This window comes from Kitasatospora sp. NPDC096077, assembly GCF_040303245.1.
Taxonomy (GTDB): domain Bacteria; phylum Actinomycetota; class Actinomycetes; order Streptomycetales; family Streptomycetaceae; genus Kitasatospora.
In genome coordinates this window covers 54,884-103,995 of sequence record NZ_JBEOSV010000029.1, presented here as the reverse complement: position 1 = coordinate 103,995, position 49,112 = coordinate 54,884, and the positions used below count along the sequence as shown (strand labels likewise).

General features: G+C 73.5%; 37 protein-coding genes and 1 pseudogene. 20 read left to right on the top strand and 18 right to left on the bottom strand.

Features of this window, described 5'->3' with window-relative positions; genetic code table 11:
* Positions 1–651, bottom strand: a pseudogene (locus ABTZ03_RS24465) (hypothetical protein); the annotation flags it as partial.
* 861 nt (positions 652–1,512) lie between these two features.
* On the opposite strand from ABTZ03_RS24465, the gene ABTZ03_RS24460 reads away from it, so the two are divergent.
* Entirely contained in the window at positions 1,513–1,872 is a 360-nt protein-coding gene (locus ABTZ03_RS24460) for a PLAT/LH2 domain-containing protein (RefSeq protein WP_350515199.1), read from the top strand.
* A 258-nt stretch (positions 1,873–2,130) separates the two neighbouring features.
* Here ABTZ03_RS24460 and ABTZ03_RS24455 read toward each other — a convergent pair whose 3' ends face one another.
* The 8 genes from ABTZ03_RS24455 to ABTZ03_RS24420 form a co-directional block, all read right to left on the bottom strand.
* Positions 2,131–2,499, bottom strand: coding sequence for a rhodanese-like domain-containing protein (locus ABTZ03_RS24455; RefSeq protein ID WP_502894568.1), 369 nt, complete (start codon positions 2,497–2,499; stop codon positions 2,131–2,133).
* A 4-nt stretch (positions 2,500–2,503) separates the two neighbouring features.
* Positions 2,504–3,274, bottom strand: a complete 771-nt coding sequence (locus ABTZ03_RS24450) for a thioesterase II family protein (RefSeq protein WP_350515198.1) — start codon at positions 3,272–3,274, stop codon at positions 2,504–2,506.
* A gap of 83 nt (positions 3,275–3,357) precedes the next feature.
* Positions 3,358–4,593, bottom strand: coding sequence for a cytochrome P450 (locus tag ABTZ03_RS24445; RefSeq protein WP_350515197.1), 1,236 nt, complete (start codon positions 4,591–4,593; stop codon positions 3,358–3,360).
* Positions 4,590–6,539 (bottom strand): amino acid adenylation domain-containing protein, encoded by a 1,950-nt coding sequence (locus ABTZ03_RS24440; RefSeq protein ID WP_350515196.1) that lies wholly within the window; start codon positions 6,537–6,539, stop codon positions 4,590–4,592. Before ABTZ03_RS24440 ends, ABTZ03_RS24445 begins: the two co-directional genes overlap by 4 nt.
* A 92-nt stretch (positions 6,540–6,631) precedes the next feature.
* The gene (locus ABTZ03_RS24435) at positions 6,632–6,976 is read right to left on the bottom strand and encodes a nuclear transport factor 2 family protein (protein ID WP_350515195.1); all 345 of its coding nucleotides are present in this window, start codon (positions 6,974–6,976) and stop codon (positions 6,632–6,634) included.
* Between the two features lie 115 nt (positions 6,977–7,091).
* Entirely contained in the window at positions 7,092–10,247 is a 3,156-nt protein-coding gene (locus ABTZ03_RS24430) for a non-ribosomal peptide synthetase (protein ID WP_350515194.1), read from the bottom strand.
* Positions 10,244–14,302: a non-ribosomal peptide synthetase gene (locus ABTZ03_RS24425; RefSeq protein ID WP_350515193.1), complete on the bottom strand. Its 4,059-nt coding sequence runs from the start codon at positions 14,300–14,302 to the stop codon at positions 10,244–10,246. Before ABTZ03_RS24425 ends, ABTZ03_RS24430 begins: the two co-directional genes overlap by 4 nt.
* A gap of 35 nt (positions 14,303–14,337) precedes the next feature.
* Positions 14,338–16,062 (bottom strand): condensation domain-containing protein, encoded by a 1,725-nt coding sequence (locus tag ABTZ03_RS24420; protein ID WP_350515192.1) that lies wholly within the window; start codon positions 16,060–16,062, stop codon positions 14,338–14,340.
* Between the two features lie 436 nt (positions 16,063–16,498).
* Here ABTZ03_RS24420 and ABTZ03_RS24415 point away from each other — a divergent pair, with 436 nt between their 5' ends.
* The 10 genes from ABTZ03_RS24415 to ABTZ03_RS24370 are packed head-to-tail and all read left to right on the top strand — an operon-like array spanning position 16,499 to position 24,549.
* Complete coding sequence (locus tag ABTZ03_RS24415) at positions 16,499–18,013, top strand: AMP-binding protein (RefSeq protein ID WP_350515191.1); 1,515 nt, start codon at positions 16,499–16,501, stop codon at positions 18,011–18,013.
* The gene (locus ABTZ03_RS24410; RefSeq protein ID WP_350515190.1) at positions 18,010–18,273 is read left to right on the top strand and encodes an acyl carrier protein; all 264 of its coding nucleotides are present in this window, start codon (positions 18,010–18,012) and stop codon (positions 18,271–18,273) included. The genes ABTZ03_RS24415 and ABTZ03_RS24410 overlap by 4 nt, the downstream gene beginning before the upstream one ends.
* A gap of 2 nt (positions 18,274–18,275) precedes the next feature.
* On the top strand, positions 18,276–19,340 hold the full coding sequence (locus ABTZ03_RS24405) for an anthranilate phosphoribosyltransferase (RefSeq protein WP_350515189.1): 1,065 nt from the start codon (positions 18,276–18,278) through the stop codon (positions 19,338–19,340).
* Positions 19,337–20,140 (top strand): tryptophan synthase subunit alpha, encoded by an 804-nt coding sequence (trpA, locus tag ABTZ03_RS24400; protein WP_350515188.1) that lies wholly within the window; start codon positions 19,337–19,339, stop codon positions 20,138–20,140. The genes ABTZ03_RS24405 and trpA overlap by 4 nt, the downstream gene beginning before the upstream one ends.
* A gap of 12 nt (positions 20,141–20,152) precedes the next feature.
* The gene (locus ABTZ03_RS24395) at positions 20,153–20,527 is read left to right on the top strand and encodes an ectoine synthase (RefSeq protein ID WP_350515187.1); all 375 of its coding nucleotides are present in this window, start codon (positions 20,153–20,155) and stop codon (positions 20,525–20,527) included.
* Positions 20,528–20,539: 12 nt separating this feature from the next.
* Positions 20,540–21,679, top strand: a complete 1,140-nt coding sequence (locus tag ABTZ03_RS24390) for an acyl-CoA dehydrogenase family protein (RefSeq protein ID WP_350515186.1) — start codon at positions 20,540–20,542, stop codon at positions 21,677–21,679.
* A gap of 6 nt (positions 21,680–21,685) precedes the next feature.
* Positions 21,686–22,378 (top strand): phosphoribosylanthranilate isomerase, encoded by a 693-nt coding sequence (locus ABTZ03_RS24385; RefSeq protein WP_350515185.1) that lies wholly within the window; start codon positions 21,686–21,688, stop codon positions 22,376–22,378.
* Positions 22,375–23,154 (top strand): beta/alpha barrel domain-containing protein, encoded by a 780-nt coding sequence (locus ABTZ03_RS24380; RefSeq protein WP_350515184.1) that lies wholly within the window; start codon positions 22,375–22,377, stop codon positions 23,152–23,154. The genes ABTZ03_RS24385 and ABTZ03_RS24380 overlap by 4 nt, the downstream gene beginning before the upstream one ends.
* 4 nt (positions 23,155–23,158) lie before the next feature.
* The gene (locus ABTZ03_RS24375) at positions 23,159–23,374 is read left to right on the top strand and encodes an MbtH family protein (protein WP_350515183.1); all 216 of its coding nucleotides are present in this window, start codon (positions 23,159–23,161) and stop codon (positions 23,372–23,374) included.
* On the top strand, positions 23,371–24,549 hold the full coding sequence (locus ABTZ03_RS24370) for a Glu/Leu/Phe/Val dehydrogenase dimerization domain-containing protein (protein WP_350515182.1): 1,179 nt from the start codon (positions 23,371–23,373) through the stop codon (positions 24,547–24,549). The genes ABTZ03_RS24375 and ABTZ03_RS24370 overlap by 4 nt, the downstream gene beginning before the upstream one ends.
* A 461-nt stretch (positions 24,550–25,010) precedes the next feature.
* Here the strand turns inward: ABTZ03_RS24370 and ABTZ03_RS24365 are convergent, their stop codons facing one another.
* The gene (locus ABTZ03_RS24365) at positions 25,011–26,393 is read right to left on the bottom strand and encodes an MBL fold metallo-hydrolase (RefSeq protein WP_350515181.1); all 1,383 of its coding nucleotides are present in this window, start codon (positions 26,391–26,393) and stop codon (positions 25,011–25,013) included.
* A 468-nt stretch (positions 26,394–26,861) separates the two neighbouring features.
* Here ABTZ03_RS24365 and ABTZ03_RS24360 point away from each other — a divergent pair, with 468 nt between their 5' ends.
* From ABTZ03_RS24360 to ABTZ03_RS24350, 3 genes are all read left to right on the top strand, one after another.
* Positions 26,862–27,611, top strand: a complete 750-nt coding sequence (locus tag ABTZ03_RS24360; protein ID WP_350515180.1) for a sulfite exporter TauE/SafE family protein — start codon at positions 26,862–26,864, stop codon at positions 27,609–27,611.
* 60 nt (positions 27,612–27,671) lie between these two features.
* Entirely contained in the window at positions 27,672–28,280 is a 609-nt protein-coding gene (locus ABTZ03_RS24355) for a rhodanese-like domain-containing protein (RefSeq protein WP_350515179.1), read from the top strand.
* 233 nt (positions 28,281–28,513) lie between these two features.
* Complete coding sequence (locus tag ABTZ03_RS24350; RefSeq protein ID WP_350515178.1) at positions 28,514–29,233, top strand: dienelactone hydrolase family protein; 720 nt, start codon at positions 28,514–28,516, stop codon at positions 29,231–29,233.
* A gap of 96 nt (positions 29,234–29,329) precedes the next feature.
* Here the strand turns inward: ABTZ03_RS24350 and ABTZ03_RS24345 are convergent, their stop codons facing one another.
* The 4 genes from ABTZ03_RS24345 to ABTZ03_RS24330 form a co-directional block, all read right to left on the bottom strand.
* Positions 29,330–30,013, bottom strand: coding sequence for an alpha/beta fold hydrolase (locus ABTZ03_RS24345; RefSeq protein ID WP_350515177.1), 684 nt, complete (start codon positions 30,011–30,013; stop codon positions 29,330–29,332).
* Between the two features lie 90 nt (positions 30,014–30,103).
* The gene (locus ABTZ03_RS24340; protein ID WP_350515176.1) at positions 30,104–31,294 is read right to left on the bottom strand and encodes a saccharopine dehydrogenase family protein; all 1,191 of its coding nucleotides are present in this window, start codon (positions 31,292–31,294) and stop codon (positions 30,104–30,106) included.
* A gap of 5 nt (positions 31,295–31,299) precedes the next feature.
* Positions 31,300–32,337, bottom strand: a complete 1,038-nt coding sequence (locus ABTZ03_RS24335; RefSeq protein WP_350515175.1) for an alpha/beta hydrolase family protein — start codon at positions 32,335–32,337, stop codon at positions 31,300–31,302.
* Between the two features lie 80 nt (positions 32,338–32,417).
* Positions 32,418–33,587, bottom strand: a complete 1,170-nt coding sequence (locus ABTZ03_RS24330; protein ID WP_350515203.1) for an MFS transporter — start codon at positions 33,585–33,587, stop codon at positions 32,418–32,420.
* Positions 33,588–33,740: 153 nt separating this feature from the next.
* Here ABTZ03_RS24330 and ABTZ03_RS24325 point away from each other — a divergent pair, with 153 nt between their 5' ends.
* Together ABTZ03_RS24325 and ABTZ03_RS24320 are read left to right on the top strand one after the other, a co-directional pair.
* Positions 33,741–34,508 carry a helix-turn-helix transcriptional regulator gene (locus ABTZ03_RS24325; protein ID WP_350515174.1) on the top strand — a complete coding sequence of 256 codons (768 nt, stop codon included), beginning with the start codon at positions 33,741–33,743 and terminating at the stop codon, positions 34,506–34,508.
* Positions 34,509–34,547: 39 nt separating this feature from the next.
* Positions 34,548–35,291 (top strand): SOS response-associated peptidase, encoded by a 744-nt coding sequence (locus ABTZ03_RS24320; protein ID WP_350515173.1) that lies wholly within the window; start codon positions 34,548–34,550, stop codon positions 35,289–35,291.
* A 43-nt stretch (positions 35,292–35,334) separates the two neighbouring features.
* On the opposite strand, the gene ABTZ03_RS24315 is transcribed toward ABTZ03_RS24320, so the two are convergent.
* A complete protein-coding gene (locus ABTZ03_RS24315; RefSeq protein WP_350515172.1) occupies positions 35,335–35,880 on the bottom strand; it encodes a hypothetical protein in 546 nt (181 codons plus the stop codon).
* A gap of 33 nt (positions 35,881–35,913) precedes the next feature.
* Complete coding sequence (locus tag ABTZ03_RS24310; RefSeq protein ID WP_350515171.1) at positions 35,914–37,485, bottom strand: MFS transporter; 1,572 nt, start codon at positions 37,483–37,485, stop codon at positions 35,914–35,916.
* 113 nt (positions 37,486–37,598) lie between these two features.
* Between ABTZ03_RS24310 and ABTZ03_RS24305 the strand changes: the two genes are divergently transcribed.
* The 4 genes from ABTZ03_RS24305 to ABTZ03_RS24290 all read left to right on the top strand — a co-directional run bounded on the left by ABTZ03_RS24305 (position 37,599) and on the right by ABTZ03_RS24290 (position 46,942).
* Complete coding sequence (locus ABTZ03_RS24305; RefSeq protein WP_350515170.1) at positions 37,599–38,462, top strand: helix-turn-helix transcriptional regulator; 864 nt, start codon at positions 37,599–37,601, stop codon at positions 38,460–38,462.
* Positions 38,463–38,616: 154 nt separating this feature from the next.
* The gene (locus ABTZ03_RS24300; protein ID WP_350515169.1) at positions 38,617–44,607 is read left to right on the top strand and encodes a tetratricopeptide repeat protein; all 5,991 of its coding nucleotides are present in this window, start codon (positions 38,617–38,619) and stop codon (positions 44,605–44,607) included.
* On the top strand, positions 44,604–45,872 hold the full coding sequence (locus tag ABTZ03_RS24295; RefSeq protein ID WP_350515168.1) for a CHAT domain-containing protein: 1,269 nt from the start codon (positions 44,604–44,606) through the stop codon (positions 45,870–45,872). Before ABTZ03_RS24300 ends, ABTZ03_RS24295 begins: the two co-directional genes overlap by 4 nt.
* Positions 45,873–45,886: 14 nt before the next feature.
* Positions 45,887–46,942, top strand: coding sequence for a hypothetical protein (locus ABTZ03_RS24290; RefSeq protein WP_350515167.1), 1,056 nt, complete (start codon positions 45,887–45,889; stop codon positions 46,940–46,942).
* Positions 46,943–47,001: 59 nt separating this feature from the next.
* Here ABTZ03_RS24290 and ABTZ03_RS24285 read toward each other — a convergent pair whose 3' ends face one another.
* Both ABTZ03_RS24285 and ABTZ03_RS24280 read right to left on the bottom strand, forming a co-directional pair.
* Positions 47,002–47,550 carry a hypothetical protein gene (locus ABTZ03_RS24285; RefSeq protein ID WP_350515166.1) on the bottom strand — a complete coding sequence of 183 codons (549 nt, stop codon included), beginning with the start codon at positions 47,548–47,550 and terminating at the stop codon, positions 47,002–47,004.
* A gap of 132 nt (positions 47,551–47,682) precedes the next feature.
* Positions 47,683–48,951 carry a styrene monooxygenase/indole monooxygenase family protein gene (locus tag ABTZ03_RS24280; protein ID WP_350515165.1) on the bottom strand — a complete coding sequence of 423 codons (1,269 nt, stop codon included), beginning with the start codon at positions 48,949–48,951 and terminating at the stop codon, positions 47,683–47,685.
* Positions 48,952–49,112: the final 161 nt, after the last annotated feature.

Here is a 49,112-nt window from a genome sequence, read left to right as displayed (position 1 = left end):
GTAGCTGTTGGAGATGAACTTGGCGCCCTGGGCGACGGCCTGGTTCACCGCGGTGCCGAGGTCGGACATGTTCGCCGAGCTGGCCTCGACCAGCACGATGTGGGCGTTCGGGGCGACGGCCGAGACCATGTCCAGGTCCAGCGAGATCTCGCCCGCCCAGCCGGTGTCGGAGGTGGGGTAGCTGGTGCCGCCGTTCTGGTCGATCTTCCTGAAGCAGCCGTTGGCCGTGGTGCACGCGGGCAGCCCGAACTGCGTGCGGTAGGCGGCCAGGTCGGACTCGGCGTTGGGGTCGTCCTGGGCGTCGACGATGGCCACCGTCTGCCCGGAACCGCCGTTGGCCGGCAGCTTGTAGGCGCTCTGCAGGTCGCCCGGGCCGAAGCCGGAGGGTGCGGCGTCCAGCGACACCGCGCTGTGCGCGAAGGCGTGCGGCTGGACGACGTCGGTGCGCACCAGGGCCTGGCAGGCCATCAGGTGCGGGTCGGCCGGTAGGGCGCAGACGCGCTTGGCACCGACCTGGCCGGTGGCGCTGTCGGCGGCACCGGCGGGGGCCGCCAGCGCGAGACCGGCGGCCACCACCGCGCCGACCGCGAGGGTCGCGGTCGAGGCACGGAATCTACCGCTGCGAAGGACCGAACGGATCTGGGTGTGCAACTGAGCCCTCCCATGTGGGGTTTGGGCCCCAGGAGCGCGAGCACGCCGTGGTGAGGGTGCTGTCGGCATGCCGGCCCGGGGTTTGAGGGGGATGCGCGCACGAGCAGACGGCACCCGGGAAGCCCGACGGAGACGGAGCGTCAGCCGCTACCGGCGGCGTGATCCCGACCGAACGAGGGGTGTCCCGGACTTGCCCTGGAGATGAAGCTGAGCCGTGTCGGCGTCAGAGCCAGAAAAGTAGCGAAGCGTGGACCTGCCAACAAGGTCGATGTCGGGTCCATGACCGAGGCTTGACCGGGCGGAACGTCGCCACTGGCGCCCTCGCGCCGCCCCGTTCGACCGGGCTCCGACTCGCCTCGTACACACAACGACCGAGGCCCGGTGCGAAGGCCCCGACCCGCCGGAAGCGGCCTCGACCGTGCGACCCCGTCAATCCGGTCGCAGCCGAACACACTTGGTCCAGACCTGGAACGATCTCCGCAGCTCAAGCAGGACGGACCGGCCTACGGCACTCGCAACATCGGCGCGACAACGGTGGATCGGGACCGCCGCCCTCACCATCAGTGTTGCGTCGCCACAATCCACCCCAAGCTGTGACACTCTGTGTGCGCTCATTTTTGTTCGTAGACGAGTGATGCCGAGGTGGCACATGAGGATGCCTCGCCTGGTCGCCGCTGCAACGGCGGCCGGGGTGGCCGAACCGGTCCCGGTGCCGGGGAGTCGGGCCACCACACGTACGAGCCCGGAGGCCCGTCCGGCCCTCGCCACCGGTCCGGACTGGTACGCCCGCCAGCACTTCATACACCGCGGGCGGGAACCTCAGAGAAATGCCAAAGGAAAGACGACAGAAGGAGTTCACTCATGAGCAAGATCGAGTACGAGGTCACCACGTACACGGGAGACCGGGACTTGGCCGGCACCGACGCGAACGTGTACATCTACATCCGCGGCACAGATGGAAGCACCGACCAGATCTTCCTCGACAACGACGAGAACAACTTCGAGAGGGGGAAGGTCGACTTCTTCCGGGTGGTCGGACAGAACGTCGGCACGCCCAAGCAGATCACGATCGGGCACGACAACAGCGGGGCGCACGCGGGCTGGTACCTCGACAAGGCCACCGTCCGGGTGCACGGCACGACCTACACCTTCCCGTGCGACAACTGGTTCGGGAAGAGCGACGGCGACGGAAAGACCGAGCGCGACCTCGACGCCGACTGACACGCCGAACTCCCGGCCGTGCGGGCACGTCCCCTCACCCGGGCGGTGTGACACGGTGAGAATTCCCTGACACCCGAGGGCCCGTTCCGCACGGCGGAGCGGGCCCTCGGAGTAGCGCAGCGCCGTACTTTCGGCCCCTCCGGCGTCGTGAACGACACTCGGTCGACACGTGGCGCGGAGGCCGGGGTGATGCCCTGAGGACGACAGCGTGTGGCGCTGCCTTCGGGCAGACCCGAAGCCTGGGTGGATGGTGCTGGGTCAGTCGCGGGCGGGGCGGGTGAGGGTGTGCCAGGCGGCGTAGCCGCCGAGGAGGTCGGAGACGTCGGGGTGGCCGTGGTGGCGGAGCAGGCTGGCGGCGATGGAGGAGCGGCGGCCGCCGGCGCAGTGGACGACCACGGGGCGGTCGGTGGGGATCTCGGCCAGGCGGGCGGGGAGTTCGGCCAGGGGGATGTGCAGGGAGCCCTCGACGGCTCCCGCTTCGCGTTCGCCGCAGGTGCGCACGTCCAGGACGACCGCGGGCTGGTCGCCGGCCAGGGCGATGCGGAGCCGGTCGGCGGTCAGGCGGCGGTGGCGCCACGTGCCCGCCCGGCGACAGCTCGCGCCCAACACGCTGGGCGGGCACGCCATCCCATCAGCAGTCAGGCCTCCCGGCCGACCAGCGGGCGGGCCTCAGGTCCGCGACCAGGAGCGCCAGCAGGTCCGTCGGTGCCTCGATGAATCGGTAGTGGCCCCCTTCCAGGAGCTCGAAGGTCGTCTCGCCGCAGGCCGACCAGCCGGCCATCAGGGACGGCGCGATGCCCGTGTCCTCGGTCCAGCCGATGGCGGTGACCGGGCACGGCAGCCGGACCGGCTCGGCGACGTGGTACCGCTTGTTCATGTCGACGTCGTTGCGCAGGACGCCGAGGTAGAGCGCGAGCAGGCTCGGTTCCAGGGTGCCGCCCAGTTCCGCGACGAGCCCGCGCAGTTCGGCGGCCAGCTCGTCGTCGCTCATGCCGAGGAAGCGGCCGTAGGGGCCGTCCTGCGGCGCGACCTCGGAGGAGACGAACAGCCGGGTCGGGGCGGGGCAGCCCCGCTGGACCAGCCGTACGGCGGTCTCGTACGCCGCCAGCGCGGACCCGCAGTGACCGAACAGGGCGTAGGGGCGGTCCAGGTAGGGGCGCAGCGCTTCGCAGAGGTCGTCGGCCAGCGCCTCGTAGGTGGTGTGGGCGGGCTCGCGCATCCGGTTCTCCCGGCCGGGCGGCTGCACGGGGCAGACCTCGACGCCGTCGACCGATGACGGCCACTGGCGGTACATGCTCGCACCGCACCCGGAGTAGGGCAGGGAGAACAGCCGCGCCGGTGCCACCGGCGACGGCTCGCGCAGGAACCACTTGTTGCGGGTACGGGCCGTCGGAGCGTCCACTGTTGACCTTCCGTGTGGGGGTTTCTTCTCGGGTTCGGCGGCAACGAAGGCAGCCGCGGTGTCAGCGGCCGTGGCGCCGGCTCCTACCGGGTCCGCGCGGTGATCGGCAGGTGCGTGAAGCCCGCGATGACGTTCGAGCGCATCCGCCGCGCCGCACCGGCGAGCTCGAACCCGGTGAACCGGCCGAGCAGTTCGGCGAACAGGATCCGCAGGGCCACCCGTGCAACGGTGTGTCCGATGCAGTAGTGCGCGCCGACGCCGAAGGCGATGTGCTTGTTGGGCCGCCGTCGGATGTCGAAGGTGTACGGGTCGGCGAACACGCTCTCGTCGCGGTTGGCCGACGCCAGCCAGACGACGACCGCGTCCCCCGCGGGGATCGGCACGCCCCGGACCTCGACGTCGCGAGTGGCGTGGCGCATGAAGTGCTGGGTGGGCGACGCCCATCGCAGTGCCTCCTCCACGCCGCTGCCGAGCAGCTCCGGGTGGGCCGCCCAGTCGTCCAGGACGCCCGTCCCGGCCAGTTCGACCATCGCCGCGACGGGTGGCTGGGCGGTGGTGACGGTCGCGCCGAGCAGCAGGCTGTAGCAGTTGGACACGATCTCGCCCGGCGACAGTCGGCGTCCGTCCAGTTCCATCATGAGCAGCACGCTGACCAGGTCGTCACCCGGTGCGCGTCGACGCTCGGTGACGAGGTCCTGGAAGTAGGCGAACAGTTCGCGGTGGGCGGTCACGAGGGTGGCCCGGGGTCCGTCGGCGAGCTGGAACTCCGGGTCGTCCGCGGCGATGCAGGCGTGGGCGAGCCGGACCAGCCTCGGCCAGTCCTGTCGCGGAAGCGCCATCATGGTGCCGATCACCGCCATCGGCAGGGTGGCCATGGCGGCGGCGAAGTCGTACGGGCCGCCGTCCGCCAACGGCCGGAGCAGCTCGACGACGGTCCGGCGGATGGCCTCCCGGTCGTTCTCCACCGTCTTGATCGACAGCGCCTGCTGCAGCGGGCCGCGCAGGTGCGCGTGCCGGGGCGGGTCGGTCGCGGCCATCTGGCGGCCGCCGGCGGGGTCGCCCTTGCCGAGGAGGTTGAGCAGGGTGCCTTGTTCGGAGGTGAACGTAGCGTGGTCGCGGAGGACCCGGTTGGCCTCGGCGTAGCCGACGATCGACCAGTAGCCGATGTCGCCGACCGGCTGCCAGCTCACCGGGGATTCGCGGCGTAGCCTTCGCCACGCCTCGTGCGCCCCGCCCGCGAGGTAGAGGTCGGGGTCGATCAGGTCGACCGGCTGCGGGGCGAGGACCGGGCAGCGCGTGGTCGGGGAAACCGCCGTCATCGGGGCTGCTCCTCCCCCGCCTCGTCGGCCCGAACCCCGGTCGCGTCGGTCCGAACCCCGGTCGCGTCGGCCGGGCCCCCGACCGGGCCGTCCGTCGGGCCGTCCGGGCCCGACGTCCGCATCCGCGCGGTGAGGGCCGTCGCCAACTCGGCGACGGTCGGCGACATGTACAGGGTCTGCGCGGGGAGGTCCACGTCGAACTCGCGCTGGGTGGCGACCAGGAGGTCGGTGGCCAGCAGGGAGTGTCCGCCGAGGTCGAAGAAGTCGTCGTCGACACCGACCGGTTCGATGCCGAGGACGTCGCCCCACAGGTCGGCCAGCCGCGTCTGCACCTCGGTGCGGGGCGGGACGAATTCGTTGGGCACGTTGCGCGGTACCCGGGTGGCGGTGGGCAGGGCCCGGCGGTCGATCTTGCCGTTGCGGTTCACCGGCAGCTCGGGACGGACGAGGATCGCCCAGGGGATCAGGTAGTCCGGCAGCCTGTCCCGTAGTTCGTGGCGCAGCCGCCGGCCGAGGTCGGCGTTGCTCTCCGGTCCGGATTCCGCGGGCACGACGTAGGCCAGCAGCCGGGTGCCGCCCGCCGGATCGGGCTGCGGCAGCACGACCGCCTGCCGCACACCGGGGAGCCGTTCCAACTCGACCTCGACGGCGCGCGGTTCGGCGCGGTAGCCCTGGACCTTGACCTGGTCGTCCGCGCGTCCGACGAACTCCAGGGTGCCGTCCGGCAGCCAGCGCACGAGGTCGCCGGTCCGGTACATCCGGGCCCCCGGCTCGGTGCCGAACGGATCGGGCAGGAACCGTTCGGCGGTCGCGGCCGGGCGGCCCAGGTAGCCGCGGGCCAGGCCCGCCCCGGCCACGTACAGCTCCCCGCACTCGCCGACGGGCACCGGCCTGAGCCCGTCGTCGAGCACGGCGACCCTGGTACCGCTGATCGGGCGGCCGATCGGCACGCTCCGCAGCTCCGGGAGGGTGCTGCTGGTCCAACAGGTCGTGTACGTGGTGTTCTCGGTCGGTCCGTAGCCGTTGGTGAAGAGCAGTTGCGGGTGGCGGGCCAGCAGGTGCTGGACGTGGCCCGGGGAGGCCACGTCGCCTCCGGTGAGGACGTGCCGCACGTCGGCGAACGCCTCCGGGTGGGAGCTCACCATCTGGTGGAGGAGCCCGGTGGTCAGCAGCAGGACCGTCACGCTCTCGGCCCGGACGACGCTCGCCACGTGCTCCAGTGTGATGGCGACCGGAGGGAAGAGGACCAGTCGGCAGCCGTTGACCAGGGGGGCCCAGATCTCGAACGTGGACGCGTCGAACGCGACCGGCGCGAGGTGGAAGAAGACGTCCTCGGCCCGGACGTCCACCCAGTCCGCGCCCCGGACGAGCCGGTCGATCGCCCGGTGGGGCACGCCGACGCCCTTGGGCTCGCCGGTGGAGCCGGAGGTGTAGCTGACGTAGGCGAGCCGGTCCGGGTCGCCGGGGCGGACCGGTGCCGCCGGCCCGGTGGCCGGCTCCTGCGCCGGGCTGCCCTCCGTCACCGTGACGACGCTGCCGGGCAGCCGCCCCCGCCGGGCCTCCTCGGTGATCACCATGCCCGCGCCGGCGTCGTCGAGCAGCAGCGCGTGGCGGGCGGCCGGGTCGTCCGGTTCGAGTCCGAGGTAGGCGCCGCCCGCGATGAGGACGGCGAGCAGGGCGACGATCAGCTCCGGCGACCGGGGCACCAGCACGCCGACGACGTCCTCCTGCGCCAGTCCGGCCGCCCGCAGTCGCCCGGCGAGCCGGTTGGCGCGGTCGTTGAGCTGCTGGTAGGTCAGGGTCCGTCCGTCACAGGTGACGGCGGGCGCGTGCGGGGCCCGCTCCGCCTGTTCGGCGACCAGCTCGTGGATCGCCCGGGCTTCGAACCGTGGCCGTCCGGTGCCGACGAACGCCGGGATGTCGGAGGTGAGGACCGTCTTGGTCAACTGCTTCCCGCTTTCCTGTGCTGAAGTGTCCCCGTCGGGGTTGAGCGCGCGACCGCGGGGGCGGTCGCCGCCGGTGCTGCTGTGGCCGCGCCTCAGACCGCCGGCACGTGGAAGAAGGTGTCCCGCGCGGCGATGCGGCCCTGCGGCGTCATCCGGAAGAAGTCCGCGAACCGCAGCTCGACCTCGCCGCCGTCGTGCAGCACGCCGCGGAACAGGCCGTGCACCGCCACCTCGTCGTCGGTCGTGACCACGGTGGCCAGGGTGTGCACACCGGAGCGGATCACCCGCTGGTCGCGGTAGAAGCGTTCCAGCTCGGCGTGCCCGACCATGGGCGGGTATCCGGGGCGGTGGTAGCGGGCGTCCGGGGTGAACAGGGCGACCAGTGCGGGCACGTCGCCGGCGTCGACGAGCCGGTAGTACCGGCGGACCTGGGACACCCCCGGTGCCGGGGCCGTCGGGACTTCCGGTGTCGCGGGCGGTGCCGGGGTTTCGTCGGGTTGGGAAGGGCTGTGGACCATGCCGAAGGTGCTTCCTGTGATCGCCGTCAGGGGCTCAGAGTCGGGTACGGGGTGAGAGGACCGGTGCGGCCGCGGCGTCCGGGGCGTCCTCGATCGCTTCGGCCAGGCGCGCCGGCGTGGGTGCCTGGAACAGGGCTCCGAGGGTGATCTCACGGCCGAACCGCGCCCGCACCCGGTTGACCAGCCGGGTCGCGAGCAGGGAGTTGCCGCCCAGCGCGAAGAAGTCGGCGTCGACGCCCACGTCGGTCCGGCCGAGCACCTCGGCGAACAGCGCGCACACCGCCTGCTCCACCGGGGTGCGCGGGCCGGGCCCGGCCGGTGCCGGTGCCGGTGCGAGGTCCGGTACGGGCAGCGCGGCCCGGTCGATCTTCCCTCGGGGCGTCAGGGGGAAGGCGTCGAGCGTGACGATCGCCGAGGGCACCATGTAGTCCGGCAGCGCCGCGGCGGCGTGCTCCCGCACCGAGGCCGGGTCGAGTGCCCGGCCCGCGGCCGGGACGACGTAGCCGATCAGGCGCCTGCCGGGCGAGGCGCCCGGGCCGGCGACCACGGTCGCCTGGGCGACGGCGGGGTGCCCGGCCAGGACCGCCTCGATCTCGCCCAGTTCGATCCGGAAGCCGTGGAGTTTGACCTGCTCGTCCGCACGGCCGAGGAACTCCAGCTCCCCCTCGGCGTTCCAGCGGACCACGTCGCCCGTGCGGTACATCCGCTCCCCCGGTTCGCCGAACGGGCACGGCACGAACTGGGAGGCCGTCCGGCCGGGGTCGTTCAGGTACCCGCGTGCCACACCCGGACCGGCGACGTACAGCACGCCGGCCACTCCCGGCGGCACCGGCGACAGCGCCTCGTCCAGGACGTACACCCGCCGGTTGTCCACCGGCCGTCCGAGGGGGACGACGTCGGGCACGGCCTGGCCGGGGCGGAGCACCCGGCGCGTGGTGAACGTGGTGGCCTCGGTCGGACCGTACCCGGCGACCACCACGGAGTCCGGGCATCGGGCCAGGACGCGCCGTACCGTGTCGGCCGGCACGATGTCGCCGCCGGTCCACACCTGGCCGACCCCGGCCAGCGTGCCGGGGGACTCCTCGGCGAACACCCGGAACAGCCCGGCCGTCAACCAGAGCGCGCCGACCCGGTGGTCGACGATGAGCCGGTGGAGGTCCGCGAGCGCCAGCTCGCCGGGCGGGGCCACGACCACCCGGCCGCCGTTGAGCAGCGGCACCCACCATTCGTAGGTGGACGCGTCGAAGGCGTGCGGGGAGTGCGCGAGGACCCGCGGGCCGTCCTCCTCACGCCAGTAGTGCTGCGCGGTCAGGCTGATGACGTTGCGGTGGCTCAGGGCCACCCCCTTCGGCGTGCCCGTGGACCCCGAGGTGTACAGGACGCAGGCCAGGTGGTCCGGGCGCAGCGGTACGACGGGGTCGGTGGCCGGCTGGTCGGCGAGGCCGGGGTCGGCGTCGACGACGACACCCGGTGTGCCGGGGGACGGCGCGTGGTCCCGGGTCGCCTGGTGGGTGAGCAGCACCGCCGCCCCGGTGTCGTCCAGGACGCGGCGCAGGCGGGCCGTCGGGGCCCGGGTGTCCAGCGGCACGTAGGCGCCGCCGGCCTTGCTGATCGCCAGGACCGACACCACCACGTCGACGGAGCGTTCCATGAGCACGGCCACCGTGCTGTCGCAGCGGACGCCGAGGGTGATGAGCCGGTGGGCCAGCCGGTTGGCCCGGGCGTTCAACTCCGCGTAGGACAGCGTTGTTTCCCCGCACACCACGGCGGGCGCGTCGGGCGTGCGCGCGGCCTCGGCCGCGAAGGCCGACGGCACCGTCGGGTGCGGCAGCGGCCGCGCGGTGCGGTTGGCGGCCACGACGGTCCTGTGCCGTTCCTCGGGGGTGAGGAGATCGGGCCGGACGATCGGCCGGTCCGGGTCGGCGGAGGCCACCTCGTCCAGGAAGCGGAGGAACCGCTGCTGGTGGGCGGTGAGTTCGGCCTCGGAGTAGAGCGCGGGGTTCGCGTCGACGTCGAGCCGGGGCTCGGTGCCGTCGGAGCGGTCGTAGACGGAGAAGGAGAGGTCCTCGACCGGCCCGTTGGACAGGTTGTGCACGGTGGCCCGGACGCCCGCGAAGTCCAGGTGGTAGTAGAAGGACATGATGTTGACGACGGGCCCGAACAGGACCCGCTCCGAGCGGGCCGGATCCAGTTCCCTGCGCAGGTCCTCGCTGCGGTGGCGCTGGTGCCGGCGCAGGGCGGCGACCTCCTCGGCCACCTGTCGCACGAGTGCGGACAGACCCTGTTCGGGGTGGACGCGCAGCCGCAGCGGCACCACGTTCGCCACCATGCCGGGCACGGCCGGCGCGGCGGAGCCGGTGCGCCCGGTCACCGGCATGCTGAGCACGATGTCCCGTTCGCCGCTGAGGCGGTGGAGGTACGCGGCGACCGTCGCGGTGAAGGCGGCGGGCCAGCTCGCCCCGGCGGGTCGCGCGGCCCGCCGCAGCGCGGCCAGGGTGGGCGCGTCGAGGCTGCCGGTACGGCGCAGGAAGCCGTCCGAGGCGGGCGCCGAGCGGCTGGCGAGGCTGACGGGATCCGGCCTTCCGGCGAGCCGGTCCGCCCAGAACTCCCGGTCCCGTCCGGGCTGTTCGGAGGCGTGGTAGGCGGCGTCGTGCTCCAGCAGCAGGCTCAGCGGCCCGAAGGCCGGCCCTGTGCCGGCCCTGCCCCGGACCAGTCCGGTGTAGGTCTTGGCGACGCGGCGCGCGATGAGCGACATGCTGAAGCCGTCGACCACGATGTGGTGGACGCGCTGGTACCAGAGGAAGCGGTTCGGCGCGATGGTGAACAGGGCCTGGCGGAACAGCGGGTCCCGGGTGAGTACGACCGGTGTGGACAGGTCTGCCCGCATCCAGCGCCGGGCTGCCCGCAGCGGATCCGGTGTCGACGTGAGGTCGACGTGGCACATCGACCAGTCGGGCGACGCGGTGACGACCTGCCGGGGACCCTCGGCACCGTCGGTGAGGCGGACGCGCAGGGACTCGGTCTCGTCCACCACCTGCCGCACGGCCGCCTCGAACAGCTCAGGGTCGATCGGCCCGGGGATGTCCACGTACTCACCGGTGTTGTAGGCGGGGCTGCCGGGGCGCAGGTGGTGGGCGAACCAGATGCCGGACTGCGCCGACGACAGCGGCAACTCGTGTCCGTCGCTCATCCGAGCTCCTCCAGAACGGCCGACAGCGCGTCGGCGAAGGACGCGACGTGCGGTGGCGACAGCATGTCGTGGTGGTTGCCCGGGACCTCGACCACGCTCAGGTCCCCCTGGGTGCGGTCCCGCCACCGGGCAGGGACCACGACCGGGCCGGCGAGTTCGGGGTGGGTCTCGGCGCTCGTGAACAGGTGGATCGGCGTCCTCACCCGTGCCGTCGACCGGTAGCGCCGGGCGGCGGCGCCGTTGGCGGTGAACACCCGTGCCATGCGCCGCAGTTGTTCGTTGCGACCCCGTTCGGGAAGGCCCTCACGGGCGTGCGCCTCGTGGAGCAGCAGGGAGAGGGCTTCCTGTTCGTCGGGCTCGTGGAGGTCCCCGCCCGACCCAGCGGCGGCTCCATCGCCGGACGCGGGCGCTCCGACGTCGATGATCCCGAGGAATCCCGGGGGGTTCCCCTGCTCCTCCAGCAGGCGGGCCATCTCGAAGGCGACCAGCCCGCCGAAGGACCAGCCGGCCAGCAGGTACGGGCCGTCGGGCAGTTCGGACCGCAGCTCCCGCAGGTAGCGCCGCGCCTGCTCCTCGACGGTGGCCAGGGGCGGCTCGTCGGTGTTGTAGCCGACGGCTTCCAGGCCGTGGACGGGCCGGGCGCCCCCAGGGGATTCGGCGGAGTGCTCGGTCAGCCGTCCGGCCAGGTGCAGGAAGGAGCACACGTCCCCGCTCTGCGGGTGCACCAGGACCAGCGGCGCCCGGCGGCGATCCCCCTCGGCCAGCGGAACCACGAGCCGGCGCAGGGCCCGCGACGCGTCGGGCAGTTCCGCGCACAGCCCCTCGACGGTGGGGTGGCGGAACACCGTGTTGAGCGGCACGGTGACCCCCCACTCCCGCCGGATCGCCTCCACCAGCTCGACCGCCCTGAGGGAGTGCCCGCCCAGGGCGAAGAAGTCGTCCCGGACGCCGACCCGCGGGGTGCCCAGCACCCGCTCCCAGATCCTGGTCATCAGGAGTTCCGGCAGGTCCCGCGGCAGGAGCGCACCGGACTCGTGGCCGTGGCGGGCGGGCGCGGGCAGGGCCGCGCGGTCCACCTTGCCGTTCGTGGTCAGCGGGATCCGGTCGAGCGCGGTCAGCGTCGCGGGCACCATGAACTCGGGCAGGGTCTCGCGCAGCGAGCGGCGCACGGCAGCCAGGTCACCGGGCCGGTCCTGCCACACCAGGTAGCCGGCCAGTTCGGCGTCCGTCCCGCCGCCCCGCACCGTCACCGCGGCCCTGGCGACACCGGGCTGCGCGCACAGCGCGGCCTCGATCTCGCCCAGCTCGATGCGGTACCCCCTGATCTTCACCTGCTCGTCGGTGCGGCCGAGGAAGACCAGGCTGCCGTCCGGCAGGTACCGGGCCAGGTCGCCGGTCCGGTACAGCCGGCCGCCGGCCGCGCCGAACGGGTCGGGCACGAAGCGCTCGGCGGTCAGCCCCGGCCGGTTGGCGTACCCGCGGGTGACGCCGACCCCACCGATGTGGATCTCCCCCGGGACGCCGACGGGCACCGGGGCGCCGGCCGGGTCCAGCAGGTAGATCCGGAGGTTGCCGAGCGGCCGGCCGATCGGCACGGACCCTCCCGGCCGGGCCAGGTCCCGGTCGGCGTCCACCCGCCGGGTGACACAGCCGACGGACGCCTCGGTGGGACCGTAGCCGTTCCACAGCGTGGAGACCCGGTCGAGCAGCCGCCGCGCCAGGGCGGGCTGGAGCGGTTCGCCCACGCAGATCGCCTGGAACCGGCCGCCCTGCCAGCCGCCGTCCAGCAGCAGGAGCCAGGTGGCCGGGGTGGCCATCAGCGTGGTGACGCCGAACTCGCGCATCATCTCCGTCAGGCGCGGGCCGTCGACCGCGACCTCTGACGGGGCGATCACCACGCCGGCGCCCCAGGCCAGCGGCATGAGCACCTGGGGGACGATGACGTCGAAGGAGATCGAGGCCACCGAGGCGACGACGTCGGCCCCGCCGAGGTCCAGCTGCCGGCCGCGGACCACCAGGTAGTTGACCACGCCCTCGTGCGGGACCAGAACGGCCTTGGGACGGCCGGTCGAACCGGAGGTGTAGATCGAGTACGCCAGGTTGGCGGGCGTCGCGAGCGGCGGCAGCCCGTCCTCGGGCAGGGCCTCGACGAGCGGGGCGTCGGCGTCCAGCCACACCGTCTCGGCACCGTGTCGCGGCAGCCGGTCGGCCAGGGAGCGCCGGGTGAGCAGCAGCGGCACGTCGGCGTCGGCGAGCATGAACGACATGCGCTGGGCCGGGAGGTCCGGGTCCAGCGGCAGGTAGGCGGCGCCCGACTTGAGGACGGCCAGCAGGGCCACCACCAGGTCCGCCGAGCGCGGCAGGCAGACGCCGACCAGGCGTTCCGGTCGCGCGCCCCTGGCTCGCAGGTGTCGGGCCAGGCGGTTGGCCCGTCGGTCGAGTTCCCGGTAGGTCAGCCGCTCGGTCCCGCAGCGGACCGCCACCGCGTCGGGGGTCAGCCGGGCCCGCTCCTCGACCAGCTCGTGCACGCAGACGTCGGTGGGGAAGGGTTCGTCGGTGGCGTTGGCGGCCACCAGCAGCGCCTCGCGCTCGGCCTCGGTGAGCAGGTCCAGGCGCGAGACGGGACGGTCGGGGTCGTCGGCCGCGGCGTCCAGCAGCCGGAGGTAGTGGCCGACCAGGCGCTCGACGCTCGCGCGGTCGAACAGACCGGTGTCGAAGGCCACGGTCCCGGTCGTGCCGGCGGCCCCGGCCGTGCCGCTCGGCCGGTCGGCTATCACCAGGCTGAGGTCGACCTTGGCCGTGCCGTTGTCGACCTCCAGCTGTTCCACCTCCGTCCCCACCAGCCGGAGGGAGGCGGCCGGGTCGGACAGGCCGGCGACCATCACCTGGAACAGCGGATTGCGGTCGAGGCCGCGGGCCGGCCGCAGCTCCTGCACCAGCCGCTCGAACGGCACGTCCTGGTGTGCGTAGGCGTCCAGGGCGGTCCGGCGGACCCGGTCGAGCAGTTCGGCGAAGCCCGGGTCGTCCGCGAGGTCGGTGCGCAGGACCACGGTGTTGATGAACGAGCCCACCAGCTGGTCGAGTTCAGGGCGGCCGCGGCCCGCGACCGGTGTGCCGACCGCCACGTCGGACTGCCCGCTGTAGCGGGCGAGCAGGGCCTGGAACCCGGCGAGCAGCGTCATGAACATCGTCGCGCCGTGCTGTCGGCCCAGCAGCCGCAACCGCTCGGCCAGTTTCTCGGGCACCGTGAAGGTGATCCGCTCGCCCCGGCCCGTGCGGACCGGTCCGCGCGGCCGGTCGGTGGGCAGGTCCAGCGCCGAGATCCCGGACAACTGCGCTCGCCAGTAGTCGAGTTGACTATGCAGGCGGTCGCCGGAGATCCGGGCCCGCTGCCAGTGGGCGAAGTCCGCGTACTGGATCCGGGAGGGCGGCAGCCCGTGCTCGCGGCCTTCCAGCCGGCTCCGGTACATCGCCGACAGGTCGTCCCACAGCAGCGGCATCGACCAGCCGTCGACGGCGATGTGGTGGACGACCACCACCAGGACGTGTTCGTCCTCGTCGACGCGCAGCAGCGAGGCACGCAGCAGCGGGGCGGCGGCCAGGTCGAACGGGCGCAGGATCTCGGAGTGGACGAGGTCGAGGGCCAGCCGCGTCCGGCGTTCCGCGGGCTCGGTCCGGAGGTCCGTGACGGGCAGGTCGACCGGCCGGGGCGGCTCGACCGAGGGAACGGGGCGCCCGTCCTTCTCGGGGAAGGCGGTCCGCAGCACTTCGTGGCGCCGCACCAGCTCGGTGAGGCTGTGGCCGAGGGCGGCCACGTCCAGCGGGCCGCGCAGCCGGAAGACCTCGTGGACGTTGTACATCGCCGGGCCGTCGGACAGCCGCTCGACCAGCCACATGCGTTCCTGGGTGAACGACGTCACCCGCTCACCCTCCGGGCCGGGTGGGATCGCGGCCTCCGGATCGCCCTCGGCGGCCCTGTTGCGGGCCGCGCGGACGCGTTGATCGAGCAGGGCCCGCGCGCCGGCCGGCGTGGAGCCGGTCGGTCGGCCGGGCACGGGGCGACTGGGCTCGGGGGGACTGGGCTGTTCCTTCACGGGTGACGGGCCTTTCCGGCGGGGAGCGGTTCCGCCTCGGCGGCGCCGAGGTCGGCCAGCAGCACCGCGTCGATGCCGTCGGCGAGTTCGGCGACAGTGGGGTGGTAGAAGAGCAGGACGACCGGCAGTTCGAGGTCGAGTGCCCGGCCGAGTCGGGACATGACCTTCGAGGCGAGGAGCGAATGGCCGCCCAGCTCGAAGAAGTCGCTGTGCACGCCGTCCGGGGTGACTCCGAGCACCTCGGCCCAGGTCTCCAGCACGAGGAGTTCGGTCTCGGTCTCGGTCCCGGCGGCGGGAGCGCCGGCCTGGTCGGCATCGGGCGGCGGGCCGGCGGGGTGCGGAGTGGGAGCGGCCGGAGCGGCGGGGCTCACCCGGAGGCCGGGAGGGGTCCCCCAGGCCGAGATCGGCCGTTCGGGAGCGCCGACGAGATGGTCGAGCAGCGCCGTGAAGCCCTCGGCGAGCTGCCGCACCGTGTCACGCTCGAAGAGGTCGGCGGCGTAGCGGATCACACCGGAGAGGCGGTCGCCGAGGTCCTCCAGGGAGACCTCGATGTCGAACTTCGCCACCTCGTTCGATATCCGATGGTCGCTCACCTCCAGGCCCGGCAGGCCGGACGGGAGCGAGGGCGGATCCTCCAGCTGGAACATGACGGTGAACAGGGGGTGTTGGCCGAGATCGCGTTCGGGCCGCAGCTCCTGCACCAACCGCTCGAACGGGACGTCCTGGTGCGCGTAGGCGTCCACCGCGCACCGCCGCACCCGGGCGAGCACCTCGGTGAAGCCGGGGTCGCCCGACAGGTCGGTGCGCAGGACGAGCGTGTTGACGAAGAAGCCGACCAGCGGCTCCACCTCGATCCGGGTCCGCCCGGAGATCGGGGTGCCCACCGTCACGTCGTCCTGCCCCGTGCAGCGCGCGAGCAGGACCTGGAAGGCGGCCAGCAGCGTCATGAACGGCGTCACCTCGTGGGTGCGCCCCAGTGCGCGGATCCGGCCGGCGAGGTCCGCGGGGATCTCGATCCCGATCTGATCGCCCCGGCCCGACCACACCGCGGGGCGCGGCCGGTCCGTCGGGAGGGCCGACGGGGTCAGATCGGACAAGTGCTCCCGCCAGTAGGCGAGTTGTCCTTGCAGTGTCGTTCCGGCCAGGTGGCCCCGCTGCCAGGCCGCGAAGTCGGCGTACTGGACGGGAAGGTCCGGCAGGGCGATCGGCCCGCCGTCGACGGCGGCGCCGTACGCGGCGGAGAACTCCTGCCACAGCACCGGCAGCGACCAGCCGTCACAGGCGATGTGATGGATCACCAGGACCAGCAGGTGGTCGTCGGTCGCGACACGGACCAGTCGGGCCCGCAGCATCGGAGCGGTCCCGAGGTCGAAGGGGGTCGCCAGGTCGGCGACCACCAGCTCCCGGGCCCGCTGCCAGGCCCGCTCCGCCGGGTCGTGGGTCAGATCGGTGACCGTCGGCATGAAGGTCTCGACCGGCTCCGTGGCGTGGCACGGGCCGTCCTCCGAGTCGACGATCCTGCCGCGCAACACCTCGTGGCGCCGCACGACTTCGGTCAGCGCCCGGACGAGCGCCTCCTGGTCCAGCCGGCCACGCAGGCGGACCGCGGTCGGGACGTTGTGGTCCGGCCGGCCCGGCCGCAGCCGGTCGAGGAACCACAGCCGTTGCTGGGCGAAGGACAACGGGGTCGGAGCGTACGCGCTCCGATCGGAGCCAGGCATGACGGATGCACCTTTCACGGCGATCGGGACCGCATAAGCATCCCGGAAATCCCCTCGCCGATTCGCTGGTTCGCGAACAGTACGGCGGATAGTAGGCAGCTCCCGTCTCACTCCGCAAGACGCGGAAGAGGGTCGGAGGCATCAGGACAATCTTTACGCCAGACCCCGGTAATCCTTATGTAGATTGAATACGCCCGACCGCTAACATCCGCACATCCGGCCGCGAGACCGGTCTTGACGTGCTGTCATGGTGCCGATCGGGCACACCACTTCCGTGGACGGGAACCACGTGATAATTCTTCTTTCGCCGGGAAGGCGGCCGGACGGGCCCCTTTCGTGTCGGCCCTTCATTGTTCCGAAAAAGATCGGTGAACCCGTTGCATGAACTCATCCGTTGTCCATGGATCCCACCCTGTTGCATGAACTCGGAGAAGTCATGACGCAGCAGCAGAGCCTGGTGGGTTCATTCGTCTCGCACGCCGCCGACCACCCCGGCGATCCGGCCCTGGTGTGGCACGGGGAGGAGACGACCTACCGCGAACTCCACCGGCTGGCCGAGCGGGAGCGCCCGCGGATCGCCCGGCTCGTCCCGGACGAGGACGAGCCGATCGGCATCCCGGCCGCCAAGTCGCCCTCGACGATCGCCCTCGTGCTCGCCTGCCTGCTGGAAGGACGGCGCTTCCTGCTGCTGCCGGCGCCCACGCCGAAGGGGGCCACCTCCCACGCGTCGGCCGAGCGGGCCGGAATCCGGCACGTCCTGTCGCCGGAGGGCCTCCCGGCCCCCGGGCCGGAGACCTCCGGCCGGCGGGCGGAGCCGAGGGCGCCGCACGCCACCCAACCCGCCGACATATCCTTCATGTTCACCACCTCCGGTTCCACCGGGCGGCCGAAGATCGTGCCCCTGAGCACGGGGGCGGTGGACCGCTTCACCACCTGGGCCGGCGAGCGGTTCGGCATCCGCCGGGGGACGACGGTCCTCAACTACGCCCCGCTCACCTTCGACCTGTGCCTGCTGGACGTCTGGACCACGCTCAAGCACGGCGGCCGCGTCGTCCTGGTCGATCCGGCCCGAGCCACCCACCCGGGCCACCTGCTGGACCTGCTGTCCCGTCACGAGGTACAACTCGTACAGGCGGTACCGATGTTCTACCAGCTGCTGGTCGACGGGACCGTGCGCGGCGGCCGACGGCTCGACACCGTCGAGCACGTCGTCTTCACCGGTGACAGCCTGCCCGCCCGCTGCCTGGCCGAGCTTCCGCGCCTGTTCCCCGGCGCGCGGCTCCACAACGTCTACGGCTGCACCGAGACCAACGACAGCTTCCTGCACGAGGTCGACGGCACCGAGCCGGCGGACGGCCCGGTACCGATCGGGCGTCCGCTGCCCGGCGTCCACGCGCTGATCGTCGGCGCCGACGGCGGGATCGTGACCGGGCCGGGCACCGGCGAACTCCACGTCGCGACGCCCTTCCAGACCGACGGCTACCTGGACCGGACCCAGGACACGGACAGGTTCGCGACCCACCACCACGACGGGGAGACGCGGCGCTACTTCCGCAGCGGCGACCTCGTCCGGCGGGACGGGGACGGCCGCATCACCCTGGAAGGCCGGAACGACCACCAGGTCAAGGTCCGCGGCACCCGGGTCAACACCCACGAGGTCGAGCAGGTGCTGCTCGACCATCCCGAGGTCGTCGAGGCGGCCGTGGTGGCCGTGCCCGACCCGGTGGCCGGCCGCCTGCTGCGGAGCGTGGTCCGCCGCGCCCCGGACAGCCGGCTGAACTCGCTGGCGCTGCGCCGGCACTGCGCACAACGCCTCCCGCTCACCGCCGTCCCCTCGACCCTGCGGATCGTGGACGACCCGCTGCCCAGGACGTCCACCGGAAAGATCGACCGCGCGCCCGTCGAGCGCGCCTGCTCCCCGTCCCAGCCCACCGAAGGAACGGCCCCGTGAACCACGCCGCGGTAGTCACCCAGTTCATCATCGAGGAGTTCCTGCCCGACGTCGGCGCGGACGAGCTGGACTCCGACTACGATCTCGTGGACGGCGGGGTCATCGACAGCCTCGGTCTGCTCAAGACGATCGCCTGGCTGGAGGACCGCTTCGACGTGCGCGTCGAGGAGTTCGACCTGGACCCGGACAGCTTCCGCTCCGTCGGATCGATCAGCAGGTTCATCGACCAGGCCCAGCCGCACCGGACGGACGCCCCCTAGTCATGCACGAGGTGCTGCGGGCGCTGATCCGCCGGGACCGCGCCGTCGACCAGGAGCTGTGGGGGTCCTTCTGGGACCAGCTGCGTGACGGCGCCCTCCGGCCCGGCGAGTCGGTGGCGCTGCTGTCCTCGCTGTCCACCCGGATGCCCGATCGAGACACACTGGTCGCGATGCTCCGCTCGCTGGACGAGCGACGGCCGGCCGTCACCGCGCGGCTGGACGGCACGGCCAACATCGTCGGCACCGGAGGCGGGCCGGCCACGTTCAACATCTCCACCGCGGCGGCCCTCCTCGCCGCGGCCCTGGGCGTCCGCGTCGTCAAGACGGGATCCCGCGCCTACACGAGCACCTGCGGCTCCCATGACCTGCTCGACCGTCTCGGCATCGGAAGGACCGCCTCGTACGAGCGGACCGAGGCCCAGCTGGAACGCTTCGGCATCGCCTTCCCGGGGAACTTCGTCTACCCGCGGGAGGTGGCGCTGCTGGCCCGGAGCATCGTGCCGATGGACCTGCGGATGATCGGCGGGTTCATCAACTCCGTCGGCCCCTTCCTGGCCGCGATGCCGGTCTCCGCCCAGCTCGTCGGCGTCTCGGACCGTTCGATGCTGCCGGCGCTGGGCCAGGTCGCCGCCACCGTCGCCGACCGGAGGATCTGGCTGTGCTCCAACGAGCTGGGAATCGACGAGCTCGTCGGCTCCGTCGACAACCTCGTCCTCACCAATGACGGCACCGACGCGATCCGGCTGCCGGCCGAGGCTGTCGGCTCCGGCCCCGGGGCCACGACCGCGACCGCGACCGCGACCGCGACCGCGACCGGCACGATCGCCGAACTACGGCCGGCCGCGGAAGGGGAGGACGTGGTCGACCACTTCCTCGGTGTGCTCTCCGGAGCGGGCAAGGCGCTCGCCACGCGGACCGTCTGCCTGAACGCCGCCGCACTGGCCGTCGCGAGCGGGCTGATCGACGGGTGGCCGGAAGCGATCCGGGCAGCCGAAGACGCCCTCCGCAGCGGCGCCGCCCGGGACCTCGTCGACCGCCTCCGCGCCCGACCGGCGCGTGCGCGGTGAGTGGGTTCTTCGCCCGCCGGCCACCGGACCGGCCCGGCCTGGCGGTGTTCCTCAACGCCGGAGATCCACCGCTGCCCGTCCTGGCCGACGTCATGCGGATGCTCGACGACTGCCAGGTGGACTGCCTGGAGCTGGCGGTTCCCTTTCCGAACTCGGTCACCGACGGGCCCGTCATCCGCCGATCGGCACAGCGGGCCCTGGCCGACGGCGTCGGACTCGACGAGGTGCTCGACTTCCTCGGCGGGGTCCTGCCCCGGCTGCGCCACCTGCGGGTGGCACTGCTGGCCGACTGGAGCCACACGGTCAGGGACCTGACCGTACCGGGCTTCGTCCGGCGGGTCGCCGACGCCGGCGTCCACGGGCTGCTGGTCCACGGCCTGCCGCCGCGACTACGGGCCGACTGCCTCGAAGCGGTGCGGGAGGCGGGGCTGCCCCTGGTCGCCACCTGCTATGCCGCGTCGGCGCCCGAGGTGAAGGCCGCCGCCGCCGAGTGCGCCACCGCGTACCTGTATCTGGTGGCCCACTACGGCCGCAGCGGCGGCGGGCTCACGGCCGACCACCAGAAGCTGGCCGCCACGCTGACCGCACTGCGGACGAGGACCGCCGTACCGATCGCCGTCGGGTTCGGCGTCCGCTCCAGGGCGGACATCGACCTGCTGCACGGCCTCGGCGCCGACGCCGCGGTCGTGGGCAGCGCCGGGGTCGCCCGAATCGAGCACGCCCTCGCCGAAGGGGCCGACGTGGTCGAGGAGTTCCGCACCTTCGTGCAGACCGTTTCACCGTATTCAACAAGCCGCTAGGAGGCACACCCGATGATCGTCCGACACCTTGCCGAGGTGAAGACCGTGGACTGGGGCAACGGGCTCAGCCGCAGGTTCCTTCTCGAATCCGACGGCCTGGGCTACACGATGACGGACACCACCGTCCGCGCCGGCACCAGGTCGCGGCTGGAGTACCGCCACCACCTGGAGGCGTGCTACTGCATCGGGGGAAAGGGCCAGGTCATGGACACCGACGGCACGTCCCACCCGCTCGAACCGGGCACCCTGTACGCCCTCGACCAGAACGACGCCCACTTCCTGATCGCGAGCCCGGACGAGGACCTCCGGCTGGTGTGCGTGTTCTCGCCCGCGTTGCGCGGCGACGAACGCCACAACCTGGACTCGGCCGACTTCTCCGAATACTGACAGGACTGACAGATGATCAGGTGGAACGCCGACCAGATCGCCCTGGGCGAGGGGATCGCCCAGTGGTGCGACGAGCTCAGCTCCGGCCACCTCGAAGGGGACGCCGAAGGAGCCTTCCCGTGGGACAAGTGGAAGCTGATCCAGAGGTCCGGAATCCTCCGCCTGCCGTTCGACGAGCAGTGGGGCGGGCTGGGCCAGGACCTGCTCACCACCATGCACGTACTCGAACGACTCGGCACCGGATGCCGTGACGGCGGGCTGAACTTCTCGGTCGCCACCCACCTGGTCGGCGCCGGAGTCCCACTGCAACGGTTCGGCTCGCCGGAACTCAAGGCGCGCCACCTGCCGGGGATCTGCTCGGGAGAAACGATCGGGGCGCACGCGATCAGCGAGACCGAGAGCGGCTCCGACGCGCTCGCGATGAGGACCACGGCCACCCGCGAGGGCGACGGCTTCGTCCTGCGGGGCGGCAAGTCCTTCATCACCAACGGCCCGGTGGCCGACGTGTTCGTGGTGTACGCGCGCACCCACCCGAGCAGCGGCCCGCTCAGCATCACCGCCTTCGTCGTGGAGCGGGACACCCCGGGCCTCGTCATCGGGCCGCCCGTCGCCACCATGGGGCTGCGGACCGCACCGCTGAGCGAACTGCACTTCGACGACTGCAGGATCCCCGCGACCGCCGTGATCGGCCGGGTCGGATCCGGGTTCCTGGTCCTGGACCACGTGATGAAGTGGGAGATCCTCTGCTCCTTCGTCATCAGCACCGGGCAGATGCGGTACCGACTCGACCGCTGCGTCGAGTACGCCAAGGAACGCGTCCAGTTCGGCAGTCCGATCGGCTCGTACCAGTCGATCTCCCACAAGCTCGTGGAGATGAGCATCGGCCTGGACACCGCGCGGAAGTGGCTCTACGACACGGCGGTCCGGCTGACAGCGGGCGAGAACGTCACGAGGGACATCGCCGTCAGCAAGCTCCTCGCCAGCGAGAGCAACCTCTCCTCCGCGCTGGCCGCCGTGCAGATCTTCGGCGGCAGCGGCTACCTGGCCGAGTACGGGCTGGAGAAGGACTTGCGCGACGCGGTCGCCGGCCCGATCTACTCGGGCACGTCGGAGATCCAACGCAACCGCGTCGCCGCCATGTTGGGGCTGTGACGCCTGATGCTGGTCAAGATCTGCGGAGCCGCCTCGGCCGAGGACGTGACATCGCTCGACCGGGCCGGAGCCGACCTCGTCGGCCTGTGGCACGGCGTTCCAGGGGGCCATGCCGAACTGACGTTCCGTCAACTCACCCTGATCGCGGACGCCGTACACCGAACGGCGCGACTGCGTCCGGTCCTCGTGACCTTCCTCAACGACGCCGAGGCGCTTCGCGCGGCGACGGCCACGGGGCGAGTGCCGTGGGTCCAACTGCACGGCTACCAACCGCCGGGACTGGTCCGTGCCCTGAAGGACACCACGGACCTCACCGTGGTCAAGGTGCTGCACCTCGGCACGGACACCCGCGCGGAGCGGTCCCTGATCGCGGCCTACGAGCGGGCGGGAACAGACCTCTTCCTGCTGGACGCGGTGGCCGGGGACGGCCGGATCGGCAGTACCGGGCAACCGGCCGACTGCGAGGCCGTCCTCGGGATCGCCGATCGCCTCTCGCGCCCCTTCCTGCTGGCCGGCGGCGTCTCGGCCGACAACCGGGAGGGATACCGGGCGGTGGTGGACCACCCCCTGTTCCTGGGCATCGACGTGGACACCGCGGCCAGGGACCCCGACGGACGGCTGAGCACCGACCGGATCACGACCGTGCGGCACGGCTGGCGGATGCCGGACGGCATCGGGGCGGCCGGAGGGCCCGGATGACGGCCGCGTTCATCGAGGCGCTGCTGGACGCCCGCCGACCGGTGATCATGGAGCTCAAGCGCCAGGACTCCACCGGGCACGACCTGTTCGGTGGCAGGTCCGCCGCGCGGCTGGTCGCCGACTACCGGGACGTCGACGCCCCCTGCCTTTCCGTGGTGACCGGGCGGTGGTTCGGCGGCACCCCGGAGCTGCTGCGCGAGGTCATGGAAGCGACGGACCTGCCCGTACTGCAGAAGGACTTCATCACCCGCCGCAGCCAACTGCACCAGGCCCGGGAGAACGGCGTGTCCGCGGTCCTGCTGACCGCCGCGCTGCTGCCGCGCGCCACCCTGGGCCACCTGGTCGAGCTCGGCCTGCGCCTGGGCCTGACGCCGTTCGTCGAGGTCACCACCGAGGAGGAGATCAGCCGCGTGCCACGCGCCGAGGAGTGTGTGGTCGCGGTGAACAACAAGGACATCGCCCACCGCGAGCGCGGCGCGGGCGACCTCGGACGGAGCTCGTCACTCCTGCCCGCGGTGCTGAGCAGCGGCACCCGGTGCCCGGTGAGCGCCGGGGCCATCCGCTCCCCCGACGATGCCGCCCGTCTCATCGAGGAGGGCTTCGCCGGCGTGCTCATCGGGACGGGCCTGCTGCGCACCCCCAGCCTGCCGGTCTGGCTGGACGGCCTCGACGCCCGCCTCGCCACCCGTCGCAGCACCCGCCCCGACGCCGGCCACGAACCGGCTCCACCCCTCCGCCGCCCGGCGGACCCCCCAAGCACCGACATCCGGAGGTAACGGCATGACCGGCGAAGCACCCGAGCAGTGGAAGGTCGTCGTCAACGACGAGGAGCAGTACTCGATCTGGTCCGCCGACCGCGAGACGCCGACGGGCTGGCACGAGGCCGGCGTACGGGGCGCGAAGGACGACTGCCTCGCGCACATCGAACGCGTGTGGACCGACATGCGACCCCGCAGCCTGCGTCTGCGGTCCGTCCCGGAGGAGGGTGCGCGGTGAGCCGGACGCTCGCGCCACACGGTGCGCGCCCGGCGACCGGGCCCGTGCTCTCCACCACCCTGAACCTCCCGGAGTGCCGGGCCCGCGGCTGGGTCGTCGTCGACTCCATGGTCGACGGCCTGGCCATGGGTGGCACCAGGATGACCCCGACGGTGACCGAGCAGGAGCTGACCGAACTCGCCAGGGCGATGACCCACAAGCTGGCGCTGGTCGGCCTGCCCATCGGTGGCGCCAAGGCCGGCATCGCCCCCGATCCCGATGCCGCCGTCGAACGGCAGTCGGTGATGCGGGGGTTCGGCCGCGCCGCGGCTCCACTGCTGCACGGCGGGGTGTACCTGGGCTGCGACCAGGGCACCACCTACGCCGACCGGCGGCTGGCCTTCGAGGCCGCCGGGTACGACGTCACCCGCCGCCCCGGCACCACCCGCCTCACCGTCGGCTGGGCCGAACTGTGGGACCACATGGCCGACATCACCGGCTTCGGCGTGGCCGTCGCGGTGCTCGGTGCCCTGCGGGCCTCCGGTGCGCGGACCCCTCAGCGCGTCGCCATCCAGGGCTTCGGCACCGTCGGGCGCGCGGTGGCCGGCCACCTCGCCGCCCAGGGCCACCTGGTGGTGGCGGTGGCCGACGTCCGGGGCACCGTCGAGGACCAGCGCGGACTGCCCGTCGCCGAACTCGCCGCGCTCACCAGCAGCGACGGCACGATCGACCGGAGCCGGCTGCCCGCCCGGGTCACGACCCACGGGCCCGGGCGGGGGTGGCTACATGTCGACTCCGACGTGCTGGTGCTGGCGGCGTCCGCCTCCGCGGTCGATGAGGAGGCGGTGCCGGCGGTCCGGGCCCGCCTGGTGGTCGAGGGCGGAAACCTGGCCTGCACCGCACCGGCCCGCCGGTTGCTGCGCGCGGCCGGCCACACCGTCCTGCCGGACGTGGTCGTCAACGTCGGCGGAGCGGCGGCGACCGGGTGCGTGCTCACGGGGCTGGCCCCGTCCGACCTGCCGCTCCCGCAGCTGTCCGAGTGGCTGCGCGACTGGGTCTCCAGCAGGGTCGCCAGGAACTGCGAGCTGGTGCAGGAGCTGAGCGCCTCGGGCAGCGCCGACCCGGTCGCGCAGCTCCTCGGTTCGCTCGCGGCCCCGGCCGGTGCCTCCGCACCAGGGGTCCCGGCCGAGCGGTGACCGGGCCGACGGACGCACTCTCGTGACGGACGCACCCTCGTGACGGGCTGCTCATCGTGGAACCGCGGTGAGCAGCCCGGCGTGCCACGGCTGGTACTACCGCCCGCATGCGGCCCAGCGGCGGGCCGAAGCTCGAACGCGGAACCGTGGGCGACGCCGCGTCGGGCGATCAGCGGTTTGATGCCGCGCTTCCACAGCAGGCAGCGGAAGGGCCGAGGTCAGCGACGGCAAAGCCTCCGGTCCCCACTTCCTCCACGCCGCCCGGACCATGGACGAGGGCGGCCGCGGGCTCTACGTCGGGTCGCGACTCGCGGACCGACAGGGCGTCCAGTTCGCGTCCGCCGCAGCCGCGCCCCGCCCTCGGACGGCGCGCCGATGGATCGGTGCCCGGTGGAACCCGCAGCGGAAGCTGCTTTCAGGAACGCCACGGCCCGGGTAGAGGCGGGCCGAGACGGCTGGGTTCAGCCTCGGGCGGGGTGGGTGAGGGCGTGCCAGGCGCCGTAGCCGCCGAGGAGGTCGGAGACATCGGTGTGGCCGTGGTGGCGCAGCAGGCTGGCGGCGATGGAGGAGCGGCTGCCGCCGGCGCAGTGGAGGACGATGCGGCGGTCGGTGGGCAGTTCGCCGTGGCGGGTGGGAAGTTCGGTGAGCGGGAGGTGGAGGGAGCCGGGGACGGCGCCGTTCTCGCGCTCGGTGGCGCCGCGGACGTCGACGACCAGTGGGGGCTGCTGGCCGGTGAGTTCGGCGCGCAGGGTGTGCGCGGTGAGTCGGGTGCCCTGGCGCATCAGCTCGGGGTGGGTGGTGAACAGGTTCTCGGGGTCGGTGAGGTGGCCGGCGACCCGGTCGAAGCCGATCCGGGCCAGGCGGGTGACGAGTTCCGCGCCGCGCCCGTCCGGGGCGAGGACCAGGATCTCGCTCTCGGGGGTGAGGACGGTGCCGGACTGTTCGGCGAAGCGGCCGTCGGCGGGGATGTTGAGCGAGCCGGTGAGGTGTCCGGCGGCGAAGGCGGCCGGGTCGCGGCCGTCCACCACCAGGGCTCCGTCGGCGCGGCGGGCCAGGAAGTCGTCGGTGGTCAGGGCGCGGACGGCGGCCGGGTCGAAGAGCTCGCGCTCGCGGCGGTTGAGGTCGGCGTCGTAGCCGAAGTAGCCGGGGGCGGTGGGCTGGCCGTCGGTGACCAGGGTGACGAAGGTCGGCTCGTCCATGGGGGCGCAGGCGTAGTTGGTGGCGCGCTCGCGGCCGATGGTGGACCGGCGGTCGGTGGAGAGGTTCTTGCCGCAGGCGGAGCCGGCGCCGTGGGCGGGGAAGACCAGGGTCTCGTCGGGCAGGGCCAGCAGCTTGCGGTGGACGCTGTCGTAGAGCATCGCGCCGAGTTCGGCGGCGGTGACGCCGGTGGAGGCGAGCAGGTCGGGGCGGCCGACGTCGCCGATGAACAGCGCGTCGCCGGTGAGCACGCCGTACGGGACGGCGTCGTCGGGCTGCTCGTAGACCAGGATGCTGATCGACTCGGGTGTGTGGCCGGGGGTTTCGAGGATCCGCAGGGTGACGTCGCCGAGGTCGATCCGTTCGCCCTCGGTGAGCTTGCGGATCGGGTACTCGGTCTCGGCGCGGTGCCCGTAGCCGATCCAGGCGCCGGTGCGGTCGGCCAGTTCGAGGTGGCCGGCCAGGAAGTCGGCGTGGAAGTGGGTGTTGATGACGCCGACGACGGTCAGACCCCGGGCGGTCGCGTCGGCGAGGTACTCGTCGACGTCCCGGCGGGGGTCGACGATCACGGCCTGGCCGCTGGTCTCGTCGGCGATCAGGTAGGACGCCTGGGAGAGGCAGTCGAGGTAGTACTGGCTGAAGATCACGGGGTTGCTCCTCGTCGGGTCGGTCACCGTCACGGCGATACCCCCCTCGGTATAGAAATGAGCATACGGCCCTCGGGGACGATACGGGTGGGGGTATCGCCGAACGATTTCGATAATACCCCCGGGGGTACTATGGTGGGCATCGACGGGGGCCCGCCCACCGCCGTACCCGGCCCGACCGGGTGCGGACGGCACCGAGGAGAGACCCGCGCCGCCTGCCCGTGCCGCCCGCCCATCGCACACGGAAGCGACGACGCGCACCCGACACCACCGCGCGACGCACCGCGTGCCCGCGGCACCCCGACGCACCGGACCACTGCGGTCCGCCCCGCACCACCTGGAGAAACCCATGCAGCTACTGCCGTCCACCCCCGGACCGGCCACTGCCGGCGGGATCACCCCCACCCGGGTCCGCCCGCCGGCCCGCACCGGCGCCACAGTCCGGCCCGACATCCGCGGGTGCGCGATATGACCACGCTGATCCTGGCGCTCGCCGCGGGCGCGGTGGTCGGGCTGGCGCTCGGCGGACTCGGTGGCGGCGGCAGCTTGCTCGCCGTGCCCGCGCTGGTCTACCTGCTCGGCTTCACCCCGGCGCTGGCCACCACGGCGAGCCTGGTGATCGTCGCCGCGACCTCGCTGACCGGGCTGCTCGCCCACGCCCGGGCCGGGCGGGTGCGCTGGCGTACCGGCGCGCTGTTCGCCGCCGCCGGGCTGCCCGCCGCCGCGGCCGCCGGGGCCCTCTCGTCCCGGCTGCCGGGCGCGCTGCTGACCGGCGCCTTCGCGGTACTCGCGGCGCTCGCCGCCTGGCGGATGCTGGTGCCCCGCAAGGCCGACCAGCAGGAACGGTCCGCCGCCGGGCCGGCCCGCTCCACCGCGGCCGGCGCCGGGCTCGGCGCCGTCACCGGACTGCTCGGCGTCGGCGGCGGCTTCCTCGCCGTCCCCGCCCTGGTCTCGGTGCTCGCCTTCACCATGGCCGAGGCCGTCGGCACCAGCCTGCTGATCATCACCGCCAACTCCCTCGCCGCCCTGCTGCCCCGGCTCGGCGCGACCGGATCGATCGACTGGGCGGTGGCCGCGCCCTTCACCGGCGCCGCGATCCTCGGCGCCTGGGACGGCAAACGGCTCGCCGACAAGCTCAGCGGGCGCGCCCTGCAGCGGGCCTTCGCGATCGCGCTGCTCGGCGTCGCCGTCCTGATGCTGGTCACCACCCTGCGCTGACCGGCTTCTCCCCCACTTCCCCCTCCCCGCTCCCCCTCCCCCCGAGAGGACTCCACCCCCATGACCACGTCCCTCACCGTCGAGCAGCTCAAGTCCCGCCTCGGCCGACTCACCCTGATCGACGTCCGCTCCCCCGGCGAGTACGCCGGTGGCCACATCCCGGGCGCCCTGAACATCCCGCTGGACCGGCTCGACCGCGCCCTGCCCGCCCTGCGCGCCGCCGCCGACGCTGACTCCGACACTGCCTCCGACGCCGGCGCCAGCGCCGGGAAGAACGAGCTCGCCGTCGTCTGCGCGGCCGGGCCGCGCTCCCTGAGCGCCTGCCGGCAGCTCGCCGACGCCGGGGTCACCGCCCTGGTCGTCACCGGCGGCACCGACGCCTGGGCCGAGGCCGGCCACCCGGTCGACCGGATCGCCGGGGCCCGCCCGGTGTGGGCGATGGACCGTCAGGTCCGGCTGACGGCCGGTTCGATCGTGCTGCTCGGCCTGCTGGTCGATCCGGCCCTGCCCGGCGCCCGCTGGGTGTCGGCGGCCATCGGCGCCGGACTGCTCTTCTCGGCGCTCACCGACAGCTGCGCGATGGGGGCCCTGCTCGGCAGGCTCCCGTACAACCGCCCGCGGCCCGGCACGCCGACGCTCGACGACACCCTCGCCGCCCTCGGCCGCTGACCGGGCCGGTCCGTCTCTCCGACAGCCGCCCCGGCTCCCGACCGTCACGGGCCCGGGCGGAAAACCGTTTGGTGGACCTCCGCGCCCGGTGCTAGCTTTCCGGTGGCCGTGCGAGAGAACAAGGAGGTGGTACCCGTGAACGCAATATCGACGTGGGTGCTCCCCTCCGGGGTCACGGCCGGGCGATAGGTCGTCCGGGAGCGCCTCTCAGCGCACTCCCGAAAGGCACGACCATGAAGTTCACCACCGAGCAGCGCCTCGACAACGGCGTCCTCGAACGCGAATTCACCCTCGGCGAGATCCCCGGAACCCTCTGGACGTCCGGATCCGAACCCGCCCCGCTGATCCTCATCGCCCACAACAACGGCCTGCCCCGGCGCGAACCCCGCCTGCTGGCCCGGGCCCGGCACACCGCGGCCCAGGGGTACGCGGTGGCCACCATCGACGCGCCCGCCTGCGGCGAGCGGCCCCGTTCCGCCGCCGACGACCGGGCCCGCGCCGAACTCCGCCGGGCGATGCAGGCAGGCGAGCCGGTCGACGGGATCTTCGAGTCCTTGGTCGGCCCGCTGGTCGCGAACGCCGTCCCGGAATGGCGCACCACCCTCGACGCCCTGCTCGCCCGACCCGAGACCAACGGCCGGGTCGGGTACTCGGGTTGGACCGCCGTCGGCATCCACCTCGCGGCGACCGAGCCGCGCATCGAGGCCGCCGGCCTCTTCGCCGGCGGCTACGTGCCGCTCGCCCAGCGCGAGGAGGCGCGGCAGGTCACCATTCCGCTGCTGTTCCTGCTCCAGTGGGACGACGAGGGCAACCCCCGGCAGCGCGCCCTGGACCTGTTCGACGCCTTCGGCAGCAAGCAGAAGACGATGCACGCCAACATGGGCGGGCACGTCGGCACCCCGTGGTTCGAACTCGAGGACGGGGGCCGCTTCTACGACCGGCACCTGAAGTGACGCTGCGCTGCCAGACCGACAACGGACGCCGGTGACTGAGCAGTTGGGCGGATGACGGTCGGGATGCCGCTCCAGGTGAGCGGCATCCCGACCGGCTCAGGCCTCGGCGGCCTCCGCCAGGATGCGGGCGAGCTCGCGCGGACGGGAGGCCATCGGCCAGTGGCCGGAATCGAGGTCCGCGTACTCCAGGTCGGTGACCCGGGCGAGGTCGGGGCTCTCCCCCGCGGCGATGCACTCCCGCGCCTGGGCGGGGGTGAACTCCGGGCAGACCAGCAGGACGGGGACGTCGAAGCGTCGCTCGTCGGTGAGGCGGACGACTCCCCGGGCGACCGCTTCCGGGACGGGATGGGCGGCGGAGGCGAGCCGCTGCCGCGCCGCCTCGTCCAGGTCGGCGGTGTCCGGGCCCTCGAAGGGGCCCCAGCCGGGGAAGGCCATCACGCCGTCCTCGATCGCGAAGAAGTCGGCGTAGGCCCGTCCGGCGGGGGCGGGGAAGCCGCCGATCAGGGCGACCTTGGCCACCTTCTCCGGCCGGGCGTCGGCGGCCAGCCAGGCCAGGCTGGTCGCCGCCGAGTGCCCCACCACCAGCGGCTTTTCGGGCGCCGCGTCGACGGCTGCGAGCACCGCGGCCAGCTGCTCGTCGAGCGTGGCGGCGGCGCTGCCGTCGCCCTGGCCGGGGAGGGTGAGCGGCACCGGCCGGTGGCCGAGCGCGGTGAGTTCGGGCACCACGTCGTCCCAGACGGACCCGTCGAGCCACAGACCGGCGATGAGCAGGATGTCCACGGATGACCTCCCGGAGAGGGATCGGATCTGGCCGCAGCACGCTACCGGCAGGCTCTGACAACGGACTTCGGGCCGTCCCGGTCACCACGCTCAGACCCCCAGTTCCACCGACACCCCCACCCCCGGGCGGTGCCGGGTCAAGTCCGCGAAGAAACGCTCCGCGTCGACGGCCGTCTCCGGCGGGTGCACGCCCGGGGCGCGCACCGTACCGTCCAGCAGTTGCGCGAGGCCGAGCGCCGCCGGGATGCCGGTGCCCTCGGCCAGGTCGGCCATCAGCGCGTCCGCGCCGGTCAGCCGGGCCAGGGCGCTCGCGGGCCGGCCGTCGATCGTCCCGGTCGCAGCGGCGAAGAAGCCTGGCAGGGTGCCCGGGGAGCCGAAGCGGAGCACCCGGGCGCCGGCCCGCAGGATGCGGCGCAGCGAGGGGCGCGCCAGTTCGGCGGCGGCGCTCTCGTTGCTGAGCCGGCCCGCGTCCAGGTCGCGGCGCAGCACGTCCAGGTAGGCGGCGGTGCCCGCCCGGACCACCATCAGGCTCGCCGCGTCACCGCCGGGCCGGAGGCTGCGGTGCAGGGTGACCGGCTCCGGGTGCCCGACGGTGCAGGCGGTGCCCCGGTGCCCGCCGGGCAGGTCGAGCAGCACCTGCTCCAGCGGCGGCCGTTGGACGATCCGGCCGCCGCGCACCACCGCTACGGTGCCGCTGATCTGCTGCATCCAGTGCACGGCGGCGGCCGCGGGCACCCCGTCGGGGTCCGTCGGCGGGGCGTCCACGGGTTCGGGGCCGACGTCCACGGGCCAGGCGGTGTGGAGGTCGGCGAGGGTGTCGAGGAGGGCGGCGGCCCGGACGGCGAGCAGGTTGCTGACGCCCGGGCTGGCACCCATCCCGATCACCGCGCGGACCCCGGCGGCGCGCGCCTCGTCGTCCAACTCCAGCATGGCGACGGTGGGTTCCCAGTCGTCGCAGATGTCCAGGTAGTCCGTCCCGGTGCGAATGGCGGCGCGCAGCACGTCGAGGCCGAAGCGGTAGTACGGCCCGACGGTGTTGAGCACCGCGTCCATCTCGCCGAGGGCGGCGTGCAGTTCGGCCCGGTCGGTGACGTCGACCCGGCGGGCGCTCACCCTGGCGCCCGTCCCCGCCGCCCGGGCGGTGAGCAGGGCGGCCGTACGGCGGGCGGCCGCCGGGTCGCGGTCGGCGATCACCAGCTCACGGACGCCGGGGAGTCGGGCGGCGACCCGGGCGGCGACCCGGCCGGTCGCGCCGGCTCCGCCGAGGGCGAGCACCTTCATCCCCCTCATCCCTTCGGGCGGTTGATCGAGGTCAGGAACTGCCGCATGGCGTCGAAGTAGCCGGGGGCGAACAGCGAGCGCGGGGCGGCGATCGCGAGGACGGTGCTCCTCAGCTCCGAGTCCTCGACGGACTCGGGGACCATGTTGTGGGTCGCGTCCTCGAAGCGCCTGACCTGGAGCTGCCCGGGGGTGGTGAGGATCCGTCGGTAGCCGGCCTCGGTGTCGGCGCTGTCGACGTTGAGGTCGCGCCCGCCGAGGATCAGCAGGACCGGGGCCTTGACGGCGGCGAGGTCCTCGGTGGCGTCCGACCGGTAGTTGCGCAGGTCGAAGTCCCAGCGCTCCGGGGTGATGTCGGTGACGTCGGCGCCGCTCGCCCGGTACTGCTCGAAGGTGCGGTTCTCCCGCATGGCGGTGAGCCTGCGTTCGCTCTTCGCGATCCGGGCCTCGGTCTCGGCCTGGCTCGCGCCGTCCTTCTCCAGGTGGGCGAGCAGGTCGTAGCGGCCCTGTTGGAGCCAGTTGACGGCGGTGCCGACGCCGATCACGAACGCGACGTCGGTGGACTGCCGGGCGGCCTTGGGCATCACCCAGCCGGCCTGGCTGGCGCCCCACAGGCCGATCCGGGCCGGGTCGATGCCGGGCCGGGTCCTGGCCCACCGGATCGCGGCGAGGGTCTCGTCGGCACGGTCCTGCATGGTCTGGTCGAGCCAGTTGCCGGGGGCGCCGTTGACGCCGGGCTTGTCCCAGGACAGCGTGGCGTAGCCCGCCCGGGCCATCGCCTCCCAGATCGGCCGGTACCAGCCGTCGTGGGTGGCGTCGATCGGGCCGTCGCCGTGCACGAAGACCACCAGTCCGGTCGGGCCCTCGGCCCCGGTGGGGCGGGCCAGCACACCGTGCAGCGGCTGTCGGCCGCCGGTGATGGTGACCCGCTCCTCCTTGAGGTCGTACTCGTTCTGGTGGACGACCCAGCCGCCGGCCCCGAGCACCAGCACCGCCACGGAGAGGAGCGGGGCCCAGAGCCACCATGTCCTGCTGCGCTTGCGCATGACCGTTCCACCCATCAATCTATCGTTCGTCTCACGAACGTATCAGAGATGAACGATAGATGGGGATCACGGTCCGACGTCTACGCCTCCTCCCCGCCCGCCTCGGGCACCACCGGTTCCGGCAGGGTGCGGAACAGCGCCCAGCTGAGCAGCGGCATCGCCACCAGCGGCACCAGCGCCGTGCGCAGCGAGGTCGCGTCCGCGAGGCCGCCGATCAGCGGGCTGGCCAGGCCGCCGATGCTCACCGTCAGCCCGAGGGTGATCCCGCTCGCCGTGCCGATCCGCGAGGGCAGGTAGTCCTGGCCGAGCGTCACCTGCAGCGAGAAGGGCACGTACAGGCCCGCCGAGGTCAGTGCCACGCACAGGTACAGCGCCGGGCCCGGCACCACCAGCACCCCGGCCACCGCCACCGCCGCGACCAGGTACGACCAGCGCGCCACCGCGACCCGCCCCCAGCGCTCGGCCAGCGCCCCACCGAGCACCGAGCCCACCGCACCGCCCGCATACAGCACCACCAGCGCGGCCGTGCCCGCCGCCGTACCGCCGCCGATGCGCTGGGTGGCGTACAGGGACAGGAAGGTGCTCAGCCCGGTGAAGACGATCGACCGGCACACCACCGCGAGCGACAGCTTGACGAAGGAGGCCCGGTCGTCCCGCCCCGGCCGGCTCATCGCGCCCGCCCCCGCGGCCCGCCGCCGGGCCAGCTCGCGCAGCACGGGCAGGCAGAGCGCCACACCCGCGAGGGCCGGCAGCACCAGCAGCGGGGTCAGCCGCAGGCCGCCCAGACCCACCACGGCGGCGACCAGCAGCGGAGCCGCCGCGAAGCCCAGGTTGCCGCCCAACGAGAACCAGGCCATCCCCCGGTGCCCGCTCCCGCCGGCCCCGGCCACCAGCCGGGCCACCCGGGCCGACTCCGGGTGGTAGGCCGCCACCCCGATCCCCGACAGCGCCACCCAGGCGAGCGTCAGCCCGTACGAGTCGCCCACCCCGCAGAGCGCGATGCCCGCGCCGCCCAGCACCGTGCTGACCGGCAGCAGCCAGGGCAGCGGCCATCGGTCGGTCAGCGCCCCGAACAGCGGCTGCGCGACCGAGGAGAGCAGCGAGGCGGCCAGCACCACGCCCGAGACGGCGGCGTAGCCGTAGCCGCGCTCGGCGACCAGGAAGGGGACCAGGGCCGCCACCGCGCCCTGGTAGACGTCCACGCAGGAGTGGCCGACGGAGAGCAGGGTGATCGAGGTCCTCGGCGACAGGCGCTTCGCCGGCGGTCGGGCCGCCGAGGGTGGCTCGTCCAGGGGCACCGGGCGGCTCGGTCGGTCCGGTGTTTTCGTCTGGTTCGGTGTTTTCGTCACGCCGCCATGCTCGGGCCGCGCCACCCTGTCGGACTTCCGATAATCTGCCAACTGATGTCGAGAATCCGCCACGATCCCGTCGCCCCCACCCGGGCCGAACTGCTCGCCCCCGGCACCGGGATCGACGCCCACCGCCACGACGACCACCAGATCGCCTACGCCGCCCGGGGCGTGGTCGCCGTCACCACCGACGCCGGGTCCTGGGTCGCCAGCGGCAACCGCGCGCTCTGGATCCCGGCCGGCACCGTGCACGCCCACCAGGCGCACGGCGAACTGGAACTCCACCTCGTCGGCCTGCCCGCCACCGAGAACCCGCTCGGCCTCGACCGGCCCGGCGTGCTCGCCGTCGGCCCGCTGCTGCGCGAACTGATCATCGCCTACACCCGCACCCCGGACGAGGACAGCCCCGAGCGCTCCCGGCTGCGCGCCGTCCTGCTCGACCAGCTGCGCGCCTCGCCCCAGCAGCCGCTGCACGTGCCCACGCCCGACACCCCGCTGCTCCGGGCGGTGTGCGCGCTGCTGTACGCCGACCCGGCCGAGCCCCGCACCTTGGCCGAGCTCGGCCGGGCCGTCGGCGCCAGCGACCGGACGCTCTCCCGGCTCTTCCGCGCCGACCTCGGCATGACCTTCCCCCAGTGGCGCACCCAACTGCGGCTCCACCGGGCCCTGGTACTGCTCGCCGAGGGAGAGCCGGTGACCGCCGTCGCCCACCGCTGCGGCTGGTCCTCCGCGAGCGCCTTCATCGACGTCTTCCGCCGCACCTTCGGCCACACCCCTGGACACGCCCCCGGCCCCTCCGCCGAGGGCGGCGCGGCGCGCTGAGCACCACGGTTGTCCGTGCGGGGTGGCAGGCTGGGGGGCATGTGCGGCCGCTTCGTCTCCACCACCACGCCCCAGGACCTCGTCTCGCTGCTCGGAGAGCTCCAGTGGGACCCGGCCGAAGCCCTCGCCCCGAGCTGGAACGTCGCCCCGACCGACCCGGTCCCGGCCGTCCTGGAGCGTGTGGACCGGGAGACCGGCGAGCTGGTCCGCCGGTTCCGCCCGCTGCGCTGGGGCCTCGTCCCGTCCTGGTCCAAGGACCCGTCCGGCGGCGCCCGGATGATCAACGCCCGCTCGGAGACCGTCGACACCAAGCCCGCCTTCCGCAAGGCCTTCACCGCCCGCCGCTGCGTCATCCCCGCCGACGGCTACTACGAGTGGCGCGAGGTCCCCGCCGACGCCGACCGCAAGAAGTACAAGCAGCCGTACTTCCTCAGCACCGGCGGCGTGATGCTGATGGCCGGCCTGTACGAGTTCTGGCGCGACCGCACCCGCCCCGACGACGACCCGCTCGCCTGGCTCGCCACCGCCACCGTCATCACCACCGACGCCACCGACTCCGCCGGGCGCGTCCACGACCGGATGCCGCTCACCATCGCCCCCGACGACCTGCCCACCTGGCTCTCCCCCGCCCACACCGACCCGGCCGAGCTCCACCACCTGCTGCGCCGCCCGGCCGACGGCGCCCTCCGGGTCCGCGCCGTCCCGCCCACCGTCAACAGCGTCCGCAACAACGGCCCCGAGCTGCTCGCCACCGCCCCGGACCCGCTGGGGCTGGCCGACTAGACCCGACGCCGTCCGGTCGGGCATGGGCCTGTGTCGAAGTGGCTCAGGCCGGCAGGACGGCCGCGGCGCCCTCGCGCTCCACCCGGTCGGCGAGTTCGGCGGCCGCCCGCGCGGACTCCGGCGCCCGGCGACTGCGCCACACCACCACGGCTGCGGACGATTCCGCCCCGACCGCGGCGCTCACCGACCAGTGCGGCTTGCCGGAGAGCTCCACCACCAGCCGCCGGACCATCGTGACCACCAGCATCACGATGCCGCCAACCACCGCCACCGCGACCACCACCGGAACCAGCGGAGCGCACCCCATGATCATGTCGACCGGGCCGGACTTCCCCAGCTCGGACGGCTTCCCGATCCGGGCCAGACCGCCCCCTCGTCCCACCGCGATCCGCACCGGCACGCCGTCGGGCCCCCACACCTCCACATGGCCGGCGAATCCGCCGGGCTCCCCGCGCCCCCAGGCCCGCCGTTGCAGGGTCATCGCCCCCCGCCGGGCGCGCTCGCCCAACTCCCGGTCACGTTCCCACCGTTGTTTCTCCGCCGCGCGCCGCTCCGCGTTGCGTGCGGCGCGCTCCCCCTTGGATCTCATGATCGTCAGCGTACGGGGTGCCGGGTCGCGCACCTACACGTCCAGCTGGATCTGCTCGGCGCTCGGACGGGTCGGAGCCTCTCCCGGGCGCGCGGCGGCACGCCCGGGGGCGAGCGCGAGGTACGTCAGCACCGCGCCGAGTGTGGACAGGGCCGCGAGGATCAGGCCGAGGGTGTGCAGGGCACCCGTGAACCCCTCGGACAGGGCCGCGTGTTGGGCTTCGGCCACCTGCCCCTGGACGGCCTGCCCGGCGATCCGGGTGGCGGCGGCGGGCGGCAGGCCGCTGCCGCTCAACCGGGCGGCGACCAGCGTGGTGAGCAGGGCCGCCGCACCGGAGACCGCGACGGACTCCCCGGTGATCCGCATCGTGTTGAAGATGCCCGCCGCGGCGCCGGCGTTCTCGACCGGAACGGTGCTGACCGCCGCGTTGTCCATGACGCCGAACGCCAGGCCCACCCCGGCGCCGAAGGGCGTCAACGGCAACGCCAGCGCCCACCACGAGCCGTCGCTGCGCAGGGTCGCCAGCAGCAGGGCCCCGAGCACGATCAGCGCGGAGGCGGCGGTCAGCACCGCCCGCACCGAGGTGCGCGCGGCCAACCGGCCGGCCACCAGCGGCAGCAGCAGCACCGGGGCGGTCATCGGCAGCAGGAACAGACCGCTCGCCAGGACGCCCCGGCCGCCGACGCCCTGGAGGTAGGCGGGCAGGTACACCAGGAGGACGACGAAGCCCAGGGTCACCGTGAAGGGCTGGCAGACCACCGCGACGAACTCGGGCCTGCCGAACAGTCGGACGTCGAACATCGCCCGGTCCGCCCGCCGGAGCTCCACCGCCGTGAACAGCCCCAGCAGTGCCACGGTCGCCGCCAGCAGCCCCAGGGTGCCCGGCGCGCTCCAGCCCGCGGATCCGGCCCGGACGAACGCGAAGGACAGGCAGCCCAGCGCGGCGGTGAAGCTCACCGCCCCGGCCGCGTCTAGGGCGGGTGGCTCGGAGTTGCGGGATTCCGGGGCCCTGGTCGCGCACAGCCAGGCCGCTACGGACAGCGCCGCGACCAGCAGGAACACCGACCGCCAGCCGGCCGCCTCCACCAGGGCCCCGGCGACCGGCGGTCCGACCGCCAGGCCCGTCCCGAAGGAGGTGCCGAGGATCCCGAAGGCCAGCTGTCGGCGCCGCCCGGAGGTGGCGTGGGCCAGCACCGCCGCGCCCGCCGCCAGCACGGCCGCGGCCCCGCAGCCCTGGACCGCCCTGGCCGCGTCGACCAGGGCGATCGACGGCGCCAGCGCGATCAGCAGGGACATGGCCCCGACCAGGGCGATGCCGGTCAGCAGCACCCGGCGCCGGCCGAGCCGGTCCGCCAGGCCGCCGGCCGCGAGCGGCAGGGCTGCGAAGGTGAGGTTGAAGGCGTTCAGCATCCACTGCGCGGTGCCGACCGAGGAGCCCAACCGGGCCGCCATGTCGGGCAGGGCCACGGCGGCCCCGGTCACGGAGAACGGCAGCATCACACTGGCGGACCCGACCGCGACCACCGTGGGCCAGTAGCCGGACCCGTAGCCGGGTCCGTTGCCGGGTGAGCCGTCAGAAGAGTCGAGGGGGGAGTTCGTGGACATGCCCTCGACCCTGCGCGGTTGCCGTGGCGGGATGAAGAGACAACGGTTCCCTGGGACTCACAGGGCCACCTTCCGACCGTCGCGCCTCCGGCCGCGCCGCCATACTGGGGCGCATGGCCGAAACGATCAGGATCGTCAACTCGCTGGGCGACTACCTCCGGGCGCGCCGGGCGCTGGTGTCCCCCGCGGACGTGGGCCTGCCGACGACCGGTCGCCGCCGGGTGCCCGGACTGCGCCGCGAGGAGGTCGCCGAACTGGTCGGCCTCAGCACCGACTACTACGTACGCCTCGAACAGGGACGCGCGGACCGCCCGTCCGACGAGGTCCTCGACGCGCTCGGCCGGGCGCTGGGGCTCGGCTCGGCCGAGCGCGCCCATCTGTACGACCTGGCCCGGCCACGGCGCCGGGTCGTCGCGGCGCCGGCGGGCCCCGGACGGGGCGAGGCGCTGCGTCCCGCGCTGCGGCAGGTCGTCGAGACCTTCCCCAACTCCCCCGCGATGATCATGAACGACCGCAACGACGTCCTGGCCTGGAACCACCTGGCAGCCGCGCTGATCGCCGACTTCCCCCAGCTCCCGGCCCGCGAACGGAACATGGCCCGCCGGATCTTCCTGGACCCGGAGGCCCAGCTGATCCACCCCGACTGGGACGAAGCCGCCCGCACCACCGTCGGCATCCTGCGGATGGCCGCCGGGCGACGGCCGCACGACCCGGAGCTGGTCCGCCTCGTCGGCGAACTGTCCCTGGGCAGCGAAACCTTCCGCAAGCTGTGGGCCGGTCATCACGTACACGAGAAGACCCACGGTCCCAAGCGCTTCCGGCACCCCGTCGTCGGAGAGGTGGCCCTCAGCTACGAGACCTTCCAGGTCCCCGGCGCCGCCCACCACCTCCTGGTGGTCTACACAGCCGCGCCCGGGAGTCCCGCCGAGGAGGCCCTGAACTTCCTGGGCAGCTTCACCCCCTCCTCCACGCCCTGACCCACGGCCAGCAAGCCCGCCTCCCCACCCTGACCCACGGCGAGCGGGCCCGCCTCCGCCCTCGGCGGAATCCGCTGACAGGGCCTCACCCCGGCACTACGGTGGGGCGGGCAAGGCAGGTCACGGGGGTGGGGGCGGCACAGTGTTGATGTCCATGACGGCACACGTCCGCCCCGAGAGCGGCTTGCCCGACCCGGAGCCCTTCGAACAGCGCCGCCGCCCCGGCTCGCCGTCCGGCGCCGGAGGCGACCCGCACGCCGCCGTCCTGCCGCCCGAGGCCGCGCGGGCCGCGCAGACCGTCGAGGCGACCACCCCGACCCCCAATCTGCCACCCCGCTCCTCCCGTCAACTCATCGGTCGTGAGGCTGAGTTGCGGGCGGTCGCCGAGGCCCTGGCGCACGGTGACGGCGGCGGACTGGTCACCCAGGCCACCACCCTGCACGGCCTCGGCGGCGTCGGCAAGACCAGCATCGCCCTGCACCACGCCTACGCCCGTACCGACGACTACCGGCTGATCTGGTGGATCACCGCCGAGTCGGCGGAACAGCTCGCCGAGGCCTTCGCCGGACTCGCCGTGCACCTCCACCCCGCCTGGGCCCTCACCGCCCCGCCCGGGCAGCAGGTCGAGTGGGCCATCGCCTGGCTGCGCGCCCACGACCGCTGGCTGCTCGTCTACGACAACGCCGAGGACCCGGACCACCTCACCCCGTACGTCGGCCGGCTCCTCGGCTGCGGCCACCAACTGGTCACCAGCCGCCGCGCGGGCGGCTGGCACCCGGGCATCCGGCCGGTGCGCATCGACGTGCTGGACGCCCCGAAGGCCGCCCGGCTACTCTGCGGCGCGGCGCACCCGGGCGTGGCCCTTGATCCAGCCGAGCAGGACGAAGCCCGCGCCCTCGCCGACGAGCTGGGCCACCTGCCGATCGCCCTGGCCCAGGCCGGCGCCTACCTCCAGCAGACCGGAACCACCTTCGCCGCCTACCGCGAACTGCTGCGCGCCACCGGCCCGGCCGGGCCCGGCGCCGAGTCCACCGTCGCCCGGCTGTGGCGGACCACCCTGCGGACCGTCCAGCACACCGCGCCCTTCGCCGTCGAGCTGCTGCGCACCCTGGCCTGGTACGCCCCCGAGGCCCTGCCCCGCGAGGTGCTCACCCCGTTCGGGTCCCGCCGCCCGGAGGAGGTGGACCGGGCACTGCGGCTGCTCGCCGACTACCACCTGATCACCCTCGGCGACACCGTCACCGTGCACCGGCTGCTCCAGGCGGTGCTGCGCGGCTCCGACGTCCGCTTCCGCGCCCGCGCCGAACGGCACCTGGCGGCCGCGGCCGTCCGGCTCTGGCCGACCTCCCGGCCGGAGCTGCGGCGGGCGCTGCTGCCGCACGTCCGGGACCTGGCCGACAGCGGCCCGTCTCCGGAGCCGACGGCGGAGACCATCACGCTGTACGGGCTGGCGGCGGGCGAACTGACCGATCGGGCCCAACGGGTGTACGCCGTACCGCTGGTGGAGGCGATGGCGGACGGGCAGCGGCGGCTGCTCGGCGAGGACCACCCGGACACCCTGACCACCCTCGGACGGCTCGGCCGACTGCGGGCCAAGACCGGCGACCCGGCGCGGGCGGTGGAGCTGTGCCGGGAGGTGGTGGCCCGGCGGATCCGGGTCCAGGGTGCGGACCACCCGGCCACCCTCACCGACCGGCACACCCTCGCCCAGGCCTACCGCAAGGCCGGTCAACACGCGCTGGCCATCGAGGAGTTCCGGGGCGTCGTGGCCGCCCGCGCGCAGGTACTGGGGCCGGACCACACCGACACCCTGCACAGCCGCGGGAGCCTGGCGTACGCCTTGCAGGTCGCGGGCCGGCACCGGGATTCGGTGGCCGAGCTGGAGCACCTGGTGCGGGACGCCGAGCAGCTGCTCGGCGTCGACCACCCGGAGGTGCTGACCCGCCGGAACGGCCTCGCCTTCGCCCAACTCGCCGCCGGGCAGCACAGGTTGTCGATCCGGCTGTACGAGCGGGTGGTCGCCGACCGCACCCGGGTGCTCGGCCCCGACCACCCGGACACCCTGAACAGCCGCGGCTGGCTCGCCGCCGCCCACGCCGACACCGGAAACCACCTCGCGGCCATCACCGCCTTCGAGGCCGTCGTCGCCGACCGCACCCGGGCGCAGGGCGCGGACCACCCGCAGACCCTGTACGCCCGCAAGCGCCTGGCCTCCCTCCACCGCAAGGCCGGCCACGCCGCCCGCGCCGTGGCCGAGTTCGACGAGCTCGTGCCCGACTACACCCGGGTGCTGGGCCCCGACCACCCGCACACCCTCAACGCGCGCAGCGGCCTGGCCCGCGCGCACCGGGAGGCGGGCACCCCCGAGCGCGCGGTCGAGCAGCACCGGGCCCTGGTCCGCGTCCGGGCGCAGATCCAGGGCGAGAGTCACCCCGACACCCTGGAGGAGCGCAGCTTCCTCGGGTACGCGCTGCGCGTCGCGGGCCGGCCGGCCCTCGAAGTCGAGGAGCTGGAACGCCTGGTGGCCGACCGGGCCCGGATCCAGGGCCCCGACCACCCCGACACCCTCAGCGAGCGGGCCGGGCTCGCCCTTGCGCTGGATGCCGCCGGTCGCCCGCGCGAGGCCGTCGCCGTCCTGACGGAACTCGTCACCGACCGTCGACGCGTCCACGGCCCCGACCACTTCGAGACCTTCGACACCAGGCTGCGACTGGCCCGGGCCCTCGACAAAGCGGGAGACCCCCGGCACGCGGCGGAGCTGTGCGACCGGCTGGTCGTCGACCGCGCGCTGGTCCTGGGCCCGGACCACCCCGACGTCCTCACCACGCGCTGGTGGCAGGCCTCGATCCACTCCAATGCGTGCGAGTTCCAGACGGCCCTGAGTCTCTTCGAGGCACTGCTCGCCGACCGCACCCGCATCCAGGGCCCCGACCACCCCGCCGTGCTCAACACCCGGTGGTGGCACGCCACGGCCCACCGCAACCTCGGCCGTCACCGTGAGGCCCTGGCACTGTACGAGACCCTGCTCGCCGACCGCACCCGCCTCCAGGGCCCCGACCATCCCGACGTCCTCAACACCCGGTGCTGGCAGGCACACGGCTACCAACGACTGGGCTACCACCGTCGCGCCCTGAGCCTGTTCGAAGCCCTGGTGGCCGACTACTCCCGGATCAACGGGACGAACCATCCCCTCACGCTCGAAGCCCGGAGCGGCCACGGCTCCTCCAGCCTGAACGCCGGCCGATACCACGAGGCGATCGGACTGTTCGAGTCCCTGGTCCACGATCGGACCCGACTACAGGGCGCCGACCACCCCGAAACCCTGAACGCCCGCCACTGGCAGGCGTCCGCCCACCAGAACGCGGGTGAACACCGGCGGGCGGCCGACCTGTTCGACGCCCTGGCAGCGGACCGTGCCCGCGTCCAGGGCATGGACCACCCCGACACACTCCTGACCCGTTACTCCCACGCGTCCGCCTGCCGCACCGCCGACGACCACCGGCGAGCGGTGTCCCTCTTCGAAGCACTCATCGCCGATTGCGTCCGGGTGCTCGGGGCCGATCACCCGGACACCCTCCACAACCGCGTCGTGCACGCGTCCGCCTGCCAGGACTCCGGCGACCGCCACCGAGCGGCAGCACTCTTCGAAGTGCTCGTCACCGACCACACCCGGGTACTCGGCCCCGACCACCCCAGCACCTTCCGGTGCCGCCGTGAACGCGGCTGGGCCTGGCGTGAGTCCGGTGAGTTCGACCGGGCCCTCGCCGAGTTCGCGGCCCTGACGGCCGACCGCACCCGGATCGACGGACCGGACCACCCGCTGACCCTGGAGATCCGCGAGCAGCTGGCCCTGACGCACTCACAGGCGGGGAACCACCGCCGCGCCCTGGCACTGTTCACCGATCTGGTCACCGACCGAACCCGGGCCCAGGGCCCGGAACACCGCGAGACCCTCCGCACCCGCTGGCGTGAGGCCCTGGCATACAGCGACGCCGGCAGGCATCGCAGAGCAAGCGGACTCTTCGCCGCCCTGGCCACCGACCGGGCGCGCGTACTCGGGCCTGAGCACGCGGACACGCTGAACGCCCGTTGGTGGGAGGCTGCCTCGTACCGCGCGGCCGGTGACCTCGGCCGAGCCCGCCGGCTCTGCGAGAACCTGGTCTCCGACCGGCTGCGGATCGACGGGCCCGACCACTCGGAGACCCTCCACGCCCGGAGGCTCCTCGCCTGGGTCCACCGGACGTCGGGCAACCACCCGCTCAGTGTCCGGATCAATGAGGAGCGGCTCCGCGACCAGATCCGTATCCAGGGCCCCGACCACCCCGACGTCCTGACCAGCCGGGGCGTCCTGGCCGCCGACCGGGGGTTCTCCGGCCTGTACCGGCGCTCCGTCGCGGACCGGGAACTACTGGCCGCGGATCACGTACGCCTGCACGGGCCGGAGCACCCCGACACCCTCGTCACCCTGTCCAGGCTGGCCCGGGAGATCCGCAACACCGGGGAGTTCGACCGCGCCACCGCGCTCCTCACGGAGCTGGTCGCCGTCCGTACCCGCGTCCAGGGCCCGGACCACCCCGACACCCTCGATGAGCGGGCCGAGGTCGCCCGCACCCGCGGCGTCGCCGGGCACCGCCGAGAGGCGGCCGCCACATCGCGGACACTGGTCTCCGATCACGAACGCGTGCAGGGCGCGGACCACCCCGGCACGCTGACCGCCCGGTACAGGCTGGCCGACGCCGTACGTCAGGAGTGGCACCACCACGATGCCGCCGAGCTCTACCAGGCTCTCCTGGCCGACCGCTGCCGGATCCTGGGGCCCGACCACCCGGACACCCTCGCGGTCCGGAAGAGCATCGCGCTGAACCTGTTCGAGTTGGGCCGCTACGCCGAATCGGCCACGCACTGTCGCGACGCCCTTGCGCACACCGTCGAGGCGCTCCCGTCCGAGCACCCCCTCCCCTGGGCGCTCCGGCACCACCGCGTCAGGGCCTTGGTCCTCGACGATGAGCTCGGCCTCGCCATCACCGAGCTGTCGCCCTTGATCGACGACTGGTCCTGCCCCGCCGGGCCGGGGCTGCCCGAACGGGTCGGCGCCGGCTGCACGCTCGCTTTCGCCCGTCACCTGGCCGGGGAGCCGGAGGCCGCGCTGCGCCTGGCCGCCGATCTGGTCGGGGCCGGCAGCGAGGCCCTCGGCGATCCGGACGATGCGACGGTCACCGCCCGGCTCACCCAGGCACTCCTGCTGGCCGACGGCCCCCGCCCGCTGCGGGCCGTCGTCCGACTGGAGGAACTCGCGGAGGAGTGCGCCGAGAACCGGGGCGCGCGCAACGCCTTCACCCTGGAGGTCCGTCAGGCCCTCGCTCACGCCCGCCTGAGGGCCGGGGACGCCGACGGGGCGGTCCGGGTGTACGAGCAGGTCATCGCCGCCCGGATCACGGTCAACGACGCCGCACCGACCGCCACGCTCCTCACCGGCCACATGAACGCCCGGGACGTCGCCATCAGCATCGGCGCCAAACGCCCCGGGCCGTTGCCGCTGTACCCCTCCCTCGCCGTCGGCCTGGCGCACGCCCTCGCGGCGGCCGGGCGCCGCGACACCGCCCGCGATCTGCTGGCAGCGGTCCGCGTCGGCCGCGAGGCCCTGATGGACCCCGGCCACCCGCTGGTGACCGAGGCCGTTGCCGCGCCCGCCCAGCCGGAGGACGTCCCGGCGCCCCTCGTGGTGCTCAGCCCGAGCCGGCCCGCCCTGCTCCCCCGCCGCTCCCGCGGCTCGCTGCACCGCGCCGTCGAACCGCCGACGCCCCGCCCCGCCTGGCGCCCCCGGCTCACCCTCACCGACGACCCCGCCGTGGGCGCCACCACCCACCTCGAACTGCGCCTGGAGTCCGTCGACGACACCGCCGACCCCACCGACCTCCCGGAGCTGTACCTGGTCGCCGCCGTGGCCCCGGACGCGGCCCTCGACCCGCCCGCCACCGACTTCCGGCCCGCCGACGGAGCGGCCCGGTTCGCCCTGACCCCCGCCGCGCCCGGCCCGCACACCGTCCGGATCACCGTCTTCGACCGGGGCCACGGCGCCGTCCTCCAGGACCTCTCCGCCGTCGTGGACGTCCCCGCCGACCAGCAACCCCAGGACCAGGAGTGATCGACGTGCCCCGGGAGCTCCAGGTCCTCGTCCGGCAGAACCCCTCCGCCGACTACACCCGCCTGCCCCACCAGCCGGACCACGGGGACGTCTCCCCGGCCAAGGGCCCGGCCCCGCTGGACCTGATCGTCACCCTCCGCCGGCACGGCGACGAGCTCCACGCGAGCGCCTTCCGCCCCGCCGAACGCACTCCACGCGGCCGCGTCAACCGCGCCCAACTGGCGATCTCGGCACCCAAGTTGCTCCACCTCGCCGCTCGGCTGCGCTCCGTCTGGCGGGACCGTCTGGTCGGCTACGACCCGGATCCCTACGACCCCTACCCCTTCGCCACCGCCGTCGACTTCTCCCCGCTCGCCGCCGTCGCCGAGCGCAAGGTCGCCGAACTCGCCGAGGAGGGACGGTACTTCCTGGAGACCATGTTCGCGGGCGGCGACCGCAGCCTGGCCCTGTTCCGGGAGTACCTCACCGACACCCTCACCGACCACGGCTCGCTGCGGATCAGCTTCGACTCCGACCTCCACCTCCCCTGGCCGATGCTCGCCGTGGAGGGCGACCAGCCCGACCCGTGGGCGGACTTCCTCGGCCACCGGCACCAGATCGAGCAGACCGGTGCCGCCTACCCGCCGATCCAGCCGCCCACCGCCCCCCGCGCCAAGCCCGTCACCAGTCTGAACACCGACGACCAGCTGACCGCCATCGGCCGGGCGCCCGAGGTGCGCAAGCTGCTGGAGGACCGCTCCCAACTGACCGTGCGCACCGACTCCGACCTCCTCCTGGAGTCGCTGTCAGCGGCCGTGCTGGACGAGGACGTCATGTACTTCTGGTGCCACGGCCAGTTCGTCGCCAACGACTCCCCGTACGAGCAGCTCGCCGTCCGGCTCTCGGACGACCGGCACATCGACGCCGAGCTGGTGCGCCGCCACCGCCGTCGGCACCTGGACCGGCCGGACGCCGTGTTCCGTCCCTTCGTGCTGCTGAACGCCTGCCACACCGGGCAGTCGGCGGCGGCCGAACTGGACCATCTGGGGCGGGCGTTGGTCGACCTCGGCGCCGACGGCGTGCTGGGGCCGCAGATCCAGATCCCGCAGGAGTTCGCCGCCGAGTACGCCTTCGCCTTCCTCGACCACTACCTGACCGGCGAGTTCACGGCCGGCGAGATCACCCAGCAGCTGGTGCGGTGGTTCGCCCGCGAGTACCGCAATCCGCTCGCGCTGGCCTACTCCCTGCACTGCGGCATCGACAGCATCCTGGAGCTCAACCCGTGACCGAGGCCCGACCCGTGAACCGCACGTCCCCGGCCGCCGTCCGGCCCGCGACGGCCGTAAGGCCCGCGACCGTCGACCTGGACGAGCACGGCCGGCTGCTGGTGCCCGGCACCACCACCCCCGTCCCCGAGGCGCGGATCGCCGACCACCTGGCCCGCCACCTGCGGATCCCCGAGTGGGCCACCGACCTGTACGTCTACGTGCACGGCTGGCAGACCAGCCCCGACGCCGCCGACCGGACGGCCACCGCGCTGATCGACCGGGCCACCGCCCTGCACCGAACCGCTCCCGGCGGCTACCCGGGGCTGGCGGCCGGGTTCCGCCCCTGGTGCGTGGTGGTGCGCTGGCCGTCGTCCAGCCTGCCGACGCTCCACGGCTACCGCCGCATCCGGGAGCGGGCGCACGCGATGAGCACCCGGGGCCAGGCCGGCCGGATCCTCGGTCACCTGCTCGGCTACCTCGACACCGGCCGGGGCCGCCCGGACGCCCCGCGCGTGCTGGCCAACCGCCACGGCCAGTACCTGCACCTGCTCGGGCACTCCTTCGGCGGGCGGTTCCTCTGCGAGGCCGTCCAGTACGCGGCCGACCGCCCGGCCGGCCCGCCGGTGCTGAGCTGGTCCTCCCGGCCGGGCGACCCCTCCCGCCCGTTCACCGTCGACAGCGCGCTGGTCTTCCAGATGGCCGCACCCCGGGACGCCTTCGAGCGGCTGTTCCCCCGGCTCTTCCTCGGCCCCGGCCGGGCCGGCGCCCCGCTGCGCGGCCCGCTGGTGCTCACCCACTCCCGCTGGGACCGCGCCACCGGCTTCTGGCACCTGCGCGCCGAGGGCCGCCCGGGCATCGGCCACTCCGGCACCGGCTCCGCGCCGGTCGCCCAGTTCAGCACCCGGCTGCGCCCGACCGACTCCCCGTACCCGCACGCCGAGCTCGACCACCCGATCGTCAACATCGACGCCGGACAGGTCTACCGCGGCGGCATGGCCACCCGGCTGCACCCCTCCGGCGCCCACTCCGACTTCCAGCACCCGGAGTCCGCGCACCTGCTCCTCTCCCTCGCCTCCCACTCCCGCTGAACGGGGCCCGGTCACGGCCCACGGCCCACGGCCCACGGCTCACGACCGGGCCGGAGACGTCACCGCTGCCGGACGGCCGTGAAGCCGCAGACCGGTGTGCAGAGCGTGACGATGCCGCTGTAGCGGTAGTTGGTCCGCCCCCGGGAGATGGTGTGCACCGTCAGCTTCTCCCGCAGGGTGGGCTGGTGGCAGCGCGGGCAGATCTCGGTGACCGGCTTGCCCCAGGGGCGCTTGGGATCGAGCTTGGAGATCGACACGGCCATCAGGACCACCGCCAGAGCCGCGCCGCCGAAACCGACCACCTTCCAGACGCCCTTGCCGGACTCCCGGCGGTCGATCATCTCGTCGTAGCCGAAGGTGCCCCCACCGCCGTGGTTGGACCAGATCCGGCACTCGTCGCTGCGGCTCATGGTCTGGCCGTTGCAGGTGGGGGCACTGGTCGGGTCGGACTTGCCGACGACCAGGCCCAGGAACAGGCCGAGGCCGGCCAGGAGCACCAGCACCACCACGGCCGTGGTCCGGCTGCGTCCGGTGTGCAGGCGCGTGCGTTCCTTCACCGCCGTCTCGATCACCGCGTGCGCCATGTTGCTGCCGTCGACCGCCACCACGTGTCTCCTGTTGTTCGTGTTCTGTACCCAGCTGCCCCCGGGCGGACCGGAGTTGCCACGAACCCACCATGATCAGGGCGTTCCCGCGCAGGACTTGGGGAGAGCTTGACCTCCCCGTGACGGGACCGACGCTCAGCCCCTCCCCGCCACCGGCGCGTCGACCGCCGCCGAGGCGGCCGAGGCCAGGTAGGCGGCCGCCTTCCCGGGGTCGAGCAGCCACTCCTCCACGTCCGCCGGGTCGTCGAAGGAGTTGGCGAACCGGTCGGCCACCGCCGGGAGTTCACCCGCCGCACCGAACAGCTGGAGCGCGTGCGGGGGCGCCGGCAGCAGCATCGCGTTCGTCCAGGCGGTGACCGACCGCCCGGTGCTCGCCCAGAAGCCGTCGAAGGCCGACTGCTGGAACTCCCGGTCGAAGGGCCGGTCACCGTGCGCGAGGATCGCCGCCAGGTAATGGGCGGCGCACTTGGCGGCGCTGTTGGAGCCTTGTCCGGTGATCGGGTCGTTCGTCATGACCACATCGGCGACCCCCAACACCGCTCCGCCGCCCGGCAGTTCGCCGACCGGGCGGCGTACCACGGGGGCGAAGCGGCCGGCCAGGGTGGCGCCGGCGTCGGTGAGTTCGACGCCGGCGCGGGTGCGGTCGTACTCCCAGGGCGTGTGCGCCTTCATCAACTCCAGGGTCACCCGCAGGTGTTCGGACGGATCGCGGAGCCCGTCGAAGGCGTCCGCCGGTCCGCCCGGGAGGGCCTCCCAGAGCAGGATGTCGCACGGTCCGGCGGCGGTCAGGGCGGGCACACTGAAGAACTCGCCGACGCCGGGCACCAGGTTGCAGCGCACCGCCGGGAACCCGTGCTCGGGGCGCGGCGCCAGCCCGTGCACATAGCTCATGGCCAGCTCGCGTTGCGGCCGCAGGTACGGGGACCACTCCTCGTGGCGTTCGAACACCGACGCCAGCCTGCCCTTGCCGGAGGCGACCAGCACCAGGTCGTACGAGCCGGCGAGGTGGTCGAGGTCGGCGGCGCTCACCTGCCGCAGTTCCACCCGACCGCCGCGGTCGGCGAAGGTCTCCAGCCAGGTGGACATCTTCAGCCGCTGGTCGACGGACTGGGCGTAGGCGTCCAACCGCCCGACCCAGTCGATCAGCCGGGTGCCGTCCGGTCCGCCGACCGAGACGCCGAGGCCCTCGATCCGGGGTGCCCGCTCGGCCCACAGGTCCAGGCCGAGAGCCCGTTCGGTGCGCAGCGCGGAGTCGAACATGCACTGGCTGGACAGCACCCGCCCGTCCCGCACCTCCTGGGCGTCGCGGTCGGTCAGCAGCGTGACGTCGTAGCCGTGGGACTGCAGTCCGAGGGCCAGTTGGAGGCCGGCCTGCCCGGCACCGATGATCAGAATCCTGCGCATCGCCCCTGCTCTCCTGATGGTTCGTCCACTGGGCGGTCCGACCGGGGGTGCCCGCTCCGACCGGTCACCAGTGGTCTGGATACCAGTCCGGAGCGTCCGCGTCCACGGCGCGGACCGGGCGCGGTGTGCGCGGTCGGTGGGCCGGGGCGCGCCCCCGGGAG

Coding starts and splice junctions, on each gene's coding strand:
- ABTZ03_RS24460 (WP_350515199.1), top strand. CDS start 1,513: ATGAGCAAGATCGAGTACGAGGTCACCACGTACACGGGAGACCGGGAC.
- ABTZ03_RS24455 (WP_502894568.1), bottom strand. CDS start 2,499: ATGGCGTGCCCGCCCAGCGTGTTGGGCGCGAGCTGTCGCCGGGCGGGC.
- ABTZ03_RS24445 (WP_350515197.1), bottom strand. CDS start 4,593: ATGACGGCGGTTTCCCCGACCACGCGCTGCCCGGTCCTCGCCCCGCAG.
- ABTZ03_RS24430 (WP_350515194.1), bottom strand. CDS start 10,247: ATGAGCGACGGACACGAGTTGCCGCTGTCGTCGGCGCAGTCCGGCATC.
- ABTZ03_RS24420 (WP_350515192.1), bottom strand. CDS start 16,062: ATGCCTGGCTCCGATCGGAGCGCGTACGCTCCGACCCCGTTGTCCTTC.
- ABTZ03_RS24415 (WP_350515191.1), top strand. CDS start 16,499: ATGACGCAGCAGCAGAGCCTGGTGGGTTCATTCGTCTCGCACGCCGCC.
- ABTZ03_RS24405 (WP_350515189.1), top strand. CDS start 18,276: ATGCACGAGGTGCTGCGGGCGCTGATCCGCCGGGACCGCGCCGTCGAC.
- ABTZ03_RS24395 (WP_350515187.1), top strand. CDS start 20,153: ATGATCGTCCGACACCTTGCCGAGGTGAAGACCGTGGACTGGGGCAAC.
- ABTZ03_RS24390 (WP_350515186.1), top strand. CDS start 20,540: ATGATCAGGTGGAACGCCGACCAGATCGCCCTGGGCGAGGGGATCGCC.
- ABTZ03_RS24385 (WP_350515185.1), top strand. CDS start 21,686: ATGCTGGTCAAGATCTGCGGAGCCGCCTCGGCCGAGGACGTGACATCG.
- ABTZ03_RS24380 (WP_350515184.1), top strand. CDS start 22,375: ATGACGGCCGCGTTCATCGAGGCGCTGCTGGACGCCCGCCGACCGGTG.
- ABTZ03_RS24375 (WP_350515183.1), top strand. CDS start 23,159: ATGACCGGCGAAGCACCCGAGCAGTGGAAGGTCGTCGTCAACGACGAG.
- ABTZ03_RS24360 (WP_350515180.1), top strand. CDS start 26,862: ATGACCACGCTGATCCTGGCGCTCGCCGCGGGCGCGGTGGTCGGGCTG.
- ABTZ03_RS24355 (WP_350515179.1), top strand. CDS start 27,672: ATGACCACGTCCCTCACCGTCGAGCAGCTCAAGTCCCGCCTCGGCCGA.
- ABTZ03_RS24350 (WP_350515178.1), top strand. CDS start 28,514: ATGAAGTTCACCACCGAGCAGCGCCTCGACAACGGCGTCCTCGAACGC.
- ABTZ03_RS24340 (WP_350515176.1), bottom strand. CDS start 31,294: ATGAAGGTGCTCGCCCTCGGCGGAGCCGGCGCGACCGGCCGGGTCGCC.
- ABTZ03_RS24335 (WP_350515175.1), bottom strand. CDS start 32,337: ATGCGCAAGCGCAGCAGGACATGGTGGCTCTGGGCCCCGCTCCTCTCC.
- ABTZ03_RS24325 (WP_350515174.1), top strand. CDS start 33,741: ATGTCGAGAATCCGCCACGATCCCGTCGCCCCCACCCGGGCCGAACTG.
- ABTZ03_RS24320 (WP_350515173.1), top strand. CDS start 34,548: ATGTGCGGCCGCTTCGTCTCCACCACCACGCCCCAGGACCTCGTCTCG.
- ABTZ03_RS24315 (WP_350515172.1), bottom strand. CDS start 35,880: ATGAGATCCAAGGGGGAGCGCGCCGCACGCAACGCGGAGCGGCGCGCG.
- ABTZ03_RS24310 (WP_350515171.1), bottom strand. CDS start 37,485: ATGTCCACGAACTCCCCCCTCGACTCTTCTGACGGCTCACCCGGCAAC.
- ABTZ03_RS24305 (WP_350515170.1), top strand. CDS start 37,599: ATGGCCGAAACGATCAGGATCGTCAACTCGCTGGGCGACTACCTCCGG.
- ABTZ03_RS24300 (WP_350515169.1), top strand. CDS start 38,617: ATGACGGCACACGTCCGCCCCGAGAGCGGCTTGCCCGACCCGGAGCCC.
- ABTZ03_RS24280 (WP_350515165.1), bottom strand. CDS start 48,951: ATGCGCAGGATTCTGATCATCGGTGCCGGGCAGGCCGGCCTCCAACTG.